This window comes from Streptomyces sp. NBC_00286, assembly GCF_036173125.1.
In the GTDB taxonomy this organism is placed as follows: Bacteria; Actinomycetota; Actinomycetes; order Streptomycetales; family Streptomycetaceae; genus Streptomyces.
Genome location: NZ_CP108054.1, coordinates 7173099 through 7230487, shown reverse-complemented (window position 1 = coordinate 7230487; position 57389 = coordinate 7173099). Strand labels below are relative to the sequence as shown.

46 protein-coding genes and 6 pseudogenes (1 of these 52 only partly in view) are annotated in these 57389 nt (G+C 69.7%); 24 read left to right on the top strand and 28 right to left on the bottom strand.

All coding sequences use genetic code 11. The features are described from left to right. Window positions 1–828 precede the first annotated feature (828 nt). From OHT21_RS32825 to OHT21_RS32815, 3 genes and pseudogenes are all read left to right on the top strand, one after another. On the top strand, window positions 829–1092 hold the full coding sequence (locus tag OHT21_RS32825; RefSeq protein ID WP_328771883.1) for a Trm112 family protein: 264 nt from the start codon (window positions 829–831) through the stop codon (window positions 1090–1092). After that, window positions 1089–1880 (top strand): annotated as a pseudogene (locus OHT21_RS32820) (FkbM family methyltransferase); the annotation flags it as partial. The gene OHT21_RS32825 and the pseudogene OHT21_RS32820, both read left to right, overlap by 4 nt. Window positions 1881–1989: 109 nt before the next feature. Next, window positions 1990–2646 (top strand): hypothetical protein, encoded by a 657-nt coding sequence (locus tag OHT21_RS32815; RefSeq protein WP_328774309.1) that lies wholly within the window; start codon window positions 1990–1992, stop codon window positions 2644–2646. On the opposite strand, the gene OHT21_RS32810 is transcribed toward OHT21_RS32815, so the two are convergent. After that, entirely contained in the window at window positions 2615–3514 is a 900-nt protein-coding gene (locus OHT21_RS32810) for an ATP-grasp domain-containing protein (RefSeq protein ID WP_328771882.1), read from the bottom strand. The genes OHT21_RS32815 and OHT21_RS32810 overlap by 32 nt on opposite strands. A gap of 212 nt (window positions 3515–3726) precedes the next feature. Here OHT21_RS32810 and OHT21_RS32805 point away from each other — a divergent pair, with 212 nt between their 5' ends. Further along, on the top strand, window positions 3727–4803 hold the full coding sequence (locus OHT21_RS32805; RefSeq protein ID WP_328771881.1) for a MerR family transcriptional regulator: 1077 nt from the start codon (window positions 3727–3729) through the stop codon (window positions 4801–4803). A 21-nt stretch (window positions 4804–4824) separates the two neighbouring features. Here OHT21_RS32805 and OHT21_RS32800 read toward each other — a convergent pair whose 3' ends face one another. Continuing rightward, window positions 4825–5250, bottom strand: coding sequence for a GyrI-like domain-containing protein (locus OHT21_RS32800; RefSeq protein WP_328771880.1), 426 nt, complete (start codon window positions 5248–5250; stop codon window positions 4825–4827). A gap of 127 nt (window positions 5251–5377) precedes the next feature. On the opposite strand from OHT21_RS32800, the gene OHT21_RS32795 reads away from it, so the two are divergent. Beyond that, window positions 5378–5740 carry a DUF4180 domain-containing protein gene (locus OHT21_RS32795; RefSeq protein WP_328771879.1) on the top strand — a complete coding sequence of 121 codons (363 nt, stop codon included), beginning with the start codon at window positions 5378–5380 and terminating at the stop codon, window positions 5738–5740. Here OHT21_RS32795 and OHT21_RS32790 read toward each other — a convergent pair. The 5 genes and pseudogenes from OHT21_RS32790 to OHT21_RS32770 form a co-directional block, all read right to left on the bottom strand. Next, on the bottom strand, window positions 5730–6137 hold the full coding sequence (locus tag OHT21_RS32790) for a VOC family protein (protein ID WP_328771878.1): 408 nt from the start codon (window positions 6135–6137) through the stop codon (window positions 5730–5732). The two genes, OHT21_RS32795 and OHT21_RS32790, sit on opposite strands and share 11 nt — an antisense overlap. A 31-nt stretch (window positions 6138–6168) precedes the next feature. Continuing rightward, on the bottom strand, window positions 6169–6651 hold the full coding sequence (locus OHT21_RS32785) for a cupin domain-containing protein (RefSeq protein WP_328771877.1): 483 nt from the start codon (window positions 6649–6651) through the stop codon (window positions 6169–6171). Window positions 6652–6831: 180 nt separating this feature from the next. Then, window positions 6832–7347: pseudogene (locus OHT21_RS32780) on the bottom strand (Type 1 glutamine amidotransferase-like domain-containing protein); the annotation flags it as partial. 7 nt (window positions 7348–7354) lie between these two features. After that, on the bottom strand, window positions 7355–9241 hold the full coding sequence (locus OHT21_RS32775; protein ID WP_328771876.1) for an ABC transporter ATP-binding protein: 1887 nt from the start codon (window positions 9239–9241) through the stop codon (window positions 7355–7357). 90 nt (window positions 9242–9331) lie between these two features. Then, entirely contained in the window at window positions 9332–10102 is a 771-nt protein-coding gene (locus OHT21_RS32770; protein WP_328774308.1) for an AfsR/SARP family transcriptional regulator, read from the bottom strand. An 886-nt stretch (window positions 10103–10988) separates the two neighbouring features. On the opposite strand from OHT21_RS32770, the gene OHT21_RS32765 reads away from it, so the two are divergent. From OHT21_RS32765 to OHT21_RS32745, 5 genes and pseudogenes are all read left to right on the top strand, one after another. Further along, the gene (locus OHT21_RS32765; RefSeq protein ID WP_328771875.1) at window positions 10989–11516 is read left to right on the top strand and encodes an NHLP leader peptide family RiPP precursor; all 528 of its coding nucleotides are present in this window, start codon (window positions 10989–10991) and stop codon (window positions 11514–11516) included. Window positions 11517–11655: 139 nt separating this feature from the next. Continuing rightward, window positions 11656–13119 carry a radical SAM family RiPP maturation amino acid epimerase gene (locus OHT21_RS32760; protein ID WP_328771874.1) on the top strand — a complete coding sequence of 488 codons (1464 nt, stop codon included), beginning with the start codon at window positions 11656–11658 and terminating at the stop codon, window positions 13117–13119. Window positions 13120–13166: 47 nt separating this feature from the next. Continuing rightward, window positions 13167–15350 carry a RiPP maturation radical SAM C-methyltransferase gene (locus tag OHT21_RS32755; RefSeq protein ID WP_328771873.1) on the top strand — a complete coding sequence of 728 codons (2184 nt, stop codon included), beginning with the start codon at window positions 13167–13169 and terminating at the stop codon, window positions 15348–15350. A gap of 28 nt (window positions 15351–15378) precedes the next feature. Then, window positions 15379–16521, top strand: a complete 1143-nt coding sequence (locus OHT21_RS32750) for a sulfotransferase (RefSeq protein WP_328771872.1) — start codon at window positions 15379–15381, stop codon at window positions 16519–16521. 252 nt (window positions 16522–16773) lie between these two features. Next, a pseudogene (locus tag OHT21_RS32745) lies at window positions 16774–16896 on the top strand (AraC family transcriptional regulator); the annotation flags it as partial. Window positions 16897–16980: 84 nt separating this feature from the next. Here the strand turns inward: OHT21_RS32745 and OHT21_RS32740 are convergent. Beyond that, entirely contained in the window at window positions 16981–17721 is a 741-nt protein-coding gene (locus OHT21_RS32740; RefSeq protein ID WP_328771871.1) for a peptidase E, read from the bottom strand. 81 nt (window positions 17722–17802) lie between these two features. After that, window positions 17803–18510 (bottom strand): FadR/GntR family transcriptional regulator, encoded by a 708-nt coding sequence (locus tag OHT21_RS32735; RefSeq protein WP_328771870.1) that lies wholly within the window; start codon window positions 18508–18510, stop codon window positions 17803–17805. Window positions 18511–18707: 197 nt separating this feature from the next. Here OHT21_RS32735 and OHT21_RS32730 point away from each other — a divergent pair, with 197 nt between their 5' ends. From OHT21_RS32730 to OHT21_RS32710, 5 genes are all read left to right on the top strand, one after another. Further along, complete coding sequence (locus OHT21_RS32730; RefSeq protein ID WP_328771869.1) at window positions 18708–20129, top strand: SLC13 family permease; 1422 nt, start codon at window positions 18708–18710, stop codon at window positions 20127–20129. A 140-nt stretch (window positions 20130–20269) separates the two neighbouring features. Beyond that, complete coding sequence (locus tag OHT21_RS32725) at window positions 20270–21772, top strand: acyl-CoA synthetase (RefSeq protein ID WP_328771868.1); 1503 nt, start codon at window positions 20270–20272, stop codon at window positions 21770–21772. Next, complete coding sequence (locus tag OHT21_RS32720) at window positions 21765–23156, top strand: carboxyl transferase domain-containing protein (protein WP_328771867.1); 1392 nt, start codon at window positions 21765–21767, stop codon at window positions 23154–23156. The genes OHT21_RS32725 and OHT21_RS32720 overlap by 8 nt, the downstream gene beginning before the upstream one ends. 101 nt (window positions 23157–23257) lie before the next feature. Continuing rightward, complete coding sequence (locus OHT21_RS32715; RefSeq protein ID WP_328771866.1) at window positions 23258–23614, top strand: CU044_2847 family protein; 357 nt, start codon at window positions 23258–23260, stop codon at window positions 23612–23614. A 126-nt stretch (window positions 23615–23740) separates the two neighbouring features. Beyond that, window positions 23741–24784: a rod shape-determining protein gene (locus OHT21_RS32710; RefSeq protein WP_328771865.1), complete on the top strand. Its 1044-nt coding sequence runs from the start codon at window positions 23741–23743 to the stop codon at window positions 24782–24784. A gap of 105 nt (window positions 24785–24889) precedes the next feature. Here the strand turns inward: OHT21_RS32710 and OHT21_RS32705 are convergent, their stop codons facing one another. Beyond that, window positions 24890–25471, bottom strand: a complete 582-nt coding sequence (locus OHT21_RS32705; protein WP_328771864.1) for an Rv1733c family protein — start codon at window positions 25469–25471, stop codon at window positions 24890–24892. Between the two features lie 1271 nt (window positions 25472–26742). Further along, window positions 26743–27393 carry a phosphoribosyltransferase gene (locus OHT21_RS32700; RefSeq protein WP_328771863.1) on the bottom strand — a complete coding sequence of 217 codons (651 nt, stop codon included), beginning with the start codon at window positions 27391–27393 and terminating at the stop codon, window positions 26743–26745. Window positions 27394–27593: 200 nt separating this feature from the next. Between OHT21_RS32700 and OHT21_RS32695 the strand changes: the two genes are divergently transcribed. Together OHT21_RS32695 and OHT21_RS32690 are read left to right on the top strand one after the other, a co-directional pair. Beyond that, window positions 27594–28013, top strand: a complete 420-nt coding sequence (locus tag OHT21_RS32695; protein ID WP_328771862.1) for a CBS domain-containing protein — start codon at window positions 27594–27596, stop codon at window positions 28011–28013. Between the two features lie 99 nt (window positions 28014–28112). Then, complete coding sequence (locus tag OHT21_RS32690; protein ID WP_328774307.1) at window positions 28113–28574, top strand: archease; 462 nt, start codon at window positions 28113–28115, stop codon at window positions 28572–28574. Window positions 28575–28591: 17 nt separating this feature from the next. On the opposite strand, the gene OHT21_RS32685 is transcribed toward OHT21_RS32690, so the two are convergent. Then, window positions 28592–30010: an RtcB family protein gene (locus OHT21_RS32685; protein WP_328771861.1), complete on the bottom strand. Its 1419-nt coding sequence runs from the start codon at window positions 30008–30010 to the stop codon at window positions 28592–28594. 428 nt (window positions 30011–30438) lie between these two features. Between OHT21_RS32685 and OHT21_RS32680 the strand changes: the two genes are divergently transcribed. Further along, window positions 30439–31011 (top strand): DUF3455 domain-containing protein, encoded by a 573-nt coding sequence (locus OHT21_RS32680; RefSeq protein WP_328771860.1) that lies wholly within the window; start codon window positions 30439–30441, stop codon window positions 31009–31011. A 308-nt stretch (window positions 31012–31319) separates the two neighbouring features. Continuing rightward, entirely contained in the window at window positions 31320–32624 is a 1305-nt protein-coding gene (locus OHT21_RS32675) for an alginate lyase family protein (RefSeq protein WP_328771859.1), read from the top strand. Window positions 32625–32644: 20 nt separating this feature from the next. Here OHT21_RS32675 and OHT21_RS32670 read toward each other — a convergent pair whose 3' ends face one another. The 8 genes from OHT21_RS32670 to OHT21_RS32635 all read right to left on the bottom strand — a co-directional run bounded on the left by OHT21_RS32670 (window position 32645) and on the right by OHT21_RS32635 (window position 44723). Further along, window positions 32645–36205, bottom strand: coding sequence for a GH32 C-terminal domain-containing protein (locus OHT21_RS32670; protein ID WP_328771858.1), 3561 nt, complete (start codon window positions 36203–36205; stop codon window positions 32645–32647). Between the two features lie 85 nt (window positions 36206–36290). Further along, window positions 36291–37832 (bottom strand): glycoside hydrolase family 32 protein, encoded by a 1542-nt coding sequence (locus OHT21_RS32665; RefSeq protein WP_328771857.1) that lies wholly within the window; start codon window positions 37830–37832, stop codon window positions 36291–36293. After that, entirely contained in the window at window positions 37829–38965 is a 1137-nt protein-coding gene (locus tag OHT21_RS32660) for an ATP-binding cassette domain-containing protein (protein ID WP_328771856.1), read from the bottom strand. The genes OHT21_RS32665 and OHT21_RS32660 overlap by 4 nt, the downstream gene beginning before the upstream one ends. Next, window positions 38962–39927: an ABC transporter ATP-binding protein gene (locus OHT21_RS32655; RefSeq protein ID WP_328771855.1), complete on the bottom strand. Its 966-nt coding sequence runs from the start codon at window positions 39925–39927 to the stop codon at window positions 38962–38964. Before OHT21_RS32655 ends, OHT21_RS32660 begins: the two co-directional genes overlap by 4 nt. A gap of 3 nt (window positions 39928–39930) precedes the next feature. Continuing rightward, window positions 39931–40851, bottom strand: coding sequence for an ABC transporter permease (locus OHT21_RS32650; protein WP_328771854.1), 921 nt, complete (start codon window positions 40849–40851; stop codon window positions 39931–39933). A gap of 14 nt (window positions 40852–40865) precedes the next feature. Continuing rightward, window positions 40866–41843 carry an ABC transporter permease gene (locus OHT21_RS32645; RefSeq protein ID WP_328771853.1) on the bottom strand — a complete coding sequence of 326 codons (978 nt, stop codon included), beginning with the start codon at window positions 41841–41843 and terminating at the stop codon, window positions 40866–40868. A 99-nt stretch (window positions 41844–41942) separates the two neighbouring features. Continuing rightward, window positions 41943–43625 carry an ABC transporter substrate-binding protein gene (locus OHT21_RS32640; protein ID WP_328771852.1) on the bottom strand — a complete coding sequence of 561 codons (1683 nt, stop codon included), beginning with the start codon at window positions 43623–43625 and terminating at the stop codon, window positions 41943–41945. A gap of 75 nt (window positions 43626–43700) precedes the next feature. Next, the gene (locus OHT21_RS32635; protein ID WP_328771851.1) at window positions 43701–44723 is read right to left on the bottom strand and encodes a LacI family DNA-binding transcriptional regulator; all 1023 of its coding nucleotides are present in this window, start codon (window positions 44721–44723) and stop codon (window positions 43701–43703) included. A gap of 364 nt (window positions 44724–45087) precedes the next feature. Between OHT21_RS32635 and OHT21_RS32630 the strand changes: the two genes are divergently transcribed. The 3 genes and pseudogenes from OHT21_RS32630 to OHT21_RS32620 all read left to right on the top strand — a co-directional run. Continuing rightward, window positions 45088–45711, top strand: a complete 624-nt coding sequence (locus tag OHT21_RS32630; protein ID WP_328771850.1) for a TetR/AcrR family transcriptional regulator — start codon at window positions 45088–45090, stop codon at window positions 45709–45711. Between the two features lie 173 nt (window positions 45712–45884). Continuing rightward, entirely contained in the window at window positions 45885–48137 is a 2253-nt protein-coding gene (locus OHT21_RS32625) for an MMPL family transporter (protein WP_328771849.1), read from the top strand. A gap of 133 nt (window positions 48138–48270) precedes the next feature. Beyond that, a pseudogene (locus OHT21_RS32620) lies at window positions 48271–48507 on the top strand (ArsR family transcriptional regulator); the annotation flags it as partial. A gap of 144 nt (window positions 48508–48651) precedes the next feature. Here OHT21_RS32620 and OHT21_RS32615 read toward each other — a convergent pair. Then, window positions 48652–49032 (bottom strand): annotated as a pseudogene (locus OHT21_RS32615) (3-keto-disaccharide hydrolase); the annotation flags it as partial. Window positions 49033–49078: 46 nt separating this feature from the next. Continuing rightward, the gene (locus OHT21_RS32610; protein WP_328771848.1) at window positions 49079–50401 is read right to left on the bottom strand and encodes an RNA-guided endonuclease InsQ/TnpB family protein; all 1323 of its coding nucleotides are present in this window, start codon (window positions 50399–50401) and stop codon (window positions 49079–49081) included. A 23-nt stretch (window positions 50402–50424) separates the two neighbouring features. Between OHT21_RS32610 and tnpA the strand changes: the two genes are divergently transcribed. Next, on the top strand, window positions 50425–50856 hold the full coding sequence (gene tnpA / locus OHT21_RS32605) for an IS200/IS605 family transposase (protein WP_328771846.1): 432 nt from the start codon (window positions 50425–50427) through the stop codon (window positions 50854–50856). A gap of 96 nt (window positions 50857–50952) precedes the next feature. On the opposite strand, the pseudogene OHT21_RS32600 reads toward tnpA, so the two are convergent. The 5 genes and pseudogenes from OHT21_RS32600 to OHT21_RS32580 form a co-directional block, all read right to left on the bottom strand. Then, window positions 50953–52896: pseudogene (locus tag OHT21_RS32600) on the bottom strand (PA14 domain-containing protein); the annotation flags it as partial. Between the two features lie 373 nt (window positions 52897–53269). Then, window positions 53270–53665 (bottom strand): nuclear transport factor 2 family protein, encoded by a 396-nt coding sequence (locus OHT21_RS32595; RefSeq protein ID WP_328771845.1) that lies wholly within the window; start codon window positions 53663–53665, stop codon window positions 53270–53272. Between the two features lie 103 nt (window positions 53666–53768). After that, entirely contained in the window at window positions 53769–54629 is an 861-nt protein-coding gene (locus OHT21_RS32590; RefSeq protein WP_328771844.1) for a helix-turn-helix transcriptional regulator, read from the bottom strand. Between the two features lie 102 nt (window positions 54630–54731). Continuing rightward, entirely contained in the window at window positions 54732–55172 is a 441-nt protein-coding gene (locus OHT21_RS32585) for a nuclear transport factor 2 family protein (protein ID WP_328771843.1), read from the bottom strand. Window positions 55173–55284: 112 nt separating this feature from the next. Beyond that, window positions 55285–55755 carry an Lrp/AsnC family transcriptional regulator gene (locus OHT21_RS32580; protein ID WP_328771842.1) on the bottom strand — a complete coding sequence of 157 codons (471 nt, stop codon included), beginning with the start codon at window positions 55753–55755 and terminating at the stop codon, window positions 55285–55287. 101 nt (window positions 55756–55856) lie between these two features. On the opposite strand from OHT21_RS32580, the gene OHT21_RS32575 reads away from it, so the two are divergent. Beyond that, a complete protein-coding gene (locus OHT21_RS32575) occupies window positions 55857–57248 on the top strand; it encodes a pyridoxal phosphate-dependent decarboxylase family protein (RefSeq protein ID WP_328771841.1) in 1392 nt (463 codons plus the stop codon). Between the two features lie 37 nt (window positions 57249–57285). Here OHT21_RS32575 and OHT21_RS32570 read toward each other — a convergent pair whose 3' ends face one another. Next, a protein-coding gene (locus tag OHT21_RS32570) for an aminotransferase (protein ID WP_328771840.1) crosses the window boundary here: on the bottom strand, window positions 57286–57389 show its 3' portion. Its footprint extends 2947 nt past the window's final position; only the last 104 of its 3051 coding nucleotides appear in the window; the start codon falls outside the window, past its right edge — the gene reads right to left on this strand; the stop codon is at window positions 57286–57288.

Below are 57389 nucleotides of genomic sequence, written 5' to 3'. Positions count from 1 at the left end.
GGTGTCGGAACCCCGGGCGTCGGATCCGGAACCGCCGCCGGAGCCGGAGCCCCGGCCGCTGGAGCCCGGACCGCCGCCGGAGCCGGAGCCCCGACCGTTGGAGCCCGGACCGCCGTCGGTGTCGGAACCCCGGGCGTCGGATCCGGAACGGCCGCCGGAGCCGGAGCCCCGGCCGTCTGAGCCGGAACCACCGCCGGAGCCGGAGCCCCGACCGTCGGGTCCGGAACCGTCGGCGAAGCCGGAGCCCAGGCTGTCGGACCTGGTACCGCCGGCGAAGCCGGAACCCAGGCCGTCTGAGCCGGAACCACCGCCGGTGTCGGAGCCCCGGCCTTCGGAGCCGGAGCCCCGGCCTTCGGAGCCGGAACCGCGGCCGGTGTCGGCATGGTTTTCGAAGTCCGGGTGGCCGACGGAGCCCGAGCCCCGCTCGGAAATCGAACCGCCTCCGGACCATGAGCCGACATCGGAGTCCGAGCGGCCGTCGCCGTCCGAACGGCCCCCGGAGTCCGACTCCCTGTCGGAGCCCGAATCCCCGTCGGAGCCCGACCAGAGCCCGGAACCCGATTCCCCGTCGGAGCCCGACCAGAGCCCGGAACCCGATTCCCCATCGGAGCCCGAGCGGCCGCCGGAATCCGAGCGGTCATCCGAGACCGAGCGGCCCCCGGACACCGAGCGGTCACCCCAGACCGAACGGTCCCCGGACACCGAGCGGTCACCCCAGACCGAACGGTCCCCGGACACCGAACGGTCCCCGGACACCGAGCGGTCCCCGGACACCGAACCGGCAGCGAAGCCCGAACGCCCCACCCCCACCCGAGAGTTGACCCCACCATGAACCCTGACGACCCCCTGCTGAAGATCCTGGCGTGCCCGCTGGACAAAGGGCCCCTGCACCTCCTCGCACAGGAACCGGATGAGCCCGGAGGGCCGGGCGACGCCCTCTACAACCCACGCCTGCAACGCCGTTACCCGATCATCGACGGCATACCCCAGCTCCTCCCGTCCTCCGGCGAGCAGGTCACGGAAGAGGAACACGAGAAGCTGCTGCTGCGTATAACTGGGGGGAACCCCCAGACCCCCGGGATCGCCCCATGACCCTGGCCGCCCGACTAGCCCCCTTCATCCCGCTCCGCCTCGTCGCCGCCGCGGCCCGGCTCGTCTACCCGCGCTTCGAGCCCGAGCTGGCCCGGCTCCCCGAGCTGTGCCCGCCGGACTGCGGCACGGCCGTGGACGTCGGCGGCTGGTACGGCCCCTGGACGCGCCGTCTGTCGGACCGGGCCCGCCGTGTCGTGACCGTCGAACCGGTCCCGCACCTGGCCCGCCTGCTGACCGACGCCACCCCCGGCAACGTACGCGTGGTCCGCGCCGCCGCCAGCGACCAGCAGGGCACCGCCCGGCTCTGGCTGCCGCCCGGCGACCAGGGCGACCGCGGCGTCTCCTCGCTCATCCGCCGGGACATCCACGCCCGCGCCCTGGACGTCCCCTGCGTCACCCTGGACAGCCTGGACCTGCACGACGTCGGCTTCATCAAAATCGACGTCGACGGCAACGAACTCGCGGTCCTGAACGGCGCCACCACCCTGCTGACCCGCGACCGGCCGGCCCTGTTCATCGAGCTGGAGGCCCGTATCCAGCCGATCGCCCCGGTCGTCTCCCACCTCGCCCAGCACGGTTACGAGGGCTGGGTCCTGCCCGGCGACACCTGGCTTCCCCTGTCCTCCTTCGACCTGGAGGCCCACCAGGCACGCGCCTCCCACGTCGTCTCCCAGGGCCTGCTCCGCCGGGTGCTCCCGTTCCGCGGCAACGGCTACATCCGGTACGTGAACTCCGTACTGTTCCTCCCCGACGGCCGCCGCCCGGGCGAGCGACTCGTACGCGACGAGCGGTCCGTACCCGATGACCCGTCCGTACGCGATGACCGATCCGTACGCGATGACCGATCCGTACGTGATGACGGGTCCGTACGCGACGATGGAACGCGTGTCCGCGAGGATGGGACGCATGCCCGCCGCGAAGCGACCCACCCGCCCCTTCACCCGGCTCGACTTCCAGCTCGTCCTGCTGCGCCGTATGGCCGACCACAATCCGGACCTGGTCGAGGAAGCCCGTCATGAACTGGGCGTCTCGATCGCCGAGATGCGTGAGGCCAACCGCCGCTGGCAGGCGATGATCCGCGGCCCCCGCTCCCGCTCGGCCGCCTCCCTCCCCCACTCTCGGCTTCGCTCGAGCGGGGGGTCCCCCATCCACTCCGTCCTCGGCCAGCCGGAGTCGGTGACCACCCGCAAGATCGGCGACCTGGAATGCGAGGCCCGGCTCTGGTCCGTACCCCTGTGGCCGGACCTCCGCTTCGAGGTGCTCCTCGCCTCGAACGGAGTCGTCTGGAACGAGTGGCTCGTACGGGCGCCGGGCGCGACGGGGCCTTCACTGGACACGCTCGACGACCTGACCCCCTGGTCCTGCACGGTGGACGAGGCCGCCCGCGCCTTCGCTCCCGTCCGGCCGCTGGAGGGGACGGCGCCGACGCGGTGGGGGCTGAAGTTCACGGCACCGGATGCGTCGGGCGTACGACGGGACTGCGTGGCGGAGTTCACCTGGGGACTGTTGCAGCGGGTGGCTGTCAGCGGGCAGGCCGCTGCTGGGCAGCCTTGACGATCGCCTCTGCCACGATCGGCACCGAGTCGGTGTGCAGCGAGAGGAAGAGGTTCGGCTCGATCAGCTCGAGCTCCATGACGCGGGGCTCGCCGTCGTCTCCGTCCACGAGGTCGACGCGGGCGTAGAGCAACTCGGGGTCGCCGTCGCCGGGTACCGCCGCCAACGCCCGTTCGGCAACGGCCAGTTCGGCGGAGGACGGCTCCCAGGGCCGGACGTTCGGGTGCGGGACCTTGGCCTCGTCGTAGGCGGTTCCGGGTGAGAGGACGGCGCCCTTGCGTATGGCATGGAGGAAACGCCCGCCGAAGAACTGGAGGGCCCGTTCACCCGCCGTATCGATGCTCCGGACGTACGGCTGCACGATCGCGGCCAGCCCCTCCGCGTGCATCCGCGCGAGATGGCGTACGGCCGTCTCCCGATCCCCTGGCGCGTAACGGGCCGCGTACCGGGCCCCTGCCCCCGAGGTGGGCTTGATGACGTACTCCTGCTCTTCGGGCAGTTCGACCGGGTCTCCAGGCGCGATAAAACGCGTGTCGACGACGGGCACCCCCGCCGCCCCCAGATCCCCCAGGTACCGCTTGTCGGCGTTCCACCGCACGACGTCGACCGGATTGGCGAGCGTCGTGGCGGCCGCGCACCGCTCGGCCCAGGCCACGAACTCCGCGGACCGCCAGGTGTAGTCCCAGGTGGACCGGATGACGACGAGGTCGAAGTCCCCCCACTCGACGTCCGCGTCGTCCCAGCACACGACGACGGCCTCGGCCCCGGCCTCCTCCACCGCGCCCACGAGCACCGGCAGATCGACGTCCCTGCCGCTCTCCACGACCTCCCGGCAGGTGACGAGCGATATTCGGGTACTGCGTGCCACGGCGGACTCCTCGTTCGTACGTCGAAACGGTGCGCCGGTCGATCCCGGCGATCCGGCCCGCAGGCTAACAACCGACAGGAACCGAAGCTCGTGGATTGACCTTCACCTTTGGGGAGGCCCCAGCATCGGTTGCACGACGAGGAACGACCGGCTCGCGAGGCGGGCGCATGGAGATCGCACAGGGAGATCGCGTGGAAATGCAGGGAGATCGCATGGACATGCTGACGATCGGGGCGTTCGCCAAGGCGTGCCGGCTGTCGCCGAAGGCGCTTCGGCTGTACGACGAGCTGGAGTTGCTGCGGCCGGCGCGGGTGGACCCGGAGAGCGGGTACCGCTACTACGCGCCGGAGCAGCTTGAGCAGGCGCGTCTGGTGGCGTGGCTGCGGCGGCTCGGGATGCCGTTGGCCCGGATACGCGAGGTCTGTGCCCTGGAGGCGGTTGAACCGGCTGCCGCCGCGGCGGAGATCCGCGCGTACTGGGCGCGGGTCGAGGCCGAGACGGCGACCCGCCGCGACCTGGCGGCCTTCCTCGTCGACCACCTCTCACAGGTTCCGAGGAAGGACACCACCATGCTGGAACTGCGTTACGCCGCCCTCTCCGACACCGGCCTCGTCCGCCCCGCCAACCAGGACACCGCCTACGCGGGCACCCGCGTCTTGGCCGTAGCGGACGGCTTCGGCCCGGCGGGAGCGCCCGCCAGTACGGCCGCGGTCGAGGCCCTCAAGTTCCTGGACACCGAGCCGCTCCCGGCGGGCAGCGTCCTCAACCTCCTGGAAGACGCGGTCCAGGGCGCGACCCAGGCGGTCCAGGACGCGACCCGGAACCCGAAGGAGGACGGCACCACCCTCACCGCCATGCTCTGGACCGGCTCCCAACTGGCCCTGGTCCACATAGGCGACAGCCGCGCCTACCTCCTGCGCGACGGCTCCCTCTTCCAGATCACCCACGACCACACCATGGTCCAGTCGATGATCGACGAGGGCCGCCTCACCCTGGAGGAAGCGACGGCCCACCCCCAACGCGCGCTTCTCCTGAAGGCGTTGACAGGCGCGGCCCCAGCTCCCGCTCCGGACGTACGCCTGCACGACGCCCAGCCGGGCGACCGCTACCTCCTCTGCTCCGACGGCCTCTCGGCAGTAGTCCCGGACTCGGAGATCCAGGAAACCCTGACCACAATTCCCGCCCCTGAACAGGCAGTTCGCGCCCTGATCGTCGCGGCGAACAACTCCGGCGGCCCGGACAACGTGAGTTGTGTGGTGGCGGACGTGGTGACGGCTGAATCGCGCTGAGCGCGCCGGGCTGAGGTGACGTCACGACCGGATCGGCACCCACAACTCGATCTGGTCGTGCCGCCGGTAGAACTCGACCAGAGGCCGGGTGTCATCGACCGGCAGCATCGCCTCCAACTCGGCCATCCCGTCGCCGATTCGCTCATAGATCTGGGGCGGGTCGCCGACAAGACGACCGCGCAGGTATGAGCCTCCCGGCAAGGTGCCGAGCTCCAGCCCCAGGCGGTCGGGGTGGTCGTCCTCCTTGACCGGCGTGCAGACCGTGTAGGTGTTCTGGCGTACGTCGATCTGCGCGTACATCTTGCGTCCGCGCAGCCCGACCAGCTTCTCGAACGACGGCCAGAGCTGCTGTATTTGAGGCAGCTCATCGAGGGTGGTCTGCTGCATGACGGCGACGTCCGGCCGCTCAATGCGGTCGGGCGTGGCGGGAAATACCGAAGGTGTCATGGCACCCAATACAAGCACCCGGCACTGACATCCGGCCCTGGCCGCGATACGCGGCTACACGGAGTCCCCGGGCCCCTCCCCGCCCCGCTTCCCGATGGAAGCGGGGCGTCTCGTAGCGTTGGCCGGCATGACCACCCTGCAGAAGATCCACGACGTGCCCGTCCTGATGTGCGCCCCCGAGGGCGAACCCATCCGCAGCGAACGCGACGCGCTGGATCTCATAGGCGATGCCGGATATCAGGGCGCCCAGTGGGTCGTCATCCCCGCCGAGCGGTTCGACGAGGCGTTCTTCCAGCTGAGCACGCGTGTCGCCGGAGACGTCATCCAGAAGTTCGTCCAGTACGGCATGGGGATCGTCGTCCTCGGCGGCATCTCCCGTCACACGGAGGCCAGTTCGGCGCTGCGGGACTTCGTCCGGGAGTGCAACCGCGGGCGGCAGGCGTGGTTTCTGGCCGATGCAGACGAGCTGCGCGAGCGGCTCAAGGCGTAGACGGGCCCGGCCTGGGCCACCGCCCCTCCACACAGAACCGGTTCCCCTCCGGGTCGGCCAGCACCACATACGGAGGCTCTTCGGGGCGAGGGTTCTCCGGGTAGTACGGCCAGTCGACACGCTGTGCCCCCAGGGCCACCAAACGCTCGACCTCGTCCTCAAGGCCCCGCTCCCCCGCCTTGAGATCCAGGTGCACCCGGGGAAACTCCTCCGCGGGACTCTCACTCACATCCATCGCGATCGCCACCCCGGAAGCCCCTGGCGGCGGCTCCAGCACGATCCAGTCGTCGCCCTCGAAACGGGGTGGGCGCCGCACGTATCCCAGCGCCTGACGCCAGAACTCCCCCGCTCGCCGGTCGTCACTCACACCCAACGAGATCTGCCCGATCACCGTCATGCGTCCAGATTAGAAGCTCTGTGAAGCAGCGTCAGTGGGGGCGGTGGCTGGCTTTGATGTGGACGCGTTCGCCCTGGGGGCCAAGGATGCTGAGGAATTCCACGGGGTGTTCGTCGGCGTTGCCGAACCAGTGCGGGAGGTGGGTGTCGAATTCGGCGACTTCGCCGTCGGTGAGGATGAAGTCCTTGTCGCCGAGCACTGCGCGCAGGCGGCCGCGCAGGACGTACAGCCAGTGGTAGCCCTCGTGTGAGCGGGGGTCGGGTTCGCGGCCCTCGGTCAGGCCGGCGGGCAGGATGTGCTTGAACGCCTGCAATCCGCCGGGTTTGCGGGTCAGCGGGACGACCGTCATGCCGTTGCGGCTGAACGGCTGCGGATACACCCGGGGGTCGAGGTCGGCCGGGGACGATGCGGAGTTTTGGGCGATGCGGGCGAGGGCCTTCTGGTCGATCGTGTTGAGCGAGTCGAGGACGATGCGGCGTACGGAGCGCAGGTGTGTGGGCGCTGCCAGGTGCACGAGGTCGAAGCCGGCGTCGGTGAGTTCGGCGAGGGTGTAACGGCCGTCGGCCGGGTCGGGTTTCCGTACGACCCGGCCGCGCTGTTCACAGCGTTTGACGCCGTTGGACAGGCGGGAGAGCGACCCGCTGGCGAGGAGGGCGAGTTCTCCTCACCGCCATCGTCGGCTCCGGGAGCAGCGTCAGTTGACCGTGGGCAGGCGGCACGGATCGATGCGTTCCTCGGCTGCCGAGTCGCCGTCGCGCTTCACGATGTACGCCCCCTTGCCCGGCAACTCCGTGACGGCTTCCGTCAGTTCGGTGCCGCGGTAGACCAGGCCCACTCCGTCGTCGGTGCAGTGCGTCGTGGGCAGGGTGCCGTCCGCGACGAGGCGGTGTACCAGGGGGCGGCGGCCTGGGTCGGTGTCGTAGTGGACGCCGTTGCCGTACGGGAGGAAGCCCAATGCGTTGGTGAGCGGGCGGAGTTCGGGGCCGAAGGAGTCCGTGGTGCCGCCCTGGAACCAGCAGATCGAGCCCGCGCTGACGCCGCTGAGGACGACGCCCGCGCGCCAGGCACGGCGGAGGATGTCGTCCAGGCCGTGCACTTGCCATACCGCGAGGAGGTTCGCCACCGAGCCGCCCATGACCCAGACGACGTCCTGGTCGAGGACGGTGGCCTCCACGTCCTCGTGGTTGGGCATCGGGAAGAGCTGGAGGGGACCGGGTTCAGACGTGGTGTTGGGTGGCCTGCAGGCAGTACAGCTCGGCGTACAGGCCCTGGCAGGCCATCAGCTCTTCGTGTGTGCCGGATTCGACGATGCTGCCCTGGTCGAGGACGTAGATGCGATCGGCGCTGCGGACGGAGAGAAGCCGGTGCGAGATGAGCAGCACGGTGCGGCCGGCGAACAGCTCCCGCATGCCTTCGTAGAGCTGGTTCTCGGCGCGGGCGTCCAGGGCGGCCGTCGGTTCGTCGAGTACGACCAGCGGGGCCGCTCGGAAGAAGGCGCGGGCCAGTGCGATGCTCTGCCACTGCCCGCCGGACAGGTCGGTGCTGCCCTTGAACACCTTGCCGAGGGTGGTGTCATAACCTTCCTCCAGCGCCCGGATGAAGGTGTCGGCCCGGGCCCGTTCGGCGGCCATGACGATGGCTCCGCGGTCGTCGCTGTTCTCGACTCTTCCCACGCCGATGTTCTCGGCGGCGGTGAACAGGTACCGGCCGAAGTTCTGGAACAGCACTGCGATGGACTCCCGCAGTTCGTCGGGGTCGACGTCGGCGATGTCCACGCCGTCCCAGCGGATACGGCCCTGGTCGGGGCGGTAGAGGTCGCAGAGCAGCTTGGCAAGGGTGGTCTTGCCCGAGCCGTTCCCGCCCACCAGCGCCACCAGTTCGCCCCGTCGCAAGGTGAGGGAGACATCCTGCAGGGCGGGCCGGCCGGCGCCCGGGTAGCGGAACGACACACCGTCGACGGTGATCAGGTCGAAGTCCCGGGGCGCGGGCCGGGTGGGTTTGCGCTGCTCGGCGAGGAGGGCCGGCAGCATGGTCCGGAATGCGCGGAAGTCCTCCAGGTACAGGGCGCTGTCGTACAGCTGGTTGAGACTGGTGGCCGCGGTGGACAGTGCTCCGCTGTACTGGAGCACGGCGAAGACGCCGACCGTCGCGGTGGCGACGGTGATCTGTCCGCGTACCACCAGGGTGAGCAGCAGTACGACGCCGAAGGCGACCGCCAGTGTCATGGCCAGCCCGCCGACCAGGTAACCGGGCAACGAGCGCAGGACCACCCGGCGCATCTGCCGGATACGGCTGTCGAAGAGCTCCTCGCCGCGCCGCCTGAGGCGGCCGGTGAGCCGGTACGAACGCACCTCGGCGGCCGATTCCCGGTTCATCAGAAGGCCGCGCAGATATGCGCGGCGGCGCTCGTCCTCGGTGAGGGCGACGATCAACTCGTACATTCCGCGCGACGCACGGCCGCTGGCGAGGACCAGCGGCAGCACCATGGCCCCGAGGACGGCCACCAGCAGCGGCTGCACGGTGAGCAGGACGGCGATGACGCTGGTGATCGTGCTGACCGAGCCGATGAAGAAGAACAGGCTCTGGGTGATCAGTGCCGGCCGGCTGGCGGCGCTCTGCGCACGGCTCAGCCGTTCGTGGAACGCGGGGCGGTCGAACTCGGAGAGCGGCACGGCGGTCGTCACGTCGAGCACCTTCTCGACGGTGTACCAGCTGATCCGCTCGGTGAGCACCAGGCGCAGCGCCGGCAGCAGGAGCGACGCGACTGTACTGACCAGCAGGACGGTGCCGAACAGGGAGAGGCTCGGTAGCAGCGCACGGACAACGGACTGGTCGGCGGTGAGTGCGGTCACGCTGTCGAGCGCGTTTCTGAGCAGCAGAAGAAGCAAGCCCTGGGCGGCCGTTGCGGCGATCTGCAGGGCCAGCATGCTCAGTGCCATGCCCGGCGAGGCCCTGACCACGAGGCCGATCGCACCCCCGAGTACGGATGGCAGCCGGCGCAGCTTCTCCTTGCGGGTCCCACTGCCCCGGGTGGCCCGGTGCCGCCCGCCCCGGTGCCGGCCGGGAGGTCCCGTGTGTCTGCGCGGCCGCTGATACGCACGCATGTCGGTTCCCCACCTCGTCACTGCGGTACGGGAGATGCACTGGGTCCTCGAGTGACGCCGCGGATATCGGGCATCTCTCAGCTGACAGTCCTATGCCGCCCTGCCTCGGACGAAGTCGATTCTCAACCAATCCGGGGATACGGACTCGAGGGATTCGTCCTGATTCAGGATCGCGTGCTCCAGGTCGCGCAGTCCGCGTCCCGGTTGCAGTGCGAGCTGTTCTGCGAGGTTCTTCCGGATTTTCCGGTATACCGCCAGTGCTTCGGCCTGGCGGCCCGAGCGGTAGAGGGAGAGCATCATCAGGCCGTTCAGCCGCTCGTTCAGTGGATATTCCGCCACCAGGCCGGCGAGATCATCGATCAGTTCACGATGCAGTCCCAGCTCGATGCCGATCTCCATGCGCTGCTCGATCGCGGACAATCGCTTCTCTTCGAGTCGCGCGGCCTCAGAGTGCATCATGAGCCCGGGAAGATCCGCTAAAGCGCTGCCCCGCCAGATCGACAAAGCTTCCTGGAGCAGTGCGATGCCCTCATTGAGGCGGCCGTCCGCCGCGGCCCGCTGACCGGCCCGGACGGTGCGGTTGAATACTCGCGTGTCCAGGTCGTCATCACGAACGGTCAGGGTGTAGCCGTACGCATGGGTCTCGATGGTGCGGCCGGGCAGTGCGGCGGCCAGTGTTCGCCGCAGGGCCGAGATGCAGATCTGTACCTGGCTGCGCGCAGTCGGCGGCGGCGTTCCGCCCCACACCGCTTCGATCAGCTGTTCCGTGGGGGCGACCCTGCCCTCACTCAGCAGTAACACCGCGAGAATGACCTTCTGCCGCCCGGAGCGCAGTATGAGCGGCCCTTGTTCGGTGCGCACGGACAACGGTCCGAGGAGAAGAAGCACAGGTTCCTGCACGTTTCTCCGCGCAGCGGCGTCCGAGGGCGATCGCGCATTTCCGGAATGCCCAACCGGGGCATACGGGGACGGGATGGGGATGGAGCTGTACCGGGGTGTGCCCCCGCCGGGTTGGGGAGCCATTCAACATCACCTTGACTGTGGGTGAGCAATTTCTGTGCCTGCTTGAGCAGCAAATAGTGGGCTCACGTGCGTGAAGAGTGAAGCGCGATTTACGCGACGGGCGTCTTCTTTGCAGGTGTGCAGACCATCACGATGGATCAGGTGGTACTGCAAGGCGCCGAGGGAAGGGCCTCAATAGTTGCGAGATTATTTCGATAAGTCAAGCTTTCACGAAAGAATCACGTCTGTCGAGGAGTTACTCACTCACGAGACGGTTACCGCTTCGTAAAGTAATTGTCGCTCCATAAATAGGTGCCGCGGCGGGTCTGTCGGCTCTCGGACCGCACCATGACCTGAATTCTTACAGAATGCTTACGCGTGGCACGGGCCTGCCGCGCCCGATGGCCGGACGAAAGCTCGGTGATAGCGGGTGGGGGCAGAATCAGGGCATTGGCTCGGCCCGGCCTGCGGAGTATCCGGCAAAAGTGGATAGTCCGGAGAAGGCTCCACAATGGCCGCCGGCCTCAGGATGTGGTCAAGGCGGGAAGAGGAAGATTCGTACCCCAACGGGAGCAGCGACCGAGTTCACCCGTTTCACCAGCGTAAATGCGTCGTCTCCCCGGTTGCCTGCTCCTCCTTTCGGAGTTCCGTTCTTCTTCCCGGTCCGCGCGCACTCGTGCGCTCCGCTCCATCAGAGACAAGCAAGACAGAGACAGGATCAGAAAAAGCCCAAGGAGGGTGAATCATGACGGTAATGGAGACCGACCTACTTGTCGGTGATTACGCCAAGACGGTCACCGCGATGACCCTGGCGCGCTGCTGGCGGGACCAGGCCTACCGAGAACGGTTCGTCCGGGACCCGAAGGCCGTGCTGAGCGAGGAAGGGCTGCACGTCCCGGCCGAGACGGCGGTCGAGGTGGTCGAGGACACCCGGGACGTGCTCTACGTCGTGCTGCCGCACGGGGTGGACGCTGTCGAGACCGCGACGAGCTGTCTGCGACAGCTCCTCCCCGAGCAGGGGCAGCGGGAGCTGCGGCTGCTCCAGAACACCGAGCACAAGCGGTACCTCGTGATCCCGGAGACACCGGAGAACATCGGGACGATGACTGAGCCCGAACTGACCACCAAGGTCATCACGCATCGGCCCGAGGGCGCGGCCGTCCAGACCACCGTCGAAGCGACGACCGTCGTGACCACGGTGGAAGTGACCGGTGAGGCCGTTGTCAACATCGGTGCCGCCGTCGAGGTCGTCGCCGTCGTCGTGATCGTCTGAGAACCGCCGGCACAGACTGCCGGCTCACCGTCGGCGCACGGCTGCCCCTCCGTGCGCCGGCGGTCCCCCTCCCTTCTCCCTCCCCCTCAGCTGTCCCTCGCACGTCCCTGCCGCACACCCGGAAGATCGGAAGGCACAGATGACCGCGACAGACGAGTACTTTCCCCTGCTCGGCGACCTCAGCGAAATCCCTCCCGACTACATCCGGGACGTCGCCCACACCAAACGTGTGCTGGAGCGCTGGACCATGGACCCCGCGTTCCGGGAGGCCTTCGCACACTCCCCCGCGTCGGCCATCGACTCTCTGGGCCTCCCCCTGAGCCCGGCGCAGATCCTGCCCATCGTGCCCCCGGAAGAGGTACCCCGCCACTCGGCGGAGCACGCGGCAGCGACGGCGGACCCACCACGGTCCACCCGGCGGTACGCGGCATTCATCAAGGAGAAGCTGGCCCACCGCGACCAGTTGTGCGCCTCGAACGAGGCCAAGAACCCGCAGATGGCAGCGTGGCGCCGACGGCAGATGAACCGGTGCGGCGGCGAGCTGGGCCACACCCGGGCCCGGGCCATCGTGCACGCCCCCGCCGCGTTCGAACTGGCCAAGGGCTGCTCCGTCGGCTGCTGGTTCTGCGGTGTCTCGGCGTCGAAGTTCGACCAGACCTGGCCCTACACCGAGGACAACGCCCTGCTGTGGCGGAACGTTCTGGCCACCATGGGCGACATCGTCGGGGATGCCATGGAGGGAAGCTTTCTGTACTGGGCGACGGACCCGCTCGACAATCCCGAGTACGAGAGCTTCCTGGTCGACTACCACCAGGTGCTGAAGGGCTGCCCGCAGACCACGACCGCGCTGGGGCACAAGAACATCGACCGCACCAAGCGGCTGCTCGCACTCGCCGAATCGCTCGGCTTCGGTGTCAACCGTTTCTCGATCATCTCGCTCAGCGCGCTGAACAGCATCCATGAGAGCTTCACCCCCGAGGAGTTGCTGCGCGTGGAGTGCGTCGCGCAGAACAAAGGGGCGTACGCGGCTCCCAAGGCCAACGCGGGCCGGGCCCGGCAGTTCGCCGAGAAGCGGGCGGACCAGCTGACCCCGGACGACACGAGCTCCACGATCGCCTGCGTCTCGGGCTTCCTGTTCAACATGGTGGAGGGCTCGGTCCGGCTCATCACCCCCTGTGACGCCGACGACCGTTGGCCGGAGGGCTTCTGGGTGGTCGACCAGCGCACCTTCGGCTCCGCCGAGGAGCTGCGCGACGTCATCGGCTCGATGATCGACAGGAACATGCGCACCAGCCTGCGCCCGGATGACACGGTACGCGCACGGTCGGATCTGCGGATCGCGACGGAGGGCGGCCGCCTGCACGTCCGGTCTCTCGGCCTGAAAACCGCTCTGCCCGAGCTCCCCGATGCCGAGGACATGGCCCGCCTGCTCCTGAAGGGCGGTGGCACCGTCCAGGAGTTCGCGCTCCGCCGCGAACGGAACTCGGGGGTTCCGCTGGCCGAGACCATGCTGCTGCTGGACGACCTGTTCGCCCTGGGGCTCCTCGACGAGGAACCCGAACCGCCGTCCACCGCTGTCTCCGTCACCCTCCAGACCTCGTGAAGACGGGCCTGACGAGCCGGCCTCAGCCCGATGAAAGGAACAGCGTGATGAACCGAACGGAGCCCACGGCCGCCGACGCCGCGCTCTCCTCCCGCGACTCCTCCTCCCGCGGCTCCTCCTCCGGCGGCTCCTCCTTCGGCGGTGTCTGCCTGGTGAGCATGCCGTACGCCTCGGTTTCCCGGCCCTCCATGGCGCTGGGTCTGCTGGCGGGGATCCTGGAGCGGGACGGGGTCCCGGTCACCACCGCCCACGCGAACCTGTGGTTCGCCGAGCGGGTGGGGCTGCCCCTGTACGACGTGTGCGAGCACCAGTCCCAGATCCAGTTGCTGGTGGGCGAATGGACCTTCGCGGAAGCGGCCTTCCCCGAAGAGCTCTTCCCCGGCGCGCGGGACAAGGACGAGCAGTACCTGGACCTGCTGGAGGCGTCCGGGGTCCCGGCGCCCTGGAGCTTCCCCGGCGGCTGGAGGGCGGCCCTGCGCACGCTTCGGCGGTTCGCCACCGAGTTCGTCGACGAGGCTGCGCAGCGTGTGCTCGCCACCGGCGCCCGGGTGGTGGGCTGCACCTCGACGTTCGAGCAGCATGTCGCCTCCCTGGCGCTGCTGCGCCGCATCAGGGAGCTCGACCCCGACGTGATCACCATGATGGGGGGCGCGAACTGTGAGGCCGTCATGGGCGAGGCGACCCACCGCTGCTTCCCGTGGGTGGACTATGTGGTCTCGGGAGAGGCCGACGGTCTGATCACCCCGCTGTGCCGTACGGTCCTGGAGCGCGGCTGGGACGTACCCGCGGACGAACTGCCCCGCGGGGTGCTGGGGCCGGCCCACCGGCTCCCCGACCCGGCGGGGCCCGCCGGACACCGGGAGAAGACGGCCGCGGGGAGCCCGGGCAGCGGGCCCCCGTTGCCCCGGGCGGTGTTCCGGCAGCTCGACTCGCTCCCGGTGCCCAACTTCCAGGGCTACTTCGACGAGCTGAGCCGCTCGTCCAGGGTGGGGCCGTACGTCACACCGGGACTGCCCCTGGAGACCTCGCGCGGCTGCTGGTGGGGGGACAGCCACCACTGCACCTTCTGCGGGCTGAACGGCAGCAGCATGGTCTACGACTCCAAGTCCCCCGAGCGGGTCCGGGAGGAGATGGCAGCGCTGACGGAGCGGTACGGGCTGAAGCGGTTCGAGTGTGTGGACAACATCCTCGACATGGGCTACTTCACCACCCTGCTGACCGCTCTGGCCCAGGAGAAGGACCCGGAGCGCGCCTTGTTCTACGAGATCAAGGCCAATGCGAACACCCGGCAGATCGAGACCCTGGTGGACGCCGGGGTGACCTGGGTCCAGCCGGGGATCGAGAGCCTGCACACCGAGATGCTGAAGCTGATGGACAAGGGCGTACGGGGCTGGCAGAACATCCAACTCCTCAAGCGCGGACGCCAGTTCGGACTGCGCATGAGCTGGAGCCTGCTGTGGGGCTTCCCGGGGGACAGCGACGCGTACTACGCGCAGATGGCCGAGTGGGTGCCGCTGCTGGAGCACCTGGAGGCACCCCAGGGGACGGCCCTTCTGCGGTTCGACCGCTTCAGCGTCTACGAGAAGAAGGCCCAGGAGCACGGCCTGTTCCTCTCGCCCATCCCGTCCATGCACTATGTCTACCCGCTGGCCCACAGCGACCTGGAGGACCTGACGTACTTCTTCAGCGACACCCCCGCGCTGGGCGTGCCCGACACCCTCCTGCGCCCCGTCCGGAAGGGGAAGGGCATACAGGCCCTGCAGGAAGTGGCGAACCAGTGGAAGCAGGCCTTCCACGACACCGTGCGGCCCGTGCTGGCGATGACCGACGTCGACGGTGAGCTGCACATCCTGGACACGCGACGGTGCGCGGAGCGGACCCGGATGCGGCTGACCGGGGTGGCACGCGCGGTGGTTCTCGCCTGCGACGCCGCCCCGCGTCCCGCCAAGCTGCGGGAGATCCTCCGGCGCGACCACGATCTGGACGTGGCGCAGGCGACGATCGACGCCGCGGTGGAGTCGCTTGTCGAGCGGCGCCTCCTGCTGGAGATCGACGACCGTCTGGTGACCCTGGCCATTCCCGGAACGATCCCCAGTCTGCCCACCGGCCGGGACTTCCCGGGCGGTTTCGTGGACGCATTCCGGGCCACGCAGGACTCGGCGCGGGCCAGGCGCGCCGAAGGCGCCGAAGACACGGCCCAGGGCGCCCCAGCGCTGGAGGAGCAGCGATGAACGCGGCGTTCCGGGGCCGGTGGTGAGCGTGCCCGGCAGCACCGCCGGAGTGCCTGTCAGCGTGCCGGCCGAGCACCTTCCGATCACCTTCGTGGTGGGAACCGGCCGCTGCGGCACGACGCTGCTGAGCCATATCCTCCACCGCCACCCCGAGGTACTCGGCGTCGGTGAGTTCTTCGCCGTGCTCAAGGCCGCCGCGCGTACCTTCCAGGTCCCCGCCGAGGAGATGGACGGAAGGCGATTGTGGGACCTGCTGACCACCGCCTCCCCGGAGATCGACGGCCTGATCGAGTCCGGACTCAAACCCCCGGAGATGTCCTATCCCTACGCTCCGGACGGCGCGGGGCGCTTCACACCGTCCGGGGGCGTACCGCTGATCTGTCACCTTCTGCTGCCCGTACTGACCGACGCCCCTGACACGCTGTTCGACCGGCTCGCGGCGGAGGTGCCGGCTTGGCCACGCCGCCCGGCGGCCGAGCAGTACCGCGCGTTCTTCGCCCACCTGGCCGGTCTGCTCGGCCGGAGAGCGGTGGTGGAATGCTCGGCCGGCTCGCTGCTCCTGGTCGGGCAGCTGCAGACACTGTTCCCCGATGCCCGCTTTGTGCACCTGTACCGGGACGGACCGGACTGCGCACTGTCGATGAGCCGCCACCCGGCCTTCCGCCGCGAGGTGCTGGCGCTCCAGGCGAGGGCGGCAGCACGGGACGTCGGCTTGGCGACGGCCTCCCTGCGGGAGATCGAGGACGCCATGCCCGACCGGTTCCGCGGGCTGCTGACGCCTCCGTACGACGCCCGGCGCTTCTCAAGGTGCCCTCTGCCTCTCGACACCTTCGGCAGAGGGTACTGGGCCGGCATGGTGTGCCTCGGCCTGGAGATGCTCGACGCCGTGCCGGCGCGGCTGCACAGCAGCCTGAGCTACGAGGAGCTGCTGACCGAACCGGACCATGCCCTGACCCGGCTGGCCGGATCTCTCGGACTCACCGCGCCCCCGGCCTGGCTGGCGGCGGCACGCGGCCTCATCGACCCGTCCCGGCGCGGGAGGGCCGCTGCCGAGCTGTCCGCCGGGGAACTCGACGCGCTGCGTGCCGCCTGTGCCCCGGGCACCGAGGCACTCGCCGAAAGGGGCCACGTACCTCCTTCCGTACCGGTTTCGCGCGCAGAAAGCCGGTGACCGGACAACTCCGTTCGGGATCGTCTGCGGCATGCGGCCACGCTCCCGCTCGGGGCCACCCGGCCACCTCGTGCGCCACCACGATCCAGCTCCTCCGCGCCGGCCGAACGGTGCCGGCCTCCAGGAGGACCAGTCGGCTCGGCCGGCACGGGACCGAGCGGGTTGTCCAGGGCACGGGCCGGGCTGTCCGGGAGATCGTCAAAGCCTCCGCGTCGCCGGCGTCAGCCTGTTCGACTCGATCGACCACACGGACCCCGCTTCGAGCTGGTCGCGCGGCGCAGCGGGCTTGGCACCGCTGCCAATCCGCGCACGCTGATGCGCCGCGAGATGGGCATCACTCCGTCGGCATACAAGCGTCGGTTCGGGCCTGAGGCGAATGGACGGCGGGGCATCCCCCTCCGGCACAGCAGGGGATGTTCTCCGACAGCTGGCAGGGCTCAACAGCCGTGTGGAGCAGCGTCAGTTGACCGTGGGCAGGCGGCGCGGATCGATGCGTTCCTCGGCTGCCGAGTCGCCGTCGCGCTTCACGATGTACGCCCCCTTGCCCGGCAACTCCGTGACGGCTTCCGTCAGTTCGGTGCCGCGGTAGACCAGGCCCACTCCGTCGTCGGTGCAGTGCGTCGTGGGGAGGGTGCCGCCTGCGACTAGGCGGTGTACCAGGGGCCGGCGGCCTGGGTCGGTGTCGTAGTGGACGCCGTTGCCGTACGGGAGGAAGCCCAATGCGTTGGTGAGCGGGCGGAGTTCGGGGCCGAAGGAGTCCGTGGTGCCGCCCTGGAACCAGCAGATCGAGCCCGCGCTGACGCCGCTGAGGACGACGCCCGCGCGCCAGGCACGGCGGAGGATGTCGTCCAGGCCGTGTACCCGCCATACCGCGAGGAGATTCGCCACCGAGCCACCCATGACCCAGACGACGTCCTGGTCGAGGACGGTGGCCTCCACGTCGTCGTGGTTGGGCATCGGGAAGAGCTGGAGGGGCGTGAGGTCGAAGCCCGCCACGCGTGCGGCCTCGGACATGCGGGCGGTGAAGTGTTCGGCGTCGCCTATCGCCGTGCCCACGTACAGGACGCGGGGGCGGCGGCCGTGGGCGCCCGAGAGTTCGACCGCGTGATGGACCAGGGCGTCGAACATCACCATGGTCCGGCCGGCGCCGGCTCGATGGCCGCCGGAGGTGGCGAGGATGGTGGGCTCCGGCCCGTTCACGGGAGAAGGGGGAGGGGGCGTCGTGGGGGCGGTCATAGCAGGGGATCCTAACGACCCTAACTGCCCACGTCAGAGCGGCAGTTAGTCGTTCTCCTCCGGGTCCCAGTCCAGCAGCCGTACCTTCGCCACCGTGCGGACATGGCGTCGCATCGCCGTGGCCGCCTGGCTCGGGCGGCGGTCGGCGATCGCGTCAAGGATCGCGTGGTGCTGGGCCAGGGAGCGGCTGGGGCGGCCGGGCTGGCGGAGGGATTCGTTGCGGCTCTCGGTGATCTGGTCGGCGATGGAGCGCATGAACTCGGCGAGGATGCTGCTGTGGGCCGCCGCCGTGACCGCGGCGTGGAAGAGCCGGTCGCCCTCCACTCCGGGGGCGCCCTCCTCGATCTCGCGCTCCATGTGGTCGAGGGCCGCGCGGAGGGCGGCGAGATCGTCGTCCGTGCGGCGCTCGGCGGCGAGTTCGGCGAGCTTGGTCTCCAGGGCCTCGCGGGCTTCGAGTACGTCGGGCAGGCGCCGGCGGCGTTCGACGAGCCGCTCGACGGGCTCGACGTCGAGGCTGTCGCGCACCAGGTACGTACCGCCGCCGTGCCGGGCCTCGACCAGGCCCTGGACCTCCAGGACCACGATGGCCTGCTTCACCGAGGCGCGGCTGACGCCGAGGCGGGCCGCCAGGTCGCGCTCGGGTGGCAGACGGTCACCGGCGCACAGACCCCCCTCGGCGACGTACTGGCGCAACCGTTCCAGCACCTGCTCGTACAGGCGCTGTTTCGTCATGGGGCGCAAGGCTTCGGTCATGGGGTCCCCCTTCGTCGGGAGCGTAACACCGTGGAGCCAGTGGTCCACTGGCTGAGCCAATTCCTGCGCGACCCCTTGACGTGTGCCCGGGTCGCGCCCACGCTGTCCAGCGTCCGAAGTGGTTCAGCCACTTGGCCAATCCGCCAGCCCTCCGCCAGCCCTCTATGCCGCTCCGGGGCCCAAAGACGGGAGCCCGTATGTCCGCCGAACTGATATCGATCCTCGTACTCGTCGTGGTGTTCGTGATCGCCACGACCCGCTCCATCAACATGGGCGCCCTCGCCTTCGCCGCCGCGTTCGGCGTCGGCGAACTCGTCGCCGAATTGAACGCCGACGAAATCTTCGCCGGCTTCCCCGGCGACCTCTTCGTCGTGCTCGTCGGCGTGACGTACCTGTTCGCGATCGCCCGCGCCAACGGCACCACCGACTGGCTGGTGCACGCCTCGATCCGGCTCGTACGCGGCCGGGTCGCGCTCATCCCCTGGGTGATGTTCGTGATCACGGGGGCGCTGACCGCGATCGGTGCGGTCAGTCCGGCCGCGGTCGCCATCGTGGCGCCGATCGCGCTGAGTTTCGCGGCGCGGTACGGGATCAGTCCGCTGCTGATGGGCGCGATGGTGGTGCACGGGGCGCAGGGCGGCGGCTTCTCGCCGATCAGCATCTACGGGTCGATCGTCAACGGGATCGTGGAACGGGAGGATCTGCCGGGCAACGAGATCACCCTCTTCCTGGCCTCCCTCTTCGCCAACCTGGTCATCGCGGGTGTGGTCTTCGTGCTCTTCGGCGGGCTGAAGCTGTGGGCGCAGGGGGCGGTGCCGCTGGACGGGACCTCCAAGGCCGCGTCCAAGGATGCTTCTGACAAGGGCGACCTTCCGGAGGGCGGTTCCGGCCCGCAGCCCGCAGGTACCGCCTCCGGCACGGGAACCGGCACCGGGACAGGGACCGGCACTGGCACTGGAACTGGCACCAAGACCGCCGTAGCCACCCGCCCCGACGCACCCACCAAGCCCGACACCACCCGCCTCACCCCGGCCCGGATCGCCACGCTCACCTCCCTCGTGGCCCTCGTCGTCGCCGTCCTCGCCTTCGACCTGGACGCCGGTCTGACCGCGATCACCCTCGCCGTCGCGCTGAGCACCGTCTGGCCGGAGGACAGCCGCAAGGCGGTCGGCCAGATCGCCTGGTCGACGGTGCTGCTGATCTGCGGTGTGCTCACCTACGTCGGTGTCCTGGACGAGATGGGCACCATCACCTGGTCCGGCGAGGGCGTCAGCGACATCGGCGTCCCGCTGCTGGCCGCGGTCCTGCTCTGCTACATCGGCGCGATCGTCTCCGCCTTCGCCTCGTCCGTCGGGATCATGGGCGCCCTGATCCCGCTCGCCGTGCCCTTCCTCGCGCAGGGCGAGATCGGGGCCATCGGCATGGTGTGCGCGCTGGCCGTGTCGGCGACGGTCGTGGACGTAAGCCCCTTCTCGACGAACGGCGCGCTGGTGCTGGCCGCGGCACCGGACGTCGACCGCGAGCGTTTCTTCCGGCAGCTGATGGTGTACGGAGGGATCGTGGTGGCGGTGGTACCCGCGGTGGCGTGGCTGGTGATGGTGGTGCCGAACTGGGGATGACCTCGGGGTGGCTCGGGGCTGACCTGTGGTTTCCCCGGAGAGCACCTGAGGATGCCGACGACGCCATGAGTGACGTACGGCCATGAATGACGCACCCGCCCATCAGCCACGTACCGACGAACGACCAAGGAGTACGACGCGTGTCCCCTCTCTTCCCGGCCCTGACCGAGGCCCTGACGGATCCGGACGGACCCCGTGCGCACCGGCCGGCCCTGCGCTTCGGCGACCGTTCCCTGACGTACGGCGAGCTGGCCGCCGTGGCCGCGCCCCTGGCCGGGCGCCTCGCGGGAGCGGGCCGGATCGCCGTCTGGGCCACGCCCACCCTGGAGACCGCGGTCGCCGTGGTCGCCGCGCTGCTGGCCGGCGTCCCCGCCGTACCGCTCAACCCGAAGTCGGGCGAGAGCGAGCTGGGGCACATCGTGTCGGACAGCGCGCCGACACTGGTGCTTGCGGGGGCGGCTGATCAACTCCCTTCTGCACTGGGCGAGTTGGGTCGGATCGACGTCGACGTACGAGCCTCGGGGGCGACCAACGCACCCGAAGACCCCACCCCCGAATCCCCCGCCCTGATCGTCTACACCTCCGGCACGACCGGCCCGCCCAAGGGCGCCGTCATCCCCCGCCGGGCCATCGCCGCCACGCTGGATGCCCTCGCGGACGCCTGGCAGTGGACCGGCGACGACGTACTCGTGCACGGCCTCCCCCTCTTCCACGTGCACGGCCTGATCCTCGGCATCCTCGGCCCGCTGCGTCGCGGCGGATCGGTCCGACACCTGGGCAGGTTCGAAACGGCAGGTGTGGCAAGGGAGTTGACCGAGGGCGCCACGATGTTGTTCGGGGTGCCGACGATGTACCACCGGATCGCGGAGGCGCTGCCCGACGACCCATCTCTCGCGAAGTCGCTGGGCAAGGCGCGGCTGCTGGTGTCGGGGTCGGCGGCGTTGCCCGTGCACGACCACGAGCGGATCGCAGCGGCGACGGGGCGGCGCGTCATCGAGCGGTACGGGATGACGGAAACCCTGATGAACACCAGTGTCCGTGCGGACGGGGAGCCGCGCGCGGGCACGGTCGGCGTCCCGCTGCCGGGCGTGGAACTGCGGCTGACGGAGGACGACGGGGTGACGGCCGTCGATGCGTACGACGGGGAGACGGTGGGGGAGATCCAGGTCCGCGGGCCGAACCTCTTCACCGAGTACCTGAACCGGCCGGATGCGACGGCGGAGGCGTTCACGGAGGACGGCTGGTTCCGCACGGGTGACATGGCGGTGCGCGACCCCGACGGCTACGTACGCATCGTCGGCCGCAAGGCCACCGACCTCATCAAGAGCGGCGGCTACAAGATCGGGGCGGGCGAGATCGAGAACGCGCTTCTGGAACACCCCGGCGTGCGCGAGGCAGCGGTGACAGGTGAGCCGGACGCGGACCTCGGCGAGCGGATCGTGGCGTGGATCGTGCCGGACACAGGCACAGACCCAGACTCGGACCTGGAATCGGCTCAATCGCCGCCGTCCGCCGAGGAGTTGGCGGACCATGTGGCCCGTCGCCTGGCCCCGCACAAGCGACCGCGCACGGTCCGCTACCTCGACGCCCTGCCCCGCAACGACATGGGCAAGATCATGAAGCGCGCGCTGCCTCATGACTGACGGCCGGAGGTTCACCGCTCGCGAGGCGATCGGTCTCGTGGCCGACGGTTTCAGGGAACTCCCGGTCAAGGCAGGCGCGTACGCACCCGACGGCCCGTTGTCCTGGCAGGGCTACGACGCCTCTCGCGCCCGTGCCGCCGAGCGCACCGGCGAGGAGGAGTCCGTCGTCTGTGGCAGGGCCATGGTCGGTACGACTTCCGCCGTGCTGATCTCCTTCGAGTTCGGTTTTCTGGGCGGGTCGCTCGGGGAGCGCACCGGGGACCGGCTGGAGGCGGCGTACACGTACGCGCGTGAGCACCGCCTCCCCGTCGTGTCCCTCGTCGCGACGGGCGGCAGCCGGATGCAGGAGGGCATGCGCGCGCTGGTCCAACTCCAGCGCGTGGCACGGCAGTCGGCGCTCACGCGCGAGGCTGGCCTGCCGCAGCTCGCGGTCCTGCGGGACCCGACGACGGGCGGCGGCTGGGCCACGCTGGGCGCGGGCGCCGACGTGATCCTCGCGCTGCCGGGCGCCCAGGTCGGTTTCGCGGGCTCCCGGGTACGTCCGCCGGACGCGGACCCGGCGGCGTACACGGCGGAGGCGCAACTGGCGGTGGGTTCGATCGACGCGGTGGTTCCTCCGGAGGAGCTGCCCGACGTATTGAAGCTCTGGTTGCGGCTGCTGACTCGCCCGTCGACGACGCCCGCCCCTCCCCCGCCCGCACTGGGCCGGGCCGACCTCCCGGCCACCGGCCGCGAGGCGGTCGACAACGCTCGCTCTCCTCAACGTCCCCGAGCCCAGGCCTACTTGGACGCGTACTTCACCGACCGCGTGTCGATCACCGGCGACCGCACGGGCGGCGGCCCCGGCACCGGCACCGAGGACCCCGGAATGCTCTGCGGCTTCGGCGTACGGGCGGAGGACGGCCGTACGATCGCGTACGCCGCCCAGACCGGCACCGCCACCCGCCCCACCGGCTACCGCACCGCCGCCCGCCTGATCCGCCTGGCGGACCAACTCGGCATCCCCGTACTGACGTTGGTCGACACCCCGGGCGCCGCCAACGACGCGGAGGCGGAACGCCAGGGCGCAGGCGCGGCGATAGCGGAACTGTTCGCCGCCGTGGCCTCCTCCCGCACCCCCCTCACCACCCTCCTGATCGGCGAGGGCGGTTCGGGCGGCGCCCTCGCCCTCTCCGCCCCCGACAACACCTGGGCCACACCGGACAGTTACTTCTCGGTGATAGCCCCGGAGCTGGCCGCGGCGATCCTCAAACGCACGCCGGACCAAGTGACGGAAACGGCGGACGAACTACGGATCCGGCCACAGGACTTGGTGGAGCTGGGGGTGGTGAAGGGGGTCGTGAAAGGGGTTGTGAAAGGGGTTGTGAAGGGTGTTGCGGGCTGAGAAAACCGCAACAAGCCGCGACAACCACAAGTACGTCCGTGACAATGGAGTTGATCGAGAGTCACTGAACCGGGAACCGAGAACCAGGAACCGGGGGCGCCATGGAAGGCTTGGTGGAGTTCAAGACCAACGACGGAGTCGTGATCAACGTCGAGGGCGCGACCACCGAGGATCTCTCCGGCCACCAGCTCGTCTCCCGCGACGACGGCACGGTCCAGGCAACCCGCACCTTCGAGGGCGCCCTGGACGGAGTACGCGCGGCAGCCGAGTCCGCACTCCGGGTCTTCCGGGACGGCTCGCTGCGCCCCGACTCCGTGGAGATCGAGTTCGGCGTGAAACTCACGGCAGAGGCAGGTGCGTTGATCGCCAAGAGCTCGGTCGAAGGGCATCTCGTGGTCAAGCTCGCCTGGTCACCGGGGCAGTCTGACGGATCCTCGGAAACCACCCCTGAACCCTGAGGCCCCCCGTCCAGCGGCACCCCACCCGGCCCATCTCAACAGGCGGACCCCCGGGTAACCGCGCACGATGCCTGGGAGGACCGTCGTCCGGCGGTTCCACGGTCTGCGCTCTCGGGAGGATCTGCCATGGCCGCCAGTGCCAGTTTGGAGCAGTTGCGCCGCTGTCATTTCGCCGTTGATCTGGGGGCGGCGAGGACCCGTGTGTTTGTGAAGGGGGCCGGGCTGGTCGTGGATCAGCCGAGTGTGGCCGCCGTCAATACGAGGACCGGCGCGCTGATCGCCGTCGGGGAGCTGGCCGAGAAGATGACGGGGCGTACGCCCGACTACATCCGCGTGGTCAAGCCCGTGTCCGGCGGCACCGTCGTCGACATCGACATGGCGCAGCGGATGCTGCGGCAACTGCTCGGCGAACGCCTCCGCCGCACGCTGCGCCGTAAGCCGCGGCTGCGGGCGGCGGCCTGTACGCCGCACGACGCCGACCCGCTCGCCCAGCGCGCGGCGATCGAGACGCTGGTCGGGCTCGGGGCGTGGCGGGTCGAGCTGGTGGACACGCTGATCGCGGCGGCGGTCGGCTGCGGGCTGCCCGTGGAGCAGCCCGAGGCGACCATGATCATGGTGTGCGGGGCGGCGGCCACGCAGGTCGCCGTCCTCTCCCTCGGTTCGGTCGTGAACGCCGAGCGCATCCCCGTCGGCGGCGAGGCCGTCGACCACGCGATCGTCCAGCATCTGCGCCATGAGCACGAGTTGGTGCTGCCGAGTCAGTCCGTACGTCCATTGCAGCTCGCTCTGTCCAGCAACGGGCTCACCCCGGACGGGCCCGCCCGTACCGAGATCCACGGCCGGGACGTGGCCACGGGGCTCGCCCGCTCGGTGCAGGTGGACACGGCCGCCGTACGCAATGCCATCCAGACTCCGCTCACCGCTGTGCTGGACGGGATCGGCAGGGTGCTGCGCGACTGCCCGCCGGATCTGGTGGCCGATCTCGCCGACCGCGGGATCATGATGGTCGGCGGCAGCGCTCTGCTGCCCGGGTTCGACCACATGCTGCGGTCCGCGACGGGGATGCCGGTGCATATCGCCGAGCGGCCCGACGTCTGCGCCGCGCTCGGGCTGGGCGCGATGTTGGAGGGGAGGATCCAGCCGTTGGGGCTTGAGCCGGTGTCAACCTGAGCGGTGCATGCGCGGCACGGCACGGCACGGCACGGCACATGAGCATGAGCGGGTGCGCCCGGGTTGAGCGAGCGGTCTGCTCGTCGGGGTCAGCCCGTCTTGCGGTCAGCCGGTCCTGCCGCCCCAGCGCATGTCGGCGCGCTCCCACTCCGCGTCCCACTCGCGCATACGGCGCTGGTCGAGGCGTCCGCGCACCGTCCAGGCGGTCAGCCAGACGGCGCCGCCCGCGCCCGTCGCGGCGAGCAGGCCCGCCGATACCGCTTGCAGGACCGCTTCCGCCTCGTTGAGGGGCTGCGGCAACAGGGTGCCGTCTCGGTCGGTCCAGACCGTGGTCCGGGTGCCTTTTTTGGCTTCGGGTTTGACCTGGGCCTCGCCGGTGCGGGCGTTGCCGTCAGGTGTCTTCCAGCGGACCGTGGCCCAGACCAGGTCGTCGCTCACGGACTCGGTCGGTGACCGTTCCGGGGCGTTCTCGGCGAGCACCGCCGTCACCGGGCGGCGTTCCTCGCGCTGCCGGTCGACGCTGCGGCTCACCGCCTCGGCGGCCGCCAGCCCCGCGATCAGGCCGCCCACCAGGGCGAACAGCCAGGCGCCGAGCAGCAACCAGGCTTCTACGACGTCCACGCGCCGTCGGAGCGGGTTGCTCCGCCAGCGCCACAGTCTCACCGTCGTGCGTCGTGTCCTCGCCATCGGCCAGCACCCCCTTGTGAGCACCGACGACAGCCACCTCTTCGGGTGTCCTACCAGTGTGCGCCCACGAGCGGCGTGGAGCACTCGGGCGGGCGTGGAGCACTCGGGCGGGCGTGGGGCACTCGGGCGGGCCCGGGGGCATTCGGGCGGGGCCCGCGGGGCTCCTGATCGCGCATCCCGCGGACGGCGGGTCGAGACGCGCCAATTGCCCGGATTGCGTACGCTGATCCACTTCTGGCGGAACGACCAGTGAGCGAGCGTGAGTTATGGGTGACCGACAGCTGATGTCGAGCGATGTACCGGCATCGCAGCAGCTCTCTGCGGGCTCTCCCCTCTCCCCGTTGGGCGAACCCCAGGCTCTGATCGAGGAGTTCGCACGGGAACTGAGCCGGGGGTTGCGGACGAGCCGGCTCCGATCTTGGGGCACGTGCCCCTCCGGGGTTGAGCAGGAGGGTTCGTTTTCGGGTGCGGGTGCCTCCGGCGGTTGAGCGGTTGGGTTCGTTGTCGGCTGACGGTCCGTTATAGCTGGTCGCGCCCACGCGGCGGAGCCGCAAATTGACACCGCCCCGCGGGGTGCCTCCGGCGGTTGGGTGGGTGCGGGTTGAGTGTGGCTGGTCGCGCAGTTCCCCGCGGGGTGCCTCCGGCGGTTGGGCGGCTGCGGGTTGAGTGTGGCTGGTCGCGCAGTTCCCCGCGCCCCTGAGGTGGTCGGTGGGTGCGGGGCCGCGGTCCGGTGCGTCAGCCCGTCGCCAACAGGGCATACGACCCCGTGCTTCCACAGGGCGCAGCAGTGCCCAGACCGAAGCTAAGCGACGGGCATAGGACGCACCGGCCCACGTCCCCTCCCACCGGAGGGAAGCCGCGGGTAGTCGGGGGTCCAGGCTTTTCCGCGCGGGCGGGTACGGGGGCTCGGGCCCCTTCCGGGTCGCGGGCCGGTACGGGCGCGGACCCATTCGGGCCGCGGGCTGGTTCGGGGCGCGGACCCCTTCCGGGTCGCGGGCCGGTACGGGCGCGGGCCCATTCGGGCCGCGGGCTGGTTTGGGGCGCGGACCCCTTCCGGGTCGCGGGCTGGTACCGGGCGCGGGCCCTTCCGGGTCGCGGGCTTGCTCGGGGCGCGGGCGCCTTCCGGGGCCGGGGGGGCGTTCGGTTCGCTTGCCCTTCCGGGTGTGGGCAGTCGCAGGTTTTTTAGGGGCGCGGGGAACTGCGCGACCAGCCACAACGCACCCGCAGCCGCGACACGCAGTGTCACCCCCACCCCCTCGCGGGGCCCAGGGCTACGCCCTGGCCTGCACGCTGCGCAGCGTCTCGATCACCTCGCGATCGGACAGTTGGCCGAAGTCCACGTACCACTCGCCCACGGCGTAGAAGTGCTCCGGCTGGTGCAGGCAGATCACGTCGTCCGCCTCGTGCTGGCGTACGACGCCGAGCCCGGAGCACACCGGAATCGCGAGCACCAGCTGGGCGGGCGAGCCACGCCGCAGGTGGAGCAGGGCGGCGCGGGCGGTGACGCCGGTGGCGAGGCCGTCGTCGACGAGGATCACCGTTCGGTCGCGTAGGCGGGGAGCCGGACGGCCCTCGCGGTAGAGCGACTCCAGGCGGTGGACCTCGGCGCGCTGCTGGGCCACGGCCTGCGTGAACTGGTACTCGGTCATGTCGAGAAGCGCCAGCGCCTCCTGGTCGAAGACCGGCGGGTCCTCGCCGACGACCGCGCCGACCCCGGCCTCCGGCTGCCCCGGCGCGCCGATCTTGCGTACCACCAGGACATCCAGCGGCGCGCGCAGGGCGTGCGCGATCTCCGCCGCGACGGGGACGCCGCCGCGGGGCAGGGCCAGGACGAGGGGGTCGACGTAACCGCCGCCTTCCGCCCGTCGCAGCAGCGCGGCGGCGAGGTCCTGCCCCGCCTGCCGACGGCTCTGGAAACGCATGATGCCCGCCTTCTCTCCGCCACGTACGCCGGGTTCGCCCGCGCCTGCGGGCCCTCCGCGGTCGAGCCCCCGAGTACCCGAGGGGCCGGCTCCTCACGCGTGCATGGAGGAACATCCGCCGGGTACTCGTCGAAGCGTCCGAGCACCGGCTGATCAGGCACGTTTCCGGTGCTCATCCCGGGAGTCACACGGAGGTAGCCATGGCGCAGCACGTCCGGGAAGTCATGACGGCGAACCCGGTGACGGTGACCGAGCAGACCCCGCTCCCCGAGGTCGCCAAGCTCATGCGGGAGAAGAACATCGGCGACGTCTTCATCACCGAGGAGGACCACGTACGCGGCCTGGTGACCGATCGCGATCTGGTGATCCGGGCCATGGCCGAGGACCGGGACCCCGCCGCCACCCCCGTCCGCGAGGTGTGCAGCACCGATCTGGTGACCGTCTCCCCGCAGGACGACATCGACCAGGCGGTGCGGCTGATGCGGGAGCACGCCCTGCGGCGGCTGCCCGTCGTGGAGGAGGACCACCTCGTCGGTGCGCTCAGCATCGGCGACCTGGCCGTCGAACGCGACCCGCAGTCCGCGCTCGCCGACATCAGCCAGGCGGAGCCGAACAGGTAGGGCCGTAACGCGAGTGTCGTCGGCACGCAGGCGTCGTCTTCGTCGTCTTCCGCGTGCCGACGACACATGCGTACGGGACAAACGGGGCACCCGGTGTACATGGTCGGCGAGACGTACGACGACAGGCAGGCCCGCGCGCAGGGCGAGAGCGGCCACCGGCTGGTGCCGCACACCGCGGATGTGCGGATCGAGGCATGGGGCACGACCCGGGAGAACTGCCTGGTCGAGGCCGTGCACGGGATGGTCGACTGCTTCGCCGACGTCTCCGCCGTGCGGCCGACAGCGGTCCAGCGCGCCCAGCTGTCCGGCAACTGCGACGACGACCTCCTGGCCGCCCTCCTCGACGAGGTCGTCTACCGCCTCGAAGTACCCGGCCAGGTCCCCGTGGACGTCGAACTCGAGACGGAGACGCCCGGCGGCTCCGTCGACGTACGGCTGGCGGTCGCCGACCTGTCGGCCGTGGAGATCACGGGCGCCGTACCGAAGGCCGTGTCGTGGCATGAACTGCACATCGAGCCGGGTCCGTACGGCTGGACGTGCGCCGTGACCATCGATGTGTGAGGGGTAAGTGGCGGGCGTCAGCCCTTCACCACGCCCAGCGGAACCAGCCGCGCGACCGTACGGCACAGCCCCGCTCCCTCGCTCGCCTCCACCACCGCGCCGACGTCCTTGTACGCCTCCGGGGTCTCCTCCGCGAGGCCGCGCAGCGAGCGCGGGCGTACCGCGATGCCGCCCCGCTCCAGCCGGGCCCGCAGCTCCTTCCCGGCGACCGCCCGCGCGGCCTTGTGGCGGCTCATCACCCGGCCCGCGCCGTGGCAGGTGGAGTGGAAGGCGTCGCCGCCGGGGACTCCGGTGAGTACGTAGGAGGCGGTGCCCATCGTGCCGGGGATCAGCACCGGCTGGCCGAACTCCCTTATGTCCTCGGGTAGTTCGGGGTGGCCCGGCGGGAAGGCCCGGGTGGCGCCCTTGCGGTGTACGCAGAGCCGGCGCCGGGTCCCGTTCACCGTGTGGGTCTCGATCTTGGCGAGGTTGTGGGAGACGTCGTACACGAGGGAGAGCCGGGTGCGGGCGGCGCGGTGGAAGATCCGGCGGGCGGCGTCGGACAGCAACTGGCGGTTCGCGCGGCCGTAGTTGGCGGCGGCGGCCATCGCGCCGAGGTACGCCCGGCCCTCGGGCGAGTCGACCGGCGTGCAGGCCAGTTGCCGGTCGGGCACGGTGATGCCGTACCGGTTCATGGCCCGGTCCATCGCGCGGACGTGATCGGTGCAGATCTGGTGCCCGAGCCCCCGTGAACCGCAGTGGATCATCACGCACACCTGGTCGCGGGCGAGCCCGAACGCGGCGGCGACCCGCTCGTCGTACACCTCGGCGACCTGTTGGACCTCCAGGAAGTGGTTGGCGGACCCGAGGCTGCCGACCTGGCCGAGACCGCGTTCCCGGGCCCGGCCGCTGACCTGCGCCCCGTCGGCGTCGGCGACCGCACCGCCGTCCTCGCAGCGGGTGAGGTCGCGTTCCTCGCCGTGACCGCGTTCCACGGCGTACCGGGAACCGCCGTCCAGGATCCGCTCCAGTTCGCTGGGCCGGCTGAGGTGCCATACCCCTCCGGGGCCCGCGCCGCGCGGGATCGCCCGGTCGAGTCCGTCCATGACATCGGGCAACGCGGGCCACAGCGACTGCCGGTCACCGTCGGCGGCAAGCAGCCGCACCCCGCACGAGATGTCAAAGCCGACCCCGCCGGGCGAGACGACGCCGCCGTCGTCCACGTCGGTCGCCGCCACGCCGCCGATGGGGAAGCCGTAGCCCCAGTGGATGTCCGGCATGGCGTACGAGGCCCCGACGATGCCGGGCAGCGTGGCCACGTTGACGACCTGCTCCAGCGAATGCTCGGCGTCCTCGAGCAGGTCGGGGGACGCGAAGACGATGCCCGGTACGCGCATGTCGCCTCGGGGTTCGATCCGGAAGCGGTACGGGCCTTCCTCGACGAGGTTGAGTTCCATGGCGGCCTCCCGGGGTGTGCGTGGGGGTGCGTGCGCCGTGGTGGGTGTGGCGTCGCGCCGCATGCTGCGGGTACCCGGGGCCGGTTCGGGGAATCGGAGCTCCTGGTCTGCGTACGGACCTGATTCCGCGTACGCGTGCGGCAGGTGCCGTCGCCTTGTCCGGACTGCGGCGGGTGCGGACTTCGTACACCTGGAATGTCCAACTTCCGTGCGCCTGGGGGTACTTGTCGCGGCGACCCGGCCACCGGGGGGGTGCCCCCACTCGTTCCCGTCGGCGGTCCGCACGGTACAGTGCGCGATTGAGGGTCCAAGATCATTAAAGGCCCCGGATGCTTGACGGACCATGCCGTTCCGGCCCTCCGGGCACGCACGGCATTCGCGTCCACAGCCAGGAAACGCTCAGAAAAGTCTTTCTGGAGACACACCTGATGAAGCTCGCCAGACGTCTCATCCTCACCACCACTGCTATAGCCGCCGTGGCCGCCGGCACGCTGATCAGCGCGACGGCCGGCCAGGCCACACCAACCTCGAAGCCCGTCGGCGCCAACACCAAGGCCGCCGCCACGCCGAAGATCCCCGGCTCTCTGAAGGTCCCCGACGGCCACCGGCTCACCGGCGTCTTCAACGCCAAGGGCGTCCAGACCTACGCCTGCACCGACGGCGCCTGGAAGCTGCTGGAACCCGCCGCCACCCTCTCGGCCAAGAAAGACCGCTCCAACCGCCCCGTCGCCCTCCACTCCCGCGGCCCCGTCTGGGTGTCCACGGTGGACGGCAGCGCGGTCACCGCCGCCGCCGTCGCCACCTCCCCCAAGACCGGCACCATCCCCGAACTCCTCCTGCAGTCCACGGGCACGCGCGGCACCGGCGTTTTCGCCGACGTCTCGTACATCCAGAGGCTCAGCACCACGGGCGGCGTCGCCCCCACCACGGCCTGCACGGGCACCGAGGAGACCAGCGTCCCGTACACCGCGATCTACACCTTCTACAAGCCGGCCAAGTGATCCGGTAAGCGGCAAGCGGCAAGCAGTAAGTAGCAACGGCAGGCCCCTCGGGACGTCTGGATGATCTGGACGCCCCCGAGGGGCCCTTGTCTGGCCTGCAGGGCACCCGGCCGCGCGCCTCGCTCTTACGTCCGACCTATCGGCGCGTACGGCCACGAATCCAGTACCCGTTCTCGATGAATCGCTGGCCGAGTCGCGCCATTCATCGGATGACATCACGTCACAGGTATTGCCGTCAGTGACTGACGCTTCTACCGTCCAACCGGTACGCATGTGAACGTCGTTCATCCATGTGATGAGGAGCCGTCATGCACAAACGTACCGTCGGCCTGCTGTCCCTCGGCGCGGCCATGTTGTCGCTACTCGTCCCCGCTGTCCCGAGCGGAGCCGCCGTGCCGGCCGGAGACACTGTCCCGGCCGGCGCGGTGGTCGCCGAGCAGCGCGCCCCCCGAACCGTCGTGCTCGACGGGAAACGCCTGGTGCACGCGAAGCAACGCCTCAACCAGGGCGACCCGGTGCGGCGCCGCGCCCTCGCCGACCTGGTCAAGCAGGCCGACGACTGGCTCGACAAGGGCCCCTGGACCGTCACCGACAAATCGCAGACCCCGCCCAGCGGTGACAAGCACGACTACCTGAGTCAGGCCCCGTACTGGTGGCCGAGCCAGCCGAAGACGCCCGAGAACCCGATGGGCTGCCCGTACGTGAGCAAGGACGGCCAGCGCAATCCGGAGGCCGACCAGATCCCCGACCACTCCGAACGGGCCTACGTCTTCGCCTCCGCGTACACCCTCAGCCTGGCCTGGTACTACACCGGCAAGGCCGCGTACGCCCGGCACGCGTCCGACATTCTGCGCACCTGGTTCGTCACGCCGGAGACGAGGATGAACCCGCGCCTGATCAACGCCCAGTTCGTGCCGTGTGGTGCCGACGGCCGGGCGGCCGGTCTCATCGAGTTCTCCCTGGGCTTTACGAGTCTGCTCGACGCGGCCGCGATCCTGGACACCGGCGCCCCCGGCTGGACCCGTGCCGACCATGGCGGATTCCGTTCCTGGTCCGCTCAGTTCCTCGACTGGCTGACGACCAGCGAGTTCGGCAAGGAGGAGTCCGCGGCCGTCAACAACCACGGCACCTTCGCCGATATGCAGGTGGCCGCCATCGCACTGGCCGTCGGGCGCCCCCAACTGGCGCGCCAGACCGTCCTCCAGGCGCGGACGATCCGTATCGACCAGGGCATCGCCCCGGACGGCCGCCAGCCGGAGGAGATTCGCCGCACCCGCAGCTACCACTACTCCGCCTTCAACCTGCTCGCCCTGGCCCGGCTCGCCGATGTCGGACGACACGTGGGCGTCAACCTCTGGAAGCACCAAGGCCCCGACGGCCAGAGCGTGTTCAAGGCCGTCGACTTCCTCCTCCCGGCCGCCACGGGCACGACACCCTGGCCCTACCCCGAGTCCAACTTCGAGATCTGGAAGGCGAACGACGTCATCCACGCAGCCGCCGACGCAGGCGACCGCAACGCGCAGGCGGCCCTGCCCCGGCTCACCCCACCGCCCGGCGGCGACCTCTGGACGCTGCGGCCCGCCGCCCAACTGCTGTCGAAGGAGCTGTTCTGACGGGCCGACCTGACCAGCGGTTATAGCCGCTTCACGTAGGTGTCCTGGTACGCCGCCCTCCCTCCGAACACGTTGAGGCCGATGTGTCCGCTCGTGTACGTCGCGTCCGTGACGTCGATGATCCGGGTGCCGTCGAGGAAGACCCGGATGCGGTCGCCGTCGGCCAGCACCCGCACCGCGTACGTCGTGCCGCGGCGGACCAGGGCCGGTACGCGGGCGAGGGCGGCGGCGTCGTCGAACCGGCCGTCGGTCTTGGCGACCAGGCGGATCACGCGTAGGTCGGGGTCGATGTTGAGGCAGTAGGCGTCGGCGCCGTCGGAGGAGGCCCGCCAGAGGAGGGAGAGGGCGCCGCCCGTGTCCGGGTCGGGGCCGCCGAGCCGGACCAGGGTGGTGAGGTCCAGGTCGGTCGCCGTACGGGCCGACACCGCGTTGGAGTCCTTGTCGAAGGTTCCGGCGCGGCCCGCACTGTCCGTGGACCAGTGGCCGGCAGGCGTGACCGCCAACTTGCCGAGGTCCGACCGGAATTCACCGCCACTCGGGGCGGCCGGCAGCGGCTTCACGCGGTCCACCAGGCGGTCGGTGCTGTCCAGCTTGTGCACCTTGAGCGAGTCGATGTGTGCGGTGCCGCCCTTGGCGTAGAAGGCCATGCCGTCGGCGTCCGGCGCCGGGAAGATCAGGCTCGTCACGGCTGCCTGTCCGTCCGCGCCGAATGCCTCGACCGATGACGAGTCGACGTACACGCGCAGGGTCACGCGGCCGTCGGTCGTCGGCATCGGTGCGGTCGTACGGCCCGTGAAGTACTGCGTGAAGTCACTCAGGCCCGCGGCCGAGCGGTCCACGAACAACTCCTGCGCCTTGGCGTCGTATCCGACCGTCGTGTGCTGGTCGTCGTCGGCCCGGAGCCGGAAACCGATCTCCGTGGCGGTGCCGAGGGTGACTTCGGCCTCGATCTCGTACGCGATACCTGTGACACGTGTGAGCGGGTTCGCGGAGGTCGGGCCGACGGTGAGGTCCTTGCGAGTCGTGGTGGAGGTGCGCAGGGCGGCCAGTTCGCGGACCGGTTGCTGCACGAGACGTACGCCGTCAGCCGTGTCCGTCAGCCTCAGTTCGCGCGGCGTACTCAACTGGCCCTTCCAGGCGCCGGTCGGGGCGCTGAACGGGTAGTCCCAGTTGCTCATCCAGCCGAGCCAGACGCGGCGGTCGTCGGGCAGGCCGTAGAAGGACATGGCGGCGTAGAAGTCGCGGCCCGAGTCGGCGCGTAGGACCGTGCCGGGCTTCTGGTCGGGGGCGAAGTCGGTGCCGTTCCACTCGCCGGTGAAGTACTGGGCGGCCGAGCCGTTCGTGGCGCGTACGGCGCCCGTGCTCAGGGTGAGGACCCACTTCAGCTTGTCCTTGTCGCCGTCGACCGGGAGCGGGAAGAAGTCGGGGCACTCCCAGACACCCGGGGTGACCCAGTCGCCGTAGCCGAAGGAGCTGACGTGGGTCCAGGTGAGGAGGTCGGTGGAGGTGTAGAAGCGGACGTTGTCACCGCCGGAGACGACCATCAGCCACTGGTCGTGGGCCTCGTCGCGGATCACCTTCGGGTCGCGGAAGGTCCAGCCGGCGTCGGGGCCGCCTGGGTTCTGCACGGCCGGGGTCGAGCCGCCGTGCAGCTTCCAGGAGCGGCCCTTGTCCTTGCTGTACGCGATGCGCACGCTCGCGTTTCCGCCCGTCTTGTCCGGGTGGTAGCTCGTGTAGTACGCGATCAGGCCGGAGCCGCCGTCGAAGAGGCCGGAGGTGTCGTCCGCGTCCACGACCGCGCAGCCGGTCCAGCAGTGGCCGTACGCGTTCCAGGGCAGCGCGATCGGCAAGGGCTGCCAGTGGACGAGGTCGGTGCTGACCGCGTGCGCCCAGCGACCCTCATCCTGGTGGAAGAGGTGGTATTCGCCGTCGTGGAACAGCAGACCGCAGGGGTCGCTGGTGGAGCCGATGAGCTGGGAGTAGTGGTACGTGGGGCGGTAGGGCTCGGTGAAGTAGTCGGCGGTGGCGCGGACTTCGACGTTCTGGAAGTACGACGTCCCATGCGCGGCTGCGGTGCCGATCGTGGCCCCCGTGGCGCGGGACACGCGGGTTCTCAACGCCCGTACGCCGTCCACGTACACCTCGATCGTCCTGCCCGTCGCGCGGGCCTCGACGCGGTACGTGCCGCCGAACGTGATGCGCCGGACCGGGCCGGGAGCAGAGGCGAGGCGCGTGCCGGAGGAGCGGTCCAGCAGGACGACGGCGTTACGGCCGGTTTCCAGGCGTGCCTCGTAGCCGCCGGAGCCGTTCGCGGAGGCGCGCAGGACGAGGCCGGCCGAGGAGGAGCGGTCGGCGGGCGTGATGTCGGCCCTCGCCACCAGGTCGCCGTGGGTGAAGGGCGCCGTGCTCAGGCCGTTTTCGCCGCGGACGCCGCGCAGGTCTGGGGTCCAGGTGCCGGAGCGGGACGTCCAGCCCTGGAGGTCGGTGGTGAGGTCGGCGGCGGCGATGTTCTCGAAGGACGCCGCGCCGGACGAGGCCGTGACGGCGAGTCGGCCCTTGCTGTGGGCCGAGTCCTTGGCGGTGATGACGCGGCTGTAGCCGTCGGGTGAGAGGAAGTTGGTCTGCCAGTGCACGCGCAGTTCGTCGCCCTCGGCTTCGATGCGCAGGCGGTAGACCATGTCGGCCTTGATGGCGGTCGCGTACGTGCCGAGGGTGATGTTCCCGTCGATGCGGTACAGCCTCAACCTGCCCTGCCCTGGGTCGACTTGGACGCCGTAGCCGCGCGTGGCCTTGGCGTCGGTACGCACCAGGAGCGAGGCGACCGCGGATGTGTCGTGCAGGAGCAGGTCGGCCTGCAGCGCGGTGTCGTACGCCTGAGTCGTGGTGACGGCGCGGGCGGTGGCTCCCTGGGACGGGGCCGCGCGCCAGCCGAGCGGACTTGCCGTCCAGGTGCCGCCGCTCGTGGTCCAGCCGGTGAGGTTGGTGGTGACCGAGGACAGGGAGCGCGGGCCGAAGGTGACCTTGCCGCCCTGGGCGAGCAGACCCACGGAGCCGGTGTCGTGACGGTGGTCCTCGGCGCGGAGGAGCCGCTTGCCGTCGACGTACACCGTCAACTCCGGCCCGTCTACGGCCACTTCGAGGTCGTACGACTTGCCTGTGCGCGCGCCCGGCAGTGGTGCGGTGGCGATCGTGTCGCCGCCGGCCAGGTCGTAGAGGCGTAGGCGGGCGCGGCCCGGATCGAGGGCGACCACGTATCCGGTCGAGCCGTCGAGGGCGGCCCGGAACACCAACGCGGCTACGGAGGAGGCGGATTGGGGCGTGACGCGGGCCGCGTAGGTGCCCTTGGCGGCAAGTTGCTGCTCGGAGAGGGCGAGAGCGGGCCCGCGACGGTCGGTGGTCGCCTGCTGGCCGCCGTCGGAGGTGCGGGTCCAGGTGCCGGTGACAGGCAGAGGGTCCGGAATCGGTGCAGGGACGGGGGTTGCTCCGGCGGCGGCCTGGGCTGCGGGCATGATGCCAGCGAGAGGCAGCAGGGTGGCGGCGGTGCCTCCTGCGAGCAGGAGGGTACGGCGGGACACGCTCATGGCGGCTCCTGAGGAAGAGCGGGGAAGGGAGGGCCACGGCCCGGGGAGACGTCCACTCCCCGGGCCGTGGTCGGGTGTAAGGCCGTCACGGCCACAGCGGCCGGGGCCCTTCTGTGAAGGCCGACGCCATCTGCCAGGCGTCGAACCGCTCCAGGGCCACATCGCCGACGGCACCGATGCCCACGCCCACGGCCTCGTCGGGGCGGGTGGGGTAGATACGGGCGGCCAGCGGACGCCCGTTCGCGAAGATCTCCAGTGCGGAGTGGTCGACGAGGACGCGCAGGTCCACGCGGCCGTCGTCGTCCAACGACAGCTCGCCGTAACGGGGTTCGGTGTCGACCGTCGGGTCGAGGCTGCTGGCTTCGCGGTGCAGGCGGAGGGTGCCGCGCGTTCCGACGTACGGCCTGCTCACCTCCACGACCGTGCGCTCCGCACCGTCCGGTGTCTCGCGGACCACGAGCCGGGCGGTGGCTCCGGGGGCGAGGCTCAGGGTCACCTCGATGTCCAGCTGGTCTCCGCGTACGCCGTGCAGCGGGGTGTACGGGTCGGCCAGCGGGCCGGGCGCCACCTCCGCGCGCTCCCGCCGCAGTTCGGTCAGTTCGGGCACCGGGGCCTGGTGCAGGCGGCCGTCCGTGCCGAGCGTGACGCCCCTCGGCACGGACATCGCACCGCACCAGCCGGCCTGTGCGTTCGCCTCGTCCGTGCGCCCTTCCTGGAGCCAGCCGAACATGATGCGGCGGCCGTGCTCGTCGCGGGTGGACTGGGGGGCGTAGAAGTAGCGGCCGCCGTAGTCGAGGCGGTGGAGGGCGGTCGGGGTGAAGGTGTCGCCCTGGTAGCGGCCGGTCCAGTACAGGGGGTGGTGGGTGGTGCCTTCGTCCCAGGCGGAGAAGACGAGTACGTCGGTGCCATCGCCATCGCCATCGCCGTCGCTGTCGCCGATGCCGAACAGGTCGACGCACTCCCACATCGTGCCGGTCCAGTCGAGCTTGCCCCGGTTCTGGGAGGCGTCGCCGGTCAGGAGGGGGCCGACGTATCGCCAGGTGCGCAGGTCGTCCGACTCGTAGAGGAAGGCGGTTCCGCCGACGCCTCGGATGCCCGAGCCGACCAACTGCCGCCATACGCCGCCTTCCCGCCAGACGCAGTGGTCGCGGAAGGCGGTGGTGTCGACGCCCTCGGGCGGGGCGGTGATGACCGGGTTGGCCCGGTCCTTCGTCCAGTAGCGCAGGTCTGCCGATCCCCTTGCCACGCAAGGGAGTTCGCGGTCTTCGTGCCTGCCGGAGTAGACGAGCGTGGGCACTCCCCCGTCGTCGACGAGGACGCCGGACCAGCAGCCGTCGCGGTCGGGGCCGTCGGTGCCGGGGACGAGGGCGACCGGTTCGTCGGTCCAGTGGACGAGGTCGGTGCTGGTGGCGTGGCCCCAGTGGATGCGGTGGTGGGCGGCTGCCAGGGGGTTGTACTGGTAGAAGAGGTGGTAGACGCCGTTCCAGTGGGTCAGCCCGTTGGGGTCGTTGAGCCAGCCGCCGGGCGAGGTGAAGTGGAAGCGGGGGCGGTGGGGGTCGCGCAGGGCGCGCTCGGCCAGCCCCTCGGCGACCGGAGTGCCTGAGGGGAGGGTGAGGTCGTGGGTCATGCGGCGGTGGTCTCCGCTTTCTCGGTTGCGTCGGTAGCGGCCGTGGCCTCGCCGTCCGGTTGGTCGGTGGCCTTGAGGACGCGGCGGGCGATGTCGGAGGCGGGTGCGCGCAGGTGGCAGCGCACCCAGTGCGGCTGTCCTCCCCCAGCCTCCGGCCGGGGGGACCCCCATCTCGCTTCGCTCGCCTCGCCGACGATGTGGCGGACGGGGTCGGTACGGCTGCATGTGCCGTCGTCGCCGTATGGGCAGGACGTGGGGTTGAGGATCGCCTCCCGGAGGCGGGCGCGCTCGACGGGGTCGTAGCTTCCGGCCCGTTCGGGGTCGGGTACGGCGGACAGGAGCAGGCGGGTGTAGGGATGTGCCGGGGCGTCCATCACCGCCAACGCGTCGCCGCCCTCTACGAGTTCGCCGGCGAACATCACCATCGTGGTGTCCGCCAGGTAGCGCGCGGAGCCCAAGTCATGGGTGATGTAGAGCATGGCGATGTCCCGCTCGTCGCGCAGGCGGCGCATCAGGTTGAGTACGCCGACGCGTACGGAGACGTCGAGCATCGAGGTCGGTTCGTCGGCCAGGATCAGGTGCGGCTCCACCGCCAGCGCGCGGGCGATGGCGACGCGCTGGCGCTGGCCGCCGGAGAGTTCGTGCGGGTAGGACTGGAGCATGTCCTCGGTCAGGCCGACCGTCGCCATCAGCTCGCGCAGCGCGTCGCGGGTGGCGGAGTGGCCGTGCAGGACGAGGGCGCGGGTGAGGAAGTGCTCGATGCGGTGGACCGGGTTGAGCGAGCCGAAGGGGTCCTGGAAGACCATCTGGACCTTGCGGCGGTACGTCCGTGATGCCCGCCTCCGCTCGGTGCGCAGGACATTCTCGCCGTCGAGCAACACCTCGCCGGAGGTGGGCTGTTCGAGGCGTGCCAGGCAACGGGCGATGGTGGACTTGCCGCTGCCGGACTCGCCTACCAGGGCAGTGATGCGGCCGGCGGGGAGGTCGAAGGAGACGTCGTTGACGGCTCGGACGCGGCGGCGGGAGAAGACGGTGCCGACCTGGAAGTCCTTGGTGAGGCCTCGTACGGAGAGGAGAGGTGCGGTCGGTTTGGTCGGTGCGGTCGGGTTGGTCGGTGCGGTCGATTCGGTCATCGGGTGGCTCCTTGCGGACTGCGGGCCGTACTGCGGGCCACCCAGCGGCCGGGCGCGACCTCGCGCAGGTCGGGGATGTTCATGGAGCAGTCCGAGCGGTCCTCGGGGCAGCGGACGTGGAAGCCGCAGCTGTCGGCGGTGCGCGGGGCGTCGAAGAGGCCGGTGAGTTCCCGGCGCGGGCCGGTCAGCGGCGGGAAGGCGTTCATCAGTGCCTCGGTGTACGGGTGGAGCGGCTTCGCGAACAGATCCTTGGCGTCGGCGAGTTCGACGATCCGTCCGCCGTACATCACGCCCATGCGGTCCGACAGCTCGACCATCAGCGACATGTCGTGGGTGATGAACAGGATGGAGAAGCCCAGCTCCCGCTGAAGGTCGCGGATCTGCGCCATGATCTCCTGCTGCACGACCACGTCGAGCGCGGTCGTCGGCTCGTCCATGATCAGAAGCCGGGGGCGGAGCGCCACGGCCATGGCGATGACCACGCGCTGGCGCATCCCGCCGGACAGCTGGTGCGGGTACGCCTTCAGCCGCCCGGGGTCCATCCCCACCAGCTCCAGCAGCGCGCCCGCCTTCTCCCGCGCGGCCCGCTTCTTCAGCTTCTCGTGGGTGGTGAAGATGTCGACGATCTGCTCGCCGATGGTCAGGACGGGGTTGAGCGAGTTCATCGCCGACTGGAAGACCATGGCGATCTGCCGCCAGCGGAAGGCGCGCAACTCCCGTGCGTCCAGAGCGAGGACATTCCCGCCGTCGAAGCGGATGCTGCCCGCGGTGATCTCGGCCGGGGGCTTCAGCAGCCGCATCACCGCGTTGGCGATGGTCGACTTGCCGCAGCCGGATTCGCCCGCGAGGCCGAAGATCTCACCTGAGCCGATCTGGAACGACACGTTGTCGGCCCCGACGACCGTACGGCCGTCGCCGCCGTACTCGACCCGGAGGTCACGCACCTCAAGTACGGGTTCCATGGCTCAGCCCCTCCTCTCACGGCGGGCACGCCGGTTGCGCAGCCTAGGGTTGGTGATCTCGTCGACCGCGTAGTTGACCAGCGCCAGCGCGAAGGCGACGAGGGCGATGCACAGTCCGGAGGGGACGAAGGCCCACCATGTGCCGGTCATCAGGGCGCCGTCGTTGCTCGCCCAGTACAGGTTGGTGCCCCAGCTGACGACGCTGCTGTCGCCGAGGCCGAGGAACTCCAGGCCGGCCTGGGCGCCGATGCCGAAGATCACGCAGCCGAGCAGCGTGGTCATCACCACGGACGCCATGTTGGGCAGGATCTCGCGGAACATGATCCGAAGTGGGCGCTCTCCGGTGACGACGGCGGCGGCCACGAAGTCCTTGCCGCGGATCGACTTGGCCTGGGCGCGCAGTACCCGGGCGGAGCCCGCCCAGCCGGTGACGACGAGCACCAGGATGACGGTGGAGGTCCCGGGCGGGAGGAACGCGGCCAGGATGATGAGCAGCGGCAGTCCGGGCAGCAGCAGGAAGACGTTGGTGACCAGGGTCAGCGCGTCGTCCACGATGCGGCCGAAGTAGGCGGATGCGAGGCCGACGAGGATGGCGACGCCGGTCGCTGCGAGCCCCACGGTGAACCCGACGAAGAGGGAGCTGCGCGCGCCCCACAGGGTGAGGGCGAGTACATCCTGTCCCTTGGCGGTGGTACCGAGCAGGTGGCCGGCCGAAGGGGCCTGGCTTCCCGTGGAGTTGATGAGTGACGGGTCGCCCGGGGCGAGGACGGGAGCGAGCAGGGCGAGGAGCGCGAAGAGGGTGAGCAGGACCAGTCCCGTCAACGCCTTCTTGCTGTCGATGAGTTGGCGCAGCAGTCCGCGTCGGCGGGAAGGGCGTGCGGGAGCTGTCGGCGTGGTGGCCTTCGCGATCTCGATGGTGGTCATGTCGGCAACCCCCTTCAGCGGACGCGGACGCGCGGGTCGAGGCGGACGTAGACGAGGTCGACGAGGAAGTTCGCGAACAGCACCGCCGCCGTGAGCGTCAGGAAGATGCCCTGCATCAGCGGGTAGTCCAGGCCCTGGACTGCCATCAGCAGTTGGTAGCCGATGCCGGGGTAGGCGAACACGACCTCGGTGAGCAGCGCGCCGCCGACGACGAAGCCCAGCGCCATGCCGAAGTTGGTGACGGAGGGGAGCAGCGCGTTGCGGGCGGCGTAGCGGAACATGATCCGCGAGGGCCTGAGCCCCTTGGCCTCGGCCATCGTGATGTAGTCCTCGGCTGCCGTGGCGATCATGGTGTTGCGCATGCCGAGCATCCAGCCGCCGATGGAGACCAGGACGATGGTGAGCGCGGGCAGCACCAGGTGGGTGGCGACGTTCGAGAGGAACTCGCCGTTGAAGCCGGGGGTGAGCCCGACGTCGTACGCGTGCCGCAGTGGGAACCATCCCAGGGTCACCCCGAACAGGTACAGCGCGCCCATCGCCAGCCAGAAGTACGGGAACGAGCCGACGAAGATCAGCAGGGGCGGGAAGGCGGAGTCGAGGACGCCGCCGCGCCGCCAGGCGGCGACGATGCCGAGCAGGTTGCCGGCCACGGCGGCGATGACGAGCGCGACACCGCCGAGCAGCAGGGTCCAGCCGATCTGCGAGCCGATCACCTCGGAGACCGGGGTCGGGAAGCGGGTGATGGAGATGCCGAGGTCGCCGGTGAAGACGCTCTGGACGTAGGAGACGTACTGCTCCCAGAGAGGGCGGTCGTCCAGGCCGAAGAGTTTTCGCAGTTGGGCTATCTGGTCGGGCTGCATCGAGCCCTGGGCCTGCGCGAACATCCGGGAGACCGGGTCGCCCGGCATGAAGCGCGGGAGAACGAAGTTCAGGGTGATGGAGGCCCAGAAGGCGAGCAGATAGAACCCCAGGTTGCGCAGGATCAGACGCACGGGTCGTGCTCCCTGTCGGTGGGGGTGAACGGGGGTGCGGTGCGCGGGGGCGGCCGCCGGGTCGGGGAGGAGGGCGGCCGCCGGTCCGCGCGGGGGGCGTCAGCCCTTGACGGGCTTCAGCGAGGTGAGCACGAGGATCGTGGTGCCGTTGCGGTTGCCGAGGGTGGCGTACGGGTTCTTCTCGGTGGGCCAGCCGGTGAAGCGGGCGTCCGTGTACGCGCCCCACTCGGGGCCGGTGAACAGCGGGACGACGGGCGCGTCCTCGTTGTACAGCTCCTGCAGACCGTTCATCTGCTCGCGCTGCGTCTTCTCGTCGGTGGCGGCGGCGAAGGCGTCGATGAGCTGGTCGGCCTTCTCGTCACCGAAGCGGTGGTAGTTCTCGGTGGCCTGCTTGCCGACGGGCTGGAGCATCTTGGTCGACATCACGCCGCGGTAGTACTCGTACGGGGTGGCGCCGTTGTTGCTCCACACGATGCCGCTGTCGAAGGTGCCGGTGTTGTACGACGACTGGACGGCCGACCAGTCGGGCGTCTTGACGGTGGCGGTGATGCCGACCTTCGCGAGGTCCTGCTTGATGATGTTGGCGACCGAGATCCAGTCGGTGGAGGCGGAGCCGACGGAGATGTCGAGCGTGAAGTCCTTGCCGTTCTTCAGCTTCCGCTTGCCGCCGCTCTCCTTGTAGCCGGCCGCGTCGAGGGCCTTCGCCGCCGCGTCGGTGTCGTGCTTGGTCCAGGTGCAGGAGGCGGCGAGGGAGGAGTCGCGCCAGTCGTCGTACGTGCGGGCCAGACCCGTACAGTCGGCGGGTTCTGCGTAGCCGTTCATCGCGACCTTGGTGATCTGGTCGCGGTCGACGGCCATGCTGAGTGCCTTGCGGACGTCAGGGTCGTCGAACGGCGCCTTTGTGGTGTTCAGCTGCCAGTTGATCATGGCGCCGGTGGCCGGGAACCAGTAGTGGTTGTGCTTCTTGTCCTTGGCGACGAAGGACTTCTCGATGTCCGGGATGAACGACTGCGTCCAGTCCACCTCGCCGTTGGTGAAGGCCACGTTGGCGCTGTCGTTGCCGGAGAAGGCGAGCATCTGGATGCCGGCGATCCGCTGCTTGGCGGGCTGCCAGTAGTCGGGGTTCTTGCGCAGCTCGTACGACTGCGCCTGGAACTTGTCGATCTTGGTGTACGGGCCGGTGCCGACCGGGTTCGGGTTGGTGAACTTCGCCGGGTCCTTCACCTCGGACCAGATGTGCTTCGGCAGGATGTAGTGGCTGCCGATCTCGAAGAAGGCGGGCGAGAAAGGCTTGTTGAAGGAGAACTTCACCGTCTGGGCGTCGACCGCGGTGACCTTGTCGAGGTAGTCGTAGCCGCCCAGCACCTTCTTCTGGAGATCGAAGGTGTACACGACGTCATCGGCGGTCAGCGGCTTGCCGTCCGACCACTTCACACCCTCGCGCAGCGTGAACGTGAGGAACTTGCCGTCCTTGGCCTGCTCCCACTTGGTGGCCAGCCACGGGGTGTCCTTGCCGTCGGCCATGCTGTGGACCACCAGCGGCTCGTAGACGGCCTCCTTGGTCATGGGGGCGGCCTGCGGGGACAGCGGGTTGAAGTTGCGCGTGAACGTCGCCAGGTCTTCGCGCGGGATGGTGAGCAGCTGGTTGCCGGAGGTGTCACCGGCTCCGGAGGTGCCCGTGCCGCCCGTACAGGCTGACAGGACCAGGGCTGCGGCGGCGGTCGCGGTGGCGGCTCTCAGGACGGCTCGGGGCCGACGTGAGGGTATGCGGGAGGGTGCCATAATGGAGACTCTTTTCCTCTCTTCAACACACAGGGCGAAGACGGGGATGGGATTGCCCGGCGGACTGATTCGCGGTCAGACCGACGAGCGTTCGAGCAGCGGGCAGTCGATCGTCACCCGGTGGGTGTCGAGCGGCTGCCCCGCTGCGAGAGCGGCGAGCATGTCGACGCCCTTGGTGCCCATGGCCTCGAAGGGCAGGGCGAGCGTCGTGAGTTTCGGCCGCAGATAGGCGGCGATGAGTTCCTGGTTGTCGAACCCCACCACGGCCACGTCGTGCGGGATGCGCAGCCCACGTTCCTTGATCGCGTCGTACGCGCCCATCGCCATCCGGTCGTTTCCGCAGAACAGCGCGGTCGGCCGGTCGGCGGCGGGGCGGTCCAGCAGTTGGCAGGCGGCGGTGTAGGCGCCGTCGGCGGTGGCCCAGCCGGGGATGACGAGGGAGGGGTCGGGGGTGATCCCGGCCTCGCGCAGGGCACGCTCGTACCCCTCGCGCCTGCCGATGGCGGCCGGGATCTCCGGGTCGAGGTTGATGAACCCGATACGGGTGTGACCGGCGTCCAAGAGCCGGCGGGTGGCGCGGTGTCCGCCCGACTCCTCGTCGGGCAGGATGCACGGCAACTCCCCTTCCGCGTCATAGCAGTTGACGAGCACCGTCGGCACCTCGCGGGCGACCTTCGGCAGAGTGACGGCCCGGTGCCAGGTCGTGGCGTACAGCAGCCCTTCCACCCGGTGCTCCAGCATCTGGTCGAGCGCGGCGGCCTCCTGGGCGGGGTCGCCCTCGCTCGCGGCGATCAGCAGGAACCTGCGGTCGCCCCAGGCGCGGCTCTGCGCACCCGTGATCACCTCGGCCGCGAAGGGGCCGGTCACGATTTCGGTGATCAGTCCGAACCATCCGCTGCGGTTGGCGGCGAGCGCCCGTGCCCCGGCGTTGGGCCGGTAGCCGAGCTCGTCTATCGCCTCCAGGATCCGCCGACGGGTCTCGTCGGGGATGGCGGCACCGGGCTTGTCGTTGAGGACGAAGGAGACCGTGGTCCGCGAGACGCCCGCAGCGCGTGCCACGTCGCTCATGGTCACGCGACGCGTCTTGTTCGTGGCCACTTTCGGTTCCCTTCGGCCGGCCGGAGACGCGGCGGCATCTCCGGTTTCGCGCTTTAATAACGCGCGTTACTACCGTGTGGCTGGGAAGTTACGTCCGTCTTGAGCGGCATGTCAATACCTGTGCGGGGGCTGGAAGCGGACAGCCTCAGGACACCAGGGGCCGCGCAGGGGACTTCGGGGGCCGGGGCGCGCGGCCGGCGAAACGTACGCACCCGTCGTTCAGCGGGAACTGACCCGCGCGGCCAAGGACCGGACCTCAGCGGCCGCGCCGCCGGCACGGCATCCGCCGGCATGGCATCCGTCTGTGTGCGACCCGACTTGTTCGTACGACTTGTTCATGGGACTCAGTCGATATGATGCCGTCATGGCTCACGTTCCCGCGGCCGAGCGCCGCCCCCAGCTGATCAAAGCGGCCATCGACTTCATGACGAGGGAAGGAGTCGCAGCCGGGAGTACCCGTGCCATCGCCGCCGAACTGGGGGTGGCCCAGGCCACGGTGCACTACACCTTCGGCACGAAGGAAGGGCTGTACCGCGCCGTGATGCAACAGCTCGCGCAGGATCTGATCGCCCAGGTCGAGGCGGCCGCGCCGGCCGACGCCGGATTCGAGGAGACGGTCAGCACCCTGGCCGCCGCCCTCTGGCGCACGGTGCGCGAGCAGCCCGCCAGCCATCAACTCCTCGCGGAACTCACCCAATTCGCGCTCCGCACCCCCGCCCTGAGCGAGGCACTCGAGAACCACCACCGAGGGGTGCACGAGCTGACGGCACGACTGGTGACCGAGGCAGCCGAGCGCACCGGGCAGCCACTCGCCCAGCCCGCGGAAACGATCGCGCGCTTCTTCCTCGCCGGCTTCGACGGCCTCACGATGCAACACCTCTCACTCCCCGACGAGGAGGCCGAACACACCTGCCTCCAGGCCTTCGTGTCCGCCGTGGTGGCCATGGCCGGCGGCCGGCTGGAGCTGGTGTCGATACCGGCGAACTGACGACACAGCACACGGGCTCGGGCGCCCTCGTACGCGTAGGCGTACGAGGGCGCCCGAGCCCGTTTTCCACGAAGGTGACTCACGCGACAGTCGTTCGACTTGTTCGCTCGACTTGAGCAAATGATAAAGTCGGCCCATCGACCAAGATTCCCCACCCACCTAGGGAGTTCGTCATGGCCGTACTGCTCCACCGGCTGGGCCTCAGCGCCTACCGGCACCGCAAACTGGTCCTGGGCATATGGCTCTTCGTCCTGGCCTCGCTCATCGCGTGCGTCAGCGTCTTCAGCGGCAAGCTCGACGACCGCTTCTCCGTGCCCGGCACCGAGTCGCAGCGTGCGCTGGACAGCCTGAGCAAGACCCTTCCGGAAGCCTCGGGCGCCAACGCCCAGATCGTCTTCACCGCCCCCGAGGGCCACCGGATAACCGAAGCGCCCTACGCCGCGACCATCTCCCGGACCGTGACGGCGGCCGAGAAGGCTCCCCAGGTCAGCGCGGTCGCCGCCCCCCGCGCCACCGGCGCCGTCTCGGCCGACGGAACCACGGCGATCGTCCAGGTCCAGTACCCGGTGCAGAACGCGGAGGTCCGTACCTCATCCGTGGACGCGATCGAGGACGCGGCCGAGGCGGCGGAGGCGGACGGGCTGAAGACCTCGGTCGGCGGTTCCGTCTACAGCAGCAAGGGAGTTCATGTCGGTCCGGCGGAGATCATCGGCGTGGCCGTGGCCCTGCTCGTCCTCGTCGTGACGTTCGGTTCGCTGCTCGCCGCCGGCATGGCGCTGCTGCCCGCGCTGATCGGTGTGGCGGTCGGCCTGACCGGGCTGTTGGCGCTGGCCCCCGCGGTGAGCATCTCGTCCACGGCCGTCACGCTCGCCCTGATGCTGGGCCTGGCCGTGGGCATCGACTACGTCCTGTTCATCCTCTCGCGCCACCGCCAGCAACTGGCCCGCGGAGCCGACCCGAAGGAGTCCATCGCGCTGGCCACCGGCACGGCCGGAAGCGCCGTGGTCTTCGCCGGCACCACCGTGATCATCGCGCTCGCCGCCCTGAGCGTCATCGGCATCCCGTTCCTGACCACGATGGGGCTCGGGGCCGCCGGAGCCGTACTCATCGCCGTACTGGCCGCGATCACCCTCGTACCCGCCGTCGCCGGATTCGCCGGCTCCCGGCTCACCCCCAAGCCCGGCAGCCGCGCCGCGAAGCGGGCCGCGGACACCGAGGGGGACGGCGGTCGCCCCACCATGGGCGCCCGCTGGACCAAGCTGGCCATCGCCAAACCGCTGCTGACAGTGCTGGCCGTCGCGGGCATCCTGGTGACCCTCGCCCTGCCGGCCACGGACCTGCGCCTGGCCCTGCCCGACAACGGCTCCGCCCCGCACGCCTCGACCGAGCGCAAGGCGTACGACACGATCAGCGACAAGTTCGGCGACGGCTTCAACGGCCCGCTTCTCGTGCTGGCCGAGACCAAGAACGGTACGAGTGCGGCGAGTTCACAGGCCGGCGCCCAGGTGGCCGAGAAGCTGCGGACCCTCAAGGACGTACAGGCCGTGCTGCCGCCCCAACCCACCAGCGATCCGGCACAGAGCGTCATCACCGTCTTCCCCAAGTCCGGCCCGGACAGCGTCCGCACCGATCAGCTCGTACGCGACATCCGCGCGACGGACGCCGACATCCGTGAGACCACCGGCGCCACCATCGCGGTCACCGGCACCACCGCCGTCAACATCGACATCTCCACCCGGCTCAGCGACTCCCTCCTCCCCTTCGTCGGCATCGTCGTCGGCCTCAGCCTGCTCCTGCTGATGATCGTCTTCCGCTCGCTGGTCATCCCCGTCAAGGCCGCCGTCGGCTTCCTGCTCTCGGTGGGCGCCTCGCTCGGCCTGGTCGTTGCCGTCTTCCAGTGGGGCTGGCTGGCCGACGTACTCGGTGTGCCCAGCAGCGGCCCCGTCGTCAGCTTCCTGCCGATCATCCTGATCGGCGTGCTGTTCGGACTGGCCATGGACTACGAGGTGTTCATGGTGTCCGGGATGCGCGAGGAATGGGCTCACACCGGCCGGGCCCGCCAGTCGGTCGTCGACGGTGCGCGGCACAGCGCACGGGTCGTCACCGCGGCCGCCCTGATCATGTTCACCGTCTTCGCCGGGTTCTTCCCGCTCGACGACGCCCTGATCAAACCCATCGCGTTCGCCCTCGCAGTCGGCGTGGCCATCGACGCCTTCGCCGTCCGCATGACGCTCGTACCAGCGGTACTCGCCCTCGCCGGACGGGGCGCCTGGTGGCTGCCGGCCTGGCTGGACAGGGTCCTGCCGGACCTCGACATCGAAGGCACCAGCCTGCAGAAGGCCACATCGGCGGACGACACGGAAGCCAAGGAAGCCGAGGGGGCCATGGAAGCCGAGGGGGCCAAGGAACCCCAGACCATCTCCTGAGCCCACCCGGGTACGTACGGATCCATCCGGTGGGCTCGCGGCGCCGGCCACATCACGAGCCCACCTCGAGCGGCACCGCCACCGCCCGAATCCCCACTCCCCTCCCCTCCTCAACTCTCCCCTAGGCGACCCAACCCAGCGCGAGCAGGCGCCGGCGGAATGGCGCCACGACGAAGCCTTCAGCGCCGTCGCCTACCTGACACCCGAAGAGATGAGCCGAGTCGCGGACACCATCCGACGGGCACTCACCCCCTACCAGGACCGCGAACAACGCCCCCTGGCACGGCCCGACGGCGCCCGACCGGTGGCCCTCATCACCCGACTGTTCCCCTTGCTTCCCCACGCGACGGACGAGACGGAGCAGGCTTGAATCCGAGCCGAATGCGAGAGCGTGCCGGAGCGCTGACTCGAACCGCCATGGCCGACTCCTCCACCGTTTCGGAGGAGGAGTCGGCCGCCGGACGATTGTCGAGCCCGTGTGAAGGGGCCGTCACCGGTAGCGGGATGCCGTTGGTCAATTCGGGTCGTGTGTCGGCCCGTTGACCGGTTCGATCCAGAGGTTTCTGAAGCGGACCTTGTTGCCGTGGTCCTGGAGACGGATAGCGCCCGCCGCGGCCGATTACGCATCGCCACCGCCGGTCGGGCCGTTCACCGCGACGTTGTCGTGGACCTTTCTTCCGTTCCACACCACGGTGATCCTGGCGTCTTCCGTCTTCTGGCCTGCGGCGTCGAAACGGGCCGCTCGGAAGACGATGTCGTACGTCTGCCAGGTTTCGGGTGCGGTGGCGGCGTTCAGGTCGGCGGCCTTCTTCTCGTAGATGGACGCGGCCTCGTTCGGGGCGAGTTGCTGCACTCCGAAGGAGTCCAGGATCTGGATCTCGTACCGGTCCTGGAGTTGAAGTGCTCTCCTTCCTTCGCAAGCTCAGGAAGGAGATTCCCGCCTACCTTGCGGCGGCGGGCTTGGCGCCACGGGTGCGCCTGACGACTGCCCTTCCGGCAGCCGGGATCGCCACGAGGCCGATCCGGTACAGGTGCAAGATGTTCCGGGCTGCGTTGTGGTCGGCGTTGCCTTCCCAGCCGCAGTCGGGGTTCTTGCATACGAACGTGGCCTGGTCCTCCCGGCTGCCGGGCGTGATGAAGCCGCACGTGGAGCAGCGCAGGGAGGTGCTCGGGGCGGGGACCTTGGCGAGGGTGCCGCCGTGGCGGGCGGTCTTGTATGTCAGCATTGTCACGGTGCGGCCCCATGCCTCTTGGCTGATGGAGCGGTTCAGGCCGGACTTCTGCGCGACGTTCCTGCCGGGTTCCTCGATGGTTCCCCTGGCGGACTTGACCATGTTCGTGATGTTGAGTTGTTCGACCACGACCGTGCCGTAGGTGCGGGCGAGGTGCGTTGTGGTCTGGTGCTGCCAGTCAACGGCGCGGCGCGTGGCTCTTGCGCGGAGCTGCTTGATCTGGTCGTAGGTGTTCCGCAGCCGGTTGGAGCTGCGCTCCTCCGGCTTACGGAAGGATTTGCGGTGTGCGGCCCGCTGTTCCAGGCGGAGCAGCTTGGCTTTCTCGTCCGGGTTCAGCCACTTGTCGCGGTCGGCGGTGCCGTCCGGGAGCCGGGGTGGCCGCCCGTGGTCCTGGTGGTTGCCGTCGGACAGGGCGAGAGGCAGGTTCACCCCGGCGTCGATGCCGACCTCGCCGCCGCCATGCGGTTCGGGCCTGGGCTGGAGGGTCTGGACGCGGAAGGCGATGTGCCAGCCGAGCGCGTCCTTGACCAGCCGCGCCCCGGTGATCCGGTTCTCCTTGTTCGCTGCCTTGCCCACCGGCAGATCACGGGTCCAGCGGAACCGGACGCGGCCGACCTTGGGGATGTTGACCATGCCCCACCGTCGGTGCACCCGCTTGATCTGGAGGTCGCGGCCCTGCGGGATGTCCACGGACATGACGGTGCGGATGCGGGCCTTGAAGGTGGGCTCCTCGGCCCGTTTGTCCCAGCAGTTCTTCCATGCCTGGACGTACGTCTTGAGGACCGCCTGCGCGGCCTGTGCGGGCAGCACCGCGTACCAGTCGATCTCCTTGCGGGCCTGACGCAGCGTCTGGTCCATGCGGGACAGCGACCTCTGGCACTTCGGTGTCATGGTCCACAGGTCGTGGAGCTGATTCCACATCGCCCGCGCCGCATGAGCCTGGTCGTCCACGAGCCGGGTCTGCGCAGGCGTCAGCGCCAGCCGGGCGCGATGCCCGAACTGCCGCTCCTCCAGCGCACGCTCCGTGGTCACGCGATCACTGTATCATTTGGTTTATGTCGCCACGCTGGAATCCAAATCCTGATGTACGCACCGGCCGTCACGTCGTGTACAACCTGCATGTCCACTTGGTGTTCGTCACCAGGTACCGGCGGAAGGCATTCACCGACGCCATGCTCAGCCGGTGTGAAGAGATCATGCGGGAGGTGTGCGCGGACTTCGAGGCCGAGCTGAAGCAGTTCAACGGCGAAGAGGGCTACGTGCACCTCCTGGTGCACTACCCGCCGAAGGTCCAGCTCTCCAAGCTGGTCAACTCCCTCAAGGGCGTCTCCGCCCGGCTACTGCGCAAGGAATACGACGCTCACGTCCGCCGGTATCTGTGGGGCGGCCACTTCTGGTCCGGCTCCTACTTCGCCGGATCCTGCGGCGGGGCACCGCTGACCGCCGTACGCCAGTACATCGAGAGCCAGGAGCGCCCCACAGGCTGACGACAACACTGCGGACCCGTGCGAACGGTGCGGGTCAGAGCAGTTCCGAGATGGCCTTCACCCCCGCCCTGAAGGGCGGAGCACCGGCCAAGATCAAAGATAGATGCCGCTGTTGCCGCGGTCCTGCCCGGTGACGTCGTCCGGCAGCTTCGGCACCCGGAATTCGGCGTGCAGTCTGAAGTCGCCGAAGGACCGTTTGGTGCGGAGGTCGCCGCAGCACACCTCGATGGAGTCCTCGGCGGTGTGCGGCCATTCGGCGCTTCGGCCGTCGGTGTGCTGCCAGGCGGTGGCGAGGCTGCCGCCGGAGAACAGGTCGATACGGCTGCCGGGTCTGCGTACGTCGATCATGTCGAGGTTGACGTGGCCGGTGTCCTCGGGCCGGTAGGTGTACGTGATGGTGTTGCGGCCTTTGCGGAGGTCGAGCCGCTCGGTGCTGGTGGACCAGCGGTTCCAGGCGCCGGTGGAGGGGAGGCTGGGGGTGACGCCGGCCTCCAGGCCCTGTGTGTGCCGGAACACCGCGCCCTGGTATTCGCCGTCCACCTTCTCCAGGTCGGCGCGCTGGATTCCGCCATAGGCGACATCGCCGAAGAGCATCTGCCCGGTGAAGGGCCCCTTCTTCAACAGCATGGGTGTGCTGGGTGAGTTGGCTATCTCGTTCTGCGGCAGCCAGAGCACCGGCTTGGTGACCGTGCGGTCGTCGAACGGGCCGTCCGGGTTGGTGTGGTGGTTGAAGAACCGGCCGGGTTTGATGTGCAGCAGCTTGGAGGAGGGCAGCCAGCCTCCCTGGTTGTCGGTGACGAAGAGCTCGCCCCCCGGACCGCGTCCGATTCCGTTCGGTGTGCGCAGGCCGCCGGCCAGGTAACTGACCTTCCCCGTCTTCTTGTTCACCTTGATGGTGGTGCCGCGGTTCGGGGCGGGCTGCGGATCGGTCGTCGCGCCGCCGTAGTTGATGGCGACGGACAGGTTCAGGTAGAAGTGCCCGTCCTCGTAGAGCAGTCCGAAGGCGAACTCGTGGAAGTTCCCTCCGTACGGCCACTCGGCGACCTTCCGGATCTCGCCCGCGGTGTTGTCGCCCTTGGTGTCGGACAGCTCGGTCAGCTGGTGCTTCTCCGAGACGTACAGCTTTCCGTCGACGTACTTGATCCCCATCGGCTCCTTCCGGCCGTCGGCGATCTTCTTGTACGTGACCTTCTCCGGACCGGTGTCACCCGTGACGTTGTCGAGGACGTACACCTCTCCCCGCGTCTCGTCGCTGCCGCCCCACGTGGTCACGGCGAGCCGGCCGCCCGGCATCCAGTCCATCGCGGAGACCTGTGGTTCGAAGCCCTCGGGGCGCAGATCGGTGAGGTCGTAGGCGGGGTTGACCGCGGTCAGCGGGAGGCCGTCGCCCGGGGTGTCGTAAGTGCCCTCGCACTCCTTGCGGCCGGGGGCGGTGACGCGGACGACGTCGGCGTCGGTGCTGAGAACGGAGTTCGGGACGAGGGTGAAGTCGTCGGCGCCCGGCGGCTTCCACTGGAGGGTGACCTGCTGTTCGCCACCGCGGTCGAAATGGTCGATGTGCAGGGCGTGGTAACCGGGCGTGAGGGTGATCTCGCCGTCCTTGGGCTCGGCGCCGTGCAGTCCGTCGTGGTCGATGACCTTCTGGTCGCCGATGAAGAGGCGGGAGCCGTCGTCGCTGATCAGGCGGAAGGTGTACGTACCGTCAGCGGGAACATTGATGTTGCCGATGATCTGCGACACGAAGTTGTCGGTGAAACCGAAGCCCTCGGTGGAGGACCAGTCGACGGTGGGGATCAGTTTGTCGACGTTGGGCGTCTGGGCGGGCTTGAGGTCGCAGAGTTCACTCAGCGGGGACTGGATGTCGAAGACGCGGAGGGTGAGGCCGGGTTCCTGGGGCGGCAGATCCGCGAACGGCTTGTCGTCCGCGCCGGCGGCGGGCGCCACGAGGCCTGCGGTGAAGAGGGCGGTGAGAAGTAACCCGGCGGTTCTTCGTGCTCTACGGCGGTTGCGGCGGGCCCTCGAAGACTTGCGTGGCGTCACTCTTCCTCCTGCTGGGCGCTGTGAGGCGATGCGCCGGGGGTGACCGGCGTCCGCGGAGTGGAGTTCGTGCACGTACGGGTGGCACGGCGGGGTTCCGCGGTGATGCACGCGGGTCCGCCGTACGAAAGCGACGCCCAGCGTACGAAGGAGAGTTGAGACCGTCCATACTTTGTCCCCAAAAAGGAGAAACCGAGCGCGAGGAAGCCAGCCCGGGCAGCGCCCGGTCCGCCCCCTGACACGCGAGCCCGACTTCGTGGCCGCACGAATCAGCCACAAGGATCAGAAACGGCGCAGGCACGTCGCTCGGTTCTCATGGGTCTCGACAACCACATGATCACCAGCGGAGGTGCCTGCACTGCTCTGCCCGGCGAGGCTACCCAGCCGCCTCAGCGGCCTCCTCGACGGTGTCCAGATAGAACCGCACCGACGCCAGCCGCCCGTCGCGGAGGCCATGGATGGCCGCACCACGCGCCAGGTACGGCATCCCGGCCTGTGTATTTCCGCGAATCTCCCACTCGCTCCAGATCTTGTCACCGTCCTCGACGGACTGCAGGACGGTCCCCACGAGGTCCGGAACGTGCGCGAAGAGTCCGCCCCAGTTCCTCCGGACGATCTCGCGACCGACGAAATTCCGCTCGGGATGGAGCGGAAGCTCCGAGACGAAGTCCTCGGTGAAGCAGTCGACGAATTCGTCCAGGTCGTGCGCGTTCATCGCCTTTTCCATGCGCTGCAGGATTTCCGTACCGCTCACCGAGTTCACCGTCTCCATCAATGGGGTTTACGACACTGCCGGCGGCCGGCTCGACTCCGGCTCGCAACTTGGCGCCGACCGGCCCACCTTGTCGATCAAGGATGGCAACGGGTCCCCGGGCCTAGCCTGGGCCAAACTGTCCCACCATCGAAGTGGGCCCGCGCCCCGCACCTCCGACGAGCTCCCTGAGCCGGCCGGCGTCCTCGGAACCCGGCTGAGCAGTGAAGACCATGGCCCGCAGATCGCTGTCACGAACCGTCAACAGGTCGCAGTCCAGGGCGATATCACCCACCTCGGGGTGACTGAGTACGGACTGGTCATCCTGGTGGGCAACGGCCCCCGCCCTGCTCCACAAGGTGGAGAACGACCGACTCGTACTCCGCAACTCATCGATCAGGGCGGCGAGGGTGTCGTCCGCGGGGTAGCGCAGTGACGCGGTCCGAAGCTCCGCCGCCAGCATCGCCTCGAACCTGGCCGCCTGATCGGCAGACCTGCGGACGCGACCGGACTCCGGATTGAAGGCGCGCCACGCGAGGTTCCGATCCCAGCTGTGTGACATCTGCTCCCCGCACGCCAGCGCCTCCCATGCGCTGTTCCAGGCGACCACCGTCCACGTCGCATCACAGACACACACCGGCGTGCCGTCAAGGCGCTCGAGCAGCCGTCGCGCGCCCGGACCTATGTCACGAGGGACCGGTCCGTCAGCGGGGGCGTGCCCCGCCAGCGCACAGAAATGCTCGTACTCGGCCCGGTCCACGCGTAACGCCCGGGCGAGGGAGTTCACGACACCGGCCGACGGGTGGCTCCAGCCCTGCTCGAGCCGTCTGATGTAGTCCGCCGAGACGCCGGCCAGGTCGGCAAGCTCCTCTCTGCGCAGCCCGCGAGTACGACGTCGGCCCTCTGCGGTGAGGGCAACCGCGGCAGGGTCGGTACTTTCACGCCGCGCCCGAAGTGCGGCACCGAAGAGATTGTGTTGCCTCATAGATCGAGTGTGGCTCACGAACGCCGCGCCACGGTACGGACGTTGGGCGCGTCCGGCTCGAAGCCAAGGGTTCGCGGCGCCCAGCGCGGGCCTACCGCTGGATCACTCCGAACCGGCCGGCGTCGTCTGGGTCAGCACGCAGACCCAGCGCCCGCGGCGGCGAACGTACACGTCGGTCGTCCACTCATCGGCGTTGTACCGCTCGCCGCCGTAGTGCGCCGTGTTCGTCACGCGCGCCGACCAGACCGCCGTGTCGCCGTAGACCCGCACCCTGGCCGGGCCCACGCGCTCCATCGCCGAATGCGAGAGTGTGCCGGAGCGCACCAGCGACAGCAGCTTGTCCCGGCCGTCGATGCCGGTCGGCGCGACCATGCACCACTCCTCCGCCATGAACTCCGCCATCGCGTCGGCGTCGTCGGCGACGACCGCCGCGGCCCAGGCGTCGGCCACGCGCTCGATCTCCCGCAGGTCCGCCTCGGTCCCGTACTCCTCGGTCCCGTACTCCTCGGTCCCGTACTCCTCGGTCCCGTATTCCTCGGTCATCGGGCACCTCCTCGTCCCGACTGTGAGTCACCATTGTGCGGGGTCGGTGCCGGCGAGTCCCGTCCGCTCCAGAGGTCGGGACCTCTATGCAGCTCGAGTCACCCGCTCGGTGTCAGGGGCCGGCGTGTCGTTCCAGTAGGGACCGGACGCCGAAGGGCTGCACCTCGAGCAGGACGATGGTGGTGTTGGACCGGACGACCCCAGGGGCTTCCAGCAGCAGGTTCGTGATGCGGTGCAGGTCTTCGGTGTCGCGGGCGACCACGCGGGCGAGCAGGTCGCCGTCGCCGGTGGTGACGAGCAACTCGACCACCTCGGGAATGCGCAGGATCGCGTCGCGGGTGGACTGCCCCACGCGCTGGCTGATCGACATCGTGATGAGTGCCAGCAGCGGATAGCCGAGAGCCTCGGGTGCCACGCGCCGGCTGTGCTCCCTGAGTTGACCGCCTTCTTCCAGTCGCTTCAGACGCGCCTGCACGGTGTTGCGGGCCAGACCGAGCCGCTCGGCCAGGGCAACCGTCGTGGCTCGTGGGTCCGCGTCGAGCGCCAGGAGGATCTTGGCGTCGAGGGCGTCGACGTTTCGCATGGTGCTCAGTATGGCACAGCGCGAACGTGCCACATTGAGCATTCTGCTCATAATCCCTGCCGCATATTGCGCATTCCGATACACCTTCCTAGGTTCATGCCATGCAAAAAGCGCAATGCGACAACACGTCAACGACCAGCGCCGCCCGTGTGGACCGCCGGGTATGGGGTGACGAGGACGAGATCGTGGCGGCCGCCCTCGACTACGCGCGGCGGCGCATCACGCAGGCTCCGGATCCGGTGACCGGCGCCCGCCCCGCCGCCGACCTCGCCCTCGCGGCCCGTACGGCCATCACCCCCTGGGGAATCGGCGGCGCCGCGGCCCTCGAACTCTTCGACCGAGTCCTGGCACCTGCGACCCGCGCCCAGAACGGACCGACGAACCTCGCGTACATCCCCGCGGCCCCCACCCGTGCCGCACTCGCCTTCGACGCGGTCACCGGCGCGGCGAACATCTTCGCGGGCCTCTGGGAGGCGGGAGCCGGCGCCATTCACGCCGAGAACGAGGCGCTGGCCTGGCTCACCCAGTTGCTCGGATGGCCCGGCACCGCAGCGGGATGCTTCGTCAGCGGCGGCACCATGGGCAACCTCTCGGCTCTCATCACGGCCCGCGCCGCTGCCGCCGCGTCCCGGCCCCGGCCGACGGACGGCTGGAAGATCGTGTGTGCCGACAGCGCCCACTCCTCGATCAGGTCCGCGGCACAGGCGATGGACATCGAAGTCGTCACCGCACCCGTGGACCAGCGGGGACACCTCACCGGCGCCGCCGTGAACGCGGTCCTGAACTCCACGAGCGGCGTGTTCGCCGTGGCGGCGACCGCCGGGACCACCAATGCCGGTCTCATCGACGACCTCGATGACATCGCCGACGCGTGCGAACGCCACCAGGTGTGGCTGCACATCGACGGCGCCTACGGCGGAGCGGGCCTGGCGGCACCCAGTGTGCGGCACCTCTACTCCGGCATCGAACGGGCCGACAGCTTCATCGTCGATCCCCACAAGTGGCTCTTCGCCCCGTACGACTGCTGCGCACTGCTCTACCGGGACCCCGCGGCGGCACGCGCCGCGCACAGTCAGTCGGCGCACTATCTCGACGCCATCGACCGCGACGTCCACAATCCGTCGGACCTGGCCCTCCACCTCAGTCGCCGCGCCCGCGGTCTGCCGCTCTGGTTCAGCCTGGCCGTCCACGGAACCGAGCGGTACGCGCGTGCCGTGGAGCAGACGCTGACCACCAGCCGACTGGTCGCCGACGCCATACGCGTCAGTGACCATCTACGCCTGGCGATCGAGCCCGAGCTGTCCGTCGTCCTCTTCGAACGCCCTGGCTGGGGCCCGCAGGACTACGCGTCATGGTCCGCCCGTACCGCCGAAACGGGCGCCATGCTGTGCGTGCCGACGCAGTGGAACGGCGCAACGGTGCTGCGCATGGCCTTCGTCAACCCGGACACCCGTGCCGACGACATCATCGGCACGCTCCGCACACTCCGCTAGTGAGTGCAGGTCGAGTGACCTGCGCCGTGGTGCGGCGTCAGCGGGAGTGGCCGAGTTGGGTGAGGGCCAGGTCGAGCGTGTCGGCGAAGAAGTCGGCTGCGGTGGTGTCGATGCACAGCGGTGGCTTGATCTTGAGGATGT

Coding starts and splice junctions, on each gene's coding strand:
- OHT21_RS32700 (WP_328771863.1), bottom strand. CDS start 27,393: ATGCGTTTCCAGAGCCGTCGGCAGGCGGGGCAGGACCTCGCCGCCGCG.
- OHT21_RS32590 (WP_328771844.1), bottom strand. CDS start 54,629: ATGAGGCAACACAATCTCTTCGGTGCCGCACTTCGGGCGCGGCGTGAA.
- OHT21_RS32720 (WP_328771867.1), top strand. CDS start 21,765: ATGACTGACGGCCGGAGGTTCACCGCTCGCGAGGCGATCGGTCTCGTG.
- OHT21_RS32640 (WP_328771852.1), bottom strand. CDS start 43,625: ATGGCACCCTCCCGCATACCCTCACGTCGGCCCCGAGCCGTCCTGAGA.
- OHT21_RS32680 (WP_328771860.1), top strand. CDS start 30,439: ATGAAGCTCGCCAGACGTCTCATCCTCACCACCACTGCTATAGCCGCC.
- OHT21_RS32795 (WP_328771879.1), top strand. CDS start 5,378: ATGACCACCCTGCAGAAGATCCACGACGTGCCCGTCCTGATGTGCGCC.
- OHT21_RS32710 (WP_328771865.1), top strand. CDS start 23,741: ATGGCCGCCAGTGCCAGTTTGGAGCAGTTGCGCCGCTGTCATTTCGCC.
- OHT21_RS32695 (WP_328771862.1), top strand. CDS start 27,594: ATGGCGCAGCACGTCCGGGAAGTCATGACGGCGAACCCGGTGACGGTG.
- OHT21_RS32655 (WP_328771855.1), bottom strand. CDS start 39,927: ATGGAACCCGTACTTGAGGTGCGTGACCTCCGGGTCGAGTACGGCGGC.
- OHT21_RS32715 (WP_328771866.1), top strand. CDS start 23,258: ATGGAAGGCTTGGTGGAGTTCAAGACCAACGACGGAGTCGTGATCAAC.
- tnpA (WP_328771846.1), top strand. CDS start 50,425: ATGTCGCCACGCTGGAATCCAAATCCTGATGTACGCACCGGCCGTCAC.
- OHT21_RS32650 (WP_328771854.1), bottom strand. CDS start 40,851: ATGACCACCATCGAGATCGCGAAGGCCACCACGCCGACAGCTCCCGCA.
- OHT21_RS32685 (WP_328771861.1), bottom strand. CDS start 30,010: ATGGAACTCAACCTCGTCGAGGAAGGCCCGTACCGCTTCCGGATCGAA.
- OHT21_RS32755 (WP_328771873.1), top strand. CDS start 13,167: ATGAACCGAACGGAGCCCACGGCCGCCGACGCCGCGCTCTCCTCCCGC.
- OHT21_RS32735 (WP_328771870.1), bottom strand. CDS start 18,510: ATGACCGAAGCCTTGCGCCCCATGACGAAACAGCGCCTGTACGAGCAG.
- OHT21_RS32630 (WP_328771850.1), top strand. CDS start 45,088: ATGGCTCACGTTCCCGCGGCCGAGCGCCGCCCCCAGCTGATCAAAGCG.
- OHT21_RS32675 (WP_328771859.1), top strand. CDS start 31,320: ATGCACAAACGTACCGTCGGCCTGCTGTCCCTCGGCGCGGCCATGTTG.
- OHT21_RS32765 (WP_328771875.1), top strand. CDS start 10,989: ATGACGGTAATGGAGACCGACCTACTTGTCGGTGATTACGCCAAGACG.
- OHT21_RS32575 (WP_328771841.1), top strand. CDS start 55,857: ATGCAAAAAGCGCAATGCGACAACACGTCAACGACCAGCGCCGCCCGT.
- OHT21_RS32670 (WP_328771858.1), bottom strand. CDS start 36,205: ATGAGCGTGTCCCGCCGTACCCTCCTGCTCGCAGGAGGCACCGCCGCC.
- OHT21_RS32805 (WP_328771881.1), top strand. CDS start 3,727: ATGGACATGCTGACGATCGGGGCGTTCGCCAAGGCGTGCCGGCTGTCG.
- OHT21_RS32580 (WP_328771842.1), bottom strand. CDS start 55,755: ATGCGAAACGTCGACGCCCTCGACGCCAAGATCCTCCTGGCGCTCGAC.
- OHT21_RS32625 (WP_328771849.1), top strand. CDS start 45,885: ATGGCCGTACTGCTCCACCGGCTGGGCCTCAGCGCCTACCGGCACCGC.
- OHT21_RS32585 (WP_328771843.1), bottom strand. CDS start 55,172: ATGACCGAGGAATACGGGACCGAGGAGTACGGGACCGAGGAGTACGGG.
- OHT21_RS32815 (WP_328774309.1), top strand. CDS start 1,990: ATGGGACGCATGCCCGCCGCGAAGCGACCCACCCGCCCCTTCACCCGG.
- OHT21_RS32825 (WP_328771883.1), top strand. CDS start 829: ATGAACCCTGACGACCCCCTGCTGAAGATCCTGGCGTGCCCGCTGGAC.
- OHT21_RS32730 (WP_328771869.1), top strand. CDS start 18,708: ATGTCCGCCGAACTGATATCGATCCTCGTACTCGTCGTGGTGTTCGTG.
- OHT21_RS32595 (WP_328771845.1), bottom strand. CDS start 53,665: ATGGAGACGGTGAACTCGGTGAGCGGTACGGAAATCCTGCAGCGCATG.
- OHT21_RS32775 (WP_328771876.1), bottom strand. CDS start 9,241: ATGCGTGCGTATCAGCGGCCGCGCAGACACACGGGACCTCCCGGCCGG.
- OHT21_RS32690 (WP_328774307.1), top strand. CDS start 28,113: ATGGTCGGCGAGACGTACGACGACAGGCAGGCCCGCGCGCAGGGCGAG.
- OHT21_RS32800 (WP_328771880.1), bottom strand. CDS start 5,250: ATGACACCTTCGGTATTTCCCGCCACGCCCGACCGCATTGAGCGGCCG.
- OHT21_RS32760 (WP_328771874.1), top strand. CDS start 11,656: ATGACCGCGACAGACGAGTACTTTCCCCTGCTCGGCGACCTCAGCGAA.
- OHT21_RS32705 (WP_328771864.1), bottom strand. CDS start 25,471: ATGGCGAGGACACGACGCACGACGGTGAGACTGTGGCGCTGGCGGAGC.
- OHT21_RS32665 (WP_328771857.1), bottom strand. CDS start 37,832: ATGACCCACGACCTCACCCTCCCCTCAGGCACTCCGGTCGCCGAGGGG.
- OHT21_RS32790 (WP_328771878.1), bottom strand. CDS start 6,137: ATGACGGTGATCGGGCAGATCTCGTTGGGTGTGAGTGACGACCGGCGA.
- OHT21_RS32660 (WP_328771856.1), bottom strand. CDS start 38,965: ATGACCGAATCGACCGCACCGACCAACCCGACCGCACCGACCAAACCG.